Source organism: Actinomadura chokoriensis, assembly GCF_039529475.1.
GTDB classification, from domain to species: Bacteria; Actinomycetota; Actinomycetes; order Streptosporangiales; family Streptosporangiaceae; genus Spirillospora; species Spirillospora bangladeshensis.
Genome location: NZ_BAAAMW010000001.1, coordinates 555,916 through 612,507 on the forward strand (window position 1 = coordinate 555,916; position 56,592 = coordinate 612,507).

Below are 56,592 nucleotides of genomic sequence, written 5' to 3' on the forward strand. Positions count from 1 at the left end.
CGGCGAGGTCGGAGCGCCACGGGTTCCGCGACATCGCCGCAAAAATCCGTGAGGAAATCATCGACGGCCGGTACCCCACCGGATCCGTGCTGCCGGCCGAGCCGGAGCTTGCCGACCGGTACGGGGCTTCCCGTAGCTTGGTGAACCGGGCAATGCAGGTACTCGCGGCCGAGGGCATGGTCCGTCCTCGGCAGGGACGGGGAACCATGGTCACCTGGCTACCGCCGATGCTCCACTCACCTGCCCGCTACGACCGGACGAAGCGCGAGAACAACGGCGCCCGCGGCGCGTTCGACGCCGAGGTTCGCGCCCTCGGCCTGGAGCCCAAGCACGAGATCACCACCGAGCACGCCGAACCGCCGGCCGAGGTCGCCGAGTTGCTCGGCGTGCCGACCGGTGAGGCGAACTGCCTTGTCCGTCGCCGGCGTCTCCTCGCCAGTGACATCCCCGTCCGGATCAACGAGAGTTGGTTCCCCCTCGACATCGCCGAGGGCACCGTCCTGGAGGAAGACGGCCCGGTGATCGTCGGCGGCGTTAAGAGCGCGCTCGCCGAACTCGGCTACCCGCAGGTCTCGGCGCGCGAGCGGATCACTCCTAGCCGGCTGCCCACCGACGCCGAAGCGCGGGCGCTGGAGATCAGTCCCGAGCGGACGGTCATCCAGATCACGCACGTCGGCATGACCGCCGAGGGCCGGGCCGTGGAGGTGACCGTCACAGTGGCGCCCGCCCACTACCTGACGGCCCAGTACGAGTTCCCGCTCGCCTGACAACCGGAGAGACCACGCCCGATGATCACGCGCCAAGTCCAAGACCACGCCCAGACCCTTGCCGGCAAGGGCGAGCTACCCGCGTTCGTCTACGACCTGGCCGCGCTGCGCGAGCACACGGCCGAGGTCAAGGCCGCGCTCTCGGCGCCCGGTGCGCCGGAGATCTTCTACGCCGCAAAGGCCAACCCCGACACGCCGATCCTCCAGGCGCTCGCCCCGTACATGGACGGCATCGAGGTCGCGTCCGGCGGCGAGCTGGCACACGTCCGCGAGGCCCTGCCGGACGCACGCCTCGCATTCGGCGGCCCCGGCAAAACCGATGACGAACTCCGCCAGGCACTCGCCCTCGACGTCGAGCGCATCCACGTCGAAAGCCCGTACGAGCTATCCCGCCTCGCCGACATCGCCCAGACGGCCGGACGCGAGGTCGACATCCTGCTACGGCTCAACCTCGCCGGCGACCGCAGCGGCGTAGCGCTCGCCATGAGCGGCCCATTTGGCATGGACCCCGAACTCATCGAGTCGTGCACCGACATCCTGACCGCCGCGCCGCACGTGCGCCTACGCGGCATCCATGCGCACCTGGCGTCCGGCCTGGACGCGTCCGCCATGGTCGCCCAGTCCACAGAGATCCTCACGTGGGGCCGCGCATGGCTCGACCGGATCGGCCACACCGGACCACGGGAGTTCAACCTCGGCGGCGGCATGGCAGTCGACTACTCGACGCCCGAGACCCGATTCGACTGGAAGCAGTACGGCGCCGACGTTGCCGCGCTCGCCGAGCCGGGCGAAACGCTGCGCATCGAACCGGGCCGCTCCATCAGCGTCTACGCCGGGTGGTACATCACCGAGGTACTGGACGTGAAGAAGGCACACGGCCAGTGGTACGCCGTCCTACGCGGCGGCACCATGCACATCCGGACACCGGTCACCAAGCAACACAACCACCCGTACGACGTCCTCACCCGCAACGGCGACGGCCCTGCAGTCGCCGGCGAACCCGTAACCCTCGTCGGTCAACTCTGCACACCAAAGGACGTCTTCGCCCGCGAGGTCCCCACGAACCGCATCGCCGTAGGCGACCTAGTCGCCTTCTCCATGTCCGGCGCCTACGCCTGGAACATCTCCCACCACGACTTCCTCATGCACCCAAAGCCCACATTTTCGTATTTGGACTCCCAGTAGGAGCTACTCAAGGGCCCCCAGTCGATTCAACGACTGGGGGCCCTAGTCATTCCCACGACGAGCGGCGAACTGCCAGCGCTTATCCACACCGGTGTGGATAAGCGCCCGACTGGCGAGAGTAGTGTCTCTATAAGATCTTTGGGACCAAAGTATCTACTCGCTATCTTTTCTTTCCTAGTACTGCTACGATTTAGGTGAACGAATGGACGAGAGGTGGACAACTAACACAAGGGGAGCGGAGGTAGTTCTCATGGCTCATGGTACTAGCATTGAGTGGACGGAAGTCACATGGAACCCTACGACCGGCTGCGACCGAATCTCAGCCGGTTGCGACAACTGTTACGCGCTGACGCTGGCTCGACGCCTCAAGGCAATGGGAACAGAGAAGTACCAGAACGACGGTGACCCCAGAACATCGGGCCCAGGTTTCGGTATTACGGTACACCCCGATACTCTTCAACAGCCCTACGGTTGGCGCTCTCCCCGCGTTGTGTTCGTCAACTCAATGAGCGACCTATTCCACGCTCGCGTGCCCCTTGCCTTCGTGCGCCAGGTGTTTGAGGTAATAGCCGACACCCCTCAGCACACCTACCAAATCCTCACTAAGCGCTCATCTCGCCTCCGAAAAGTGGCAAATCAACTCGACTGGCCGGCGAACCTCTGGATCGGCGTCTCTGTCGAGAACGACGAAGCTCTCTACCGAGTGGATGATCTTCGCACGGTGCCGGCTGCGGTGCGGTTCCTCTCGTGTGAGCCGCTTATCGGTCCCCTCGAACGACTAGATCTTGAGGGCATCGGGTGGGTTATCGCAGGTGGTGAGTCGGGTCCCAACCATCGACCGCTTGACTCCCGGTGGGTGATGGACATCCGTGACAAGTGCATTTCCGCGAGCGTCCCGTTCTTCTTCAAGCAGTGGGGCGGCCGCACCCCCAAGCAGGGCGGCCGAGAGCTTGAAGGACGGCAGTGGAGCGAGATGCCAGCACTGGCTGGCGTCCGGTAGCTACATAAGGCACCCCACATGAGGCGCATGAGCCGTCCGAAACCGGCCGTCACGTGACACGGCGGCGCTCATGCGCTATCTGTGGACCCATCGGACATCGATGGGGGTTGCGATGGCAAGGGACTGGGGCTGGTGGACAGAACAGAAGCTCGACATCTTGTCGGACTATCTGACAGGCTTTAGCAGAGCTTCGACCCGCGCCAAAACTACGGTTTACCTGGACCTGTTCGCCGGACAAGCAGAGAACCTTAGCCGCGAACGAACTCGGCACACGATAGAAGGCTCACCTAAACGAGCATTGGCGATAGAACCCCCTCTCACCGTCCTTCGCTTCTTCGAACTTCCGAGCAACGCAGCTCAACTCGACCACTCACTAAGGACGGCCTACCCTAACCGCGACTTCAAGGTTGTTGCCGGTGATTGCAACAGCACCATTGATGACACCCTTGCAGAGCTTACCCCTCTTAACTGGGCCCCAAGTTTCGCGTTCCTCGATCAGCAGTCCACCGAGGTTGAATGGTCTACCTTGACCAAACTCGCTCGCCACAAGCGGCGCGGAAAGCCCAAAGTGGAACTCTGGCTTCTGTGTGCGAGTGGACTCCTACCGAGAGGCCTGCGCCTAAGACAGGACATAGACACAGGTGTAGTCGATCAGATGAACGCCATGTTCGGCACAGACGCTTGGCTGCAGGCGCTCGAAGCAACACGCGATGACACTCTCAGCGGGAAGCAGTTCGAAGCCGAACTAACAAATCTCATGCGCTGGCGCATGGAGAAGGTGCTCGGATACAAGAAGACCCGAACATTCAAGGTGGTCAACACTCGCGGTCGCGAAATATTCGACATGATATTCGCGACCGATCACGACATCGGCGATAAGATCATGAAATGGTCTTATGGTAAGGCGCAGAAACAACAGCCCTCTCTTCAGCTTCGGGCCAAGTTGGGTCGCCAACAGGCCAGAGAGGAAGAGCGCGGAGAGATCAGCCTCTTTGACGCGGCCGAGTTTGCAGCCGAGCCGCTTCCGGCTGGCTACGAGGTCATCCCTGACGACCTTCCACCACACCCACCGTTCCGCCGGCGGTAGCCACCCAGCGCCCCCATATACGTTCCAGTTGCGCCCCATCCGTGCGAGCCCTGCAACGTATGTGCAGGTCACGCACGTGTTAGACACTGGTCTCCGGAGCCGTGTGCGCAGGTTCGAATCCTGCAGGGGGCACCTCAAATGATCAGCCGATCCCTGCCCTTGACCAGTGGAACCGGCTTCTGTTGCGGATACGCCGCATACCCGGAGGCACCGCAGAGAGCGCACACCGCTAGAGAGCCGGCCGGAGCGGCGCTGTCTACACTCGTGTGAGGAGATGCCGACTCGGCTCATAGTCAATCTTCCAGTCGGCGCAGCACCCCAGCACCCCGTCAGCAACGCACCGGATCCCGACACTGACCCAGCGGACCGAGTCGTCAGGCCGCAAGGAGAAGCCGACAGCCACATCGAACACGTCTGCGCCGCAGGGGCAGACGACTGCCTCAGGTTCGGTGTCCGACCAATGTTCATCGCTGTCGAGCATGAGCACGTCCTTGCCACAGTCGACGCAACTGCGTTCTACGGTTCCCTCCTCTCCGTCAACTCGGAGCCGGAAGGACCGGCCGCCACAATCGACGCAGGTCGCCTTGACAACCTGCCCGACCCGATACCCCTCCGCGCCGAGTTCTTCCAGATAATCGGCGAGATCAGCGGCAGACTCTCCGCGCCACCATTCCCCGTTCGTGTCCATCGCCATCGACACAAGCTACTCAGGTCGCACCACCGGGCCAACACCCGGAACATGTGCGTAACAGCGCACGCCACGCGGCGGCGAAGGAGCGTTCATGTCCAGGTCAGCGCGGCTCAGTGCGACGGCGGCCGAGTGGTGTTCTCTCCCGGCGGGCTCGCTGAGGCTGGATGGTGGCGGGTTGGGAACTCGCTTGCCGGATCCAGAAACCTGGGGACCAGGCTAATCGGGTCTGGTCACGTGCTGCTGGCGTCTCACTGTGTAGACCAGCACCGCCGTCCCGAGCATGGCCAGCATGGCGGCCAAGGCGATCACGATGAGGCTGTCTGCTTGGTCGGTGACAGTTGAGAGGAGCCCGGACCAGTTGATGTCGGTCTCGTTGTCAGGGTGGTTCTGGGGTTCGGCGAGATAGGTGCGCAACGGCTCAACCCCTTCGGGAAGTGATCACAGCACACTAGTGTCGTGAGTCGTTAATTCGTTGGCAGTATGCGGCGAGGGTTTCGAGGATCTCGTCGGCGGTCTTGGTCCACACGAACGGCTTGGGGTTCTTGTTCCATTCGTTGACCCAGCCGCGGACGTCGCGTTCCAGCTCGACAACGCTGCGGTGGGCCGAGCGGCGGAGTTTGCGGTTGGTGAGTTCGGCGAACCAGCGTTCGACCAGGTTGAGCCAGGACGAGCTGGTCGGGGTGAAGTGCAGGTGGAACCGGGGGTGGCGCAGCAGCCACGTGTGGACCTGCTCGGTCTTGTGGGTGGCGTAGTTGTCCAGCACCAGGTGCAGGTCTAGGTCCTTGGGGACGGCGGCGTCGATGAGCTTGAGGAACCGCAGGAACTCCTGGTGGCGGTGGCGCCGGTAGTGCTGGGCGATCACCGACCCCGAGGAAAGGTCCAGGGCGGCGAACAGGCTGGTGGTGCCGTGCCGGACGTAGTCGTGGGTCATCCGGGCCGGGGTGGTGGGCATGATCGGCAGAATCGGCGCTGTGCGGTCGATCGCCTGCATCTGGCTCTTCTCGTCCACCGCGAGCACCAGGGCGTTGTCAGGCGGGTTCAGGTACAGCCCGACCACGTCGCGGACCTTGTCGACGAACTGCGGGTCGGTGGACAGCTTCCAGGTCTGCACGGTGTGGGGCTTGAGGCCGAACGCCCGCCAGATCCGCGAGACCGCCGACTGCGACATCCCGGTCGCCGCCGCCATCGACCGCGTCGACCAGTGCGTGTCCGCACCGGGCGTCTCCTCCAGCGTGGTGGTGACGACCCGCTCGACCTGCTCGTCGGTGATCGTGCGGGGCCGGCCCGGGCGCGGCTCGTCGCTCAGGCCTTCCAGCCGGTCGGCCAGGAAACGCGACCGCCACTTCGACACCGTGTTCCGCGAGGCCCCGGCCTGCTCGGCGACCTGGGCGATCGTGGCGCCCTCGGCGCACAGCAGCACGATCCGCGCCCGCAACGCCAAAGCCTGAGAGGTCTTGCGGCGGCGCACCCACCCGGTCAGCGCCGACCGCTCCTCATCGGACAACACCACCGGATCCAGCTTCGGGCTCGGCATCCCAACAGCCTACCGACTAACAAAGAACTATTGACTCAGAACACTAGCTCCGAATGGGTATCCCGATGATCTCGACAGCTTCCGGTTGACCGAGTGCTTCGCCGGGCGCTGGGTTGCTGAACGCGCTGGCGGCCGCTTGTGGCTAGCTCACGCGGCGGACAGGGTCAGTTCTCCCTCGGTCGGTTCCTCGACGTGCACGTCGATCGCCGCGTCCTCGTCGGCGTCGAACCGCAGTGTCCAGTACGGCGACAGCGCTAGGAGGAACGTCCACCCTTCGTGTTCTTCGGCGGTTGGTGGAGACGCGAAGGTCGCTGAGATCCGCCATCCGGCTTCGTCGCTGACTATGACGACGTGGACGTCCACTGAGCACAGGCACGTGTTCCGGTTCGCCCACCACTCCAGCCGGGCCGCACCCTCATACGTGTCCATGGTGTGAGTATGGCGGGGACTGAGGTGCTCTGACGATTGTCTTTCGGCGGGTACTCGTGGGGACGAAATATCGCGCTCTTGTGGGTGCAGGGCGCGCCATTCTGAGGTTGGTGCGGGTTGGAGGGCCGGCTGAGTGGCTGCAGTGTGGCGCCAACTCGGGCAAGTGACCCGCCCCTACGGCGTCTAGGACGTGTCGCGGCTATGGGGCGGGTGCCTGTGTATCTACGTGGGGGTGGCTAGGCGGGTTCTTCGTTCTGTGCCTTGGCTAGGTGGATGCCGCGTAGGTTGAGGAGCAGCAAGGCTGCACAGCCGCAGACGAGGGCGATGTCGGCGACGTTGCCCACGAATGGGCCGTAGTCGATGAAGTCCACGACATGGCCGCGGGCGGGGCCCGGCTCGCGGAAGAGGCGGTCGCCAAGGTGGGATACTGCTCCGCCGAGTAGTGCGCCCAGTACGAGTGCCCAGGCTGGGGAGTTCAGGCGTCGTGCGGTGTAGAGGATGCCGGCCACTGCTGCTGCCGCTGTCAGCGTGAACACCCATGTCGCCTCGGTGCCTATGGAGAAGGCGGCGCCGGGGTTGTACAGCAGGCGGAAGTGGATCAGTGGGGGAAGCACGGCGACGCGCTCGCTGTCGGAGAGCGCGGTGACCGCCCATAGTTTGGTGAGCTGGTCCACGAGCAGGACTAGCGCGGCCAGTATGAGCATCACGCCGTACAGGCGGCTTGAGCCTCGATTTCGCTGCATCATTGTGCGACCGGATGAGTAGTGAGGTCGTGTTCGCGGGGCTGTGTGGTGTCTGCGCGGTCCGCGCCTCGCCCGGAAGTGGCAGCCGCGCGATTTACCATTGTCATCTATTGACATCCCCTATCCGACTGCACCTTCTCCCCTGCCGATGGAGAACATAAAAGACTTCAGGTCCGGATAGGTTATTAGAGTCTCACAGGAGCCGAAGACTACCAGACGCCGAGCGCCATGACGTTCCATGAGAGGTGGATGACGGGGCGTGTCTGTAGTCGCAATGGGTCGAACTCGCCACTATTGAAGTGGAGGATCAGGCCCTCGCACTCGTCCCGCTTCTCGACAGTCAGGCTCTCCAGGTTGCGGATCCTGCCTATCGTCATGATCTCTTCCCCCGCCTCGTATATCGTCAGGTACGCCTCGCCCGACGTGGGATCGAGAGAGAAGAGCACTTCACGAGATCCTCGACGGAGACGGAATGACTGAAGTCCGACAGGCCACGTCAGGCCGTCGTCCATCGAGGTCGGTTCGTCCTCGAAAAGCCAGATCAGGTCCGCTAGCTCGGGCATTTCCATAAAGTGATGTTAGCCTGGCGGCGGGCATGGGAGCAAAGGCACGGTCGTTGGCGGCTGCCACACGAGGGGCCGACTTCAAGACTCGCAGCCTCGATGATGTACCTCCGACACGGATTGAGCATGCCGGCCAAGGGCTTGGCGCATTTGGTGCCCAGTGTGGTCCGCTCGGCGAGAACCTCTGGGGCGGAGAATCCTAAGCCGTCCAAGGCGGGCTCAAAGCAACCTCTGGCCTCCGCCACGAAGGTCTTCACTCGGATATCCACACCGCCGTTTCGGGCATCGAAAAGCGTGGTTCCGTGGTCGGTGTGGCGGGTGCCGGGTTACGTCGCGGGGGCCAGGCCCTTGGCTATCAGTTGCAGGCCGAATTCGAACTGGTCTGAGGACGGTAGGGACGGCAGGTCTGCCGAGAGCCTCACCGTGGTCGGGAAGCGGTCGGCGGGTAGGCCGGCGTAGAAGTGGTGCCGCTGGCGGCGGGCCTCTGGGTCGTCGCCCCAGGTTCGAGGGGCCTGGTAGCCGGAGAAGCCCAGCGCGTAGGTGATCAGGACGCCGTAGGCCCGGGTGGCTTCGGCGCCCTTCAGGCCGGCCGATTCCAAACGAGCCAGGACGTCCTCCATTGCGCCGTCCAGGGAGTCGATGCTGTCCGTCACGCGCGTCGAGAGCAGGCGGACGACGCAGGGGTGGGCGAGCATCATCGCGCGGAAAGCCCGCCCGCATCCCACGAGTATGTCGACCGGGTCGTCCGTCTCGGCGGGAGGGACTTCCATCCCGCCGAGGACGTGGTCGGCCATCGCGTCGAGGATCTCCTCTTTGTTGCGGAAGTAGCTGTACAGGGTCATCGCGCCGACGCCCAGTTCGCCGGCCAGGCGCCGGACGGTCAGGGTGTCCAGGCTCTCGGAGTCGCCTATGCGCACGGCGGTCTCGACGATGCGTTCGCGGGTGAGCGTCCGCGCGTCCTTCTTGGCCATGCTGCTCCGTGTCTCGTCGGTTTCCCGAGCGAGGTTAGCGCTTGTACGGCTGGACGTTCGGCTTGCTCTGCTCGACCTTGCGCCGCCACGCGGTGAGGGACAGGTCGGGGCGGTAGAGCTTCTCCGGCGGGGCGTCCATCACGTCGACCATCCAGGCGTCCTGCGCGGTGAACTGGCCGTGGAAGAGCCAGCGGACGGCGGCCAGGTACTTGAACTTGAAGAGGCCGGCGCGGGCACCGGTCTCGAAGCGCACCATCAGCTGGACGTACCGGACGTTGTCGGCGTCCACCGGGACGTACCACTCGTAGTGGATGAAGTGCGGGTAGGCGACGCGCAGGATGCCGGGCAGCCGGATCGACACGAAGCCGGGCAGGTCGAGGCTCTTGATGACGGGGTTGATCTTCTGGGCCTTGCCTGGGGCGTCGGGCAGCGGCATGCGCTTCCACCAGCGCTTGTTGGTCCACAGGCCGAGGCCGGGCATGTCGGCCTCCCAGTGCACCTCGTCCTGGACGCGGACGAGCCACTCGCCGCGCTCGACGATGCGGGTCTTGTTCCAGGCGGGCATCACCTTGAAGAGCCGCCACAGCGCCGTGTTGTGCAGGTACTTCGCGTGGCCCTCGTCGAAGCCGTTCTCCGCGGCGAACCGCCAGTTGCCCTTGCGGATGTCGGTGCGGCCGCCGATGACGAGGGCGTTGTCGCGCAGCTCCTCGGGGAGGTCGTCGTCCAGGGGGTGGGGGTCGCCGTCGCCGATGTAGATCCAGATCAGGCCGAAGCGCTGCTGGACGGGGTAGGTCCGCACCTTGACGCGGCCCTTGATCGGCGAGTCGGGTCCGTCGGTGAGGACGCCGCAGAGGTTCCCGTCCTTCAGGTCGTAGGTCCAGCCGTGGTACGGGCAGGAGACCGTGCCGGGGAACTGGCGCCGGCCCAGGGAGAGGGGCACGCCGCGGTGGGGGCAGCGGTCGTGCAGGGCGTGCACCTCGTCGCCTTCGCGGACGAGGGCGATGTTCTCGCCGAGCACGGTGACGGCGACGGGCTTCTTGCCGACCTGCTCGGTCCACAGGACGGGGTACCAGTGGTCGCGGAACCCGAGGACGGCGCTCTCGTAGGTCGGCCAGGACGACCAGTCCTGGCCGGGCTGCCGCCGCTGCGGCCGGGAGCGGCCGGGGGACGTGGCGTGGGTGGTCAACGGTGCCTCCTTGAACAATGTTACGTACTTTGTACGAGCCCGTTCTGCCTTGTCAACCCCCGACTCTTGACGGGTGTGCAAAGTACCGTACATAGTACGCAGCATGCTGGACAACGAACGTGAGCTGGTCGTCCGCTCGATGACCTGGGAGGCGGACGGCGTCCTGTCGGTCACGCTGGCCGGGCTCGGCGGCACGCCGCTGCCCACCTGGGAGCCGGGCGCCCATCTGGAGCTCGACCTCGGCACATGGGTCCGCCAGTACTCGCTCTGCGGGGACCCGGGCGAGACCGGGACGTACCGGATCGCCGTCCTCTACGAACCGGACGGCCGCGGCGGCTCGGCCTTCGTGCACGAGGAGCTGCGTCCCGGCCAGACGGTGCGGGTGCGCGGCCCGCGCAACCGGTTCCCGCTGGAGGACGCCTCGCGCTACCTCTTCCTGGCGGGCGGCATCGGCATCACGCCGCTGCTGCCGATGATCGCGCGGGCCGCCGGCCGGGGCGTCCCGTGGCGGCTGGTCTACGGCGGCCGGAGCCGGAGCTCCATGGCGTTCCTGCCCGAACTCGCCCGGTACGGGGACGCGGTGGCGGTCGTCCCCGAAGACCTCGACGGACGCCCGGACCTCGACGCGCTGCTCGGCACGCCCCAGGAGGGCACCGCGGTCTACTGCTGCGGCCCGGAGGGCCTGCTCGCGGCGGTCGAGGGCCGGTGCGCGGCATGGCCGGACGGCAGCCTGCACGTCGAGCGGTTCGCCGCGGCGCCGCGCGATCCGGCATCGGACGGCGAGGACACCGCCTTCGAGGTCGAGTGCGCGCAGTCCGGCCTGACGATCGAGGTCGCGGCGGACGAGACCGTCATGGACGCCTTGGAGCAGGCCGGCGTCCAGGTGCCGAACGCGTGCCGCGAGGGCATCTGCGGAAGCTGCGAGACGCCCGTGCTGGCCGGGGTTCCCGACCATCGGGACGGGCTGCTCACCGACGCGGAGCGGGAGGCCGGGAAGACGATGATGCCCTGCGTCTCGCGCTGCCTCTCGGCCCGGCTCGTCCTGGATCTCTGACTCGCCTCGGAGCGCTCCCCGAGCGATCTCCCAGCGGGAATTCCGATCCGGGGCATTGACTCCTGACCTAAGTAGTGTACATAGTACGCATCACCCGTTATCCGCGGCTTCATCTCGACTTTCTCGGTAGCGCGCCCCTCCTTGCAGGGGCGCCGGAAGCCTCCGCAAGGGGGCCGGAAGAACCGGAGAACACACTCCATGACCGCACCGACCACCGGTACCCGGCACACCGTGCTGGGGGCCGCGCTGCGGGTCCGCACGATCGGCGAGGGAACGCCCACCGTCCTGCTGCACGGCGGCGGCCCCGGCTGCTCCGCCTGGACCGACTTCGCCGCGCTGGTGCCCGAGCTGGTGCCCGCGCTGCCCGGCCGCCGGCTGATCCTGGTGGACCTCCCCCAGTACGGCGGTTCGGACGCGCCGCGGGCCGACCTGCCACTGTTCTCTTTCCACGCACGGTACGTCATCGCCCTGCTCGATGACCTGGGCATTCGCCGCGCCGACTTCGTCTGCCAGTCGCTCGGCGGGTCGGTCGCGCTGCTGATCGCGGCGCGCGAGCCGCACCGCGCCGGCCGGATCGTCCTCACCGGCAGCCGTCCCGCCGACCTCGGCGGGGCGCCCGGAGTGAGCGGCGCCGCGATCCGCGCCGCGTACTACGGCGGCGACGGCCCCACCCCGGACAAGATGCGCGATCTCATCCGCGATCACGAGTGGAACGATCCCGCGATGGTTCCGGAGAGCACGGTCTTCGAGCGCTTCCGCAACAGCGTCACCGTCGATGCGCTCGCGCTCGGGACGGACGCCGAGGCGCGCGGCCTGCCCGAGGACCTCGGCCCGCTGCTGGGCGACGTCACCGCGCCCGTCCTGCTGCTGTGGGGCTCCGCCGACCCGTTCGCCGGCGTCGGCTACGCGTCCCGCCTCGCGGCGGCGCTGCCCGCCGCCGCGCTGGAGGTGCTGCCCGGCACCGCGCACCACCCCCAGGAGGAGCGGCCCCGCGACTACGCCCGGCTCGCCGGGGCGTTCCTGAACGACTCCCGTCCCCCGTCCCCCGATTCCCGGCTCGCACCTGTGGAGGCCGCCCGATGCGAATCCTGATCACCCTCGCCGTCCTGCTGGCCGCCGTGTTCGGCGTCCCGCCGCTGCGGCGCCGCGCCCTGGCCGCGTTCGTCCGCGCCACCGGGACGGCGGTGCGGACGGAGCCCGGCTCGTGACGGCGTCCCCCGCCGCGACCGCGCCACCGGCGGTCGCCGCGCACGGTGTCACCAAGCGGTTCGGGACGTTCACCGCGCTGGACGGCGTCGACCTCGACCTCGCGGCGGGCGAGGTCCACGGCCTGATCGGCTCCAACGGCGCCGGCAAGTCGACCCTGATCAAGGTGCTGTGCGGCGCGTACACTCCGGACGCCGGGCGCCTGGAGGTCGAGGGCCGCAGGGTCGGCACCGCGACGCCCGCGCAGGCCGAGCAGGCCGGGATCACCGTCGTCCACCAGGAGACGCAGCTGTTCCCGGAGCTGACGGTCGCCGACAACATCGTCGTCGCCGCCCCGCACCGGCGGGGGCGGCTGCTGCGCGACCGCCGGGCCGACCACGCCGAGACGGCCGAGCTGCTCGGCACGCTCGGCGTCGGCCTCGACCCGGCGCGCCGCGCGGACACGCTCGACCTCGCCGAGAAGAAGCTGCTGCAGGTGGCGCGGGCGCTGCGGGCCCGCCCGAAGCTGCTGATCCTGGACGAGCCCACGGCGGCGCTGGAGCCGCGGCAGTGCCGGCGCATCACCGAGCTGGTGCGGCGCCTCGCCGACGAGGGGCTCGCGGTCCTGTTCGTCAGCCACGACCTGGACGAGGTGCGGCTGCTCTGCGACCGGATCACCGCGCTGCGGGACGGCCGGATCGTCGCCCGCCTGGGCCGCGGCGAGGCCACCCCGCACGGGCTGGTGGAGCTGGTCGCGGGCCGGACCCTCGCCAACGCCCCGGACCGCGCACCGCACGAGGCGGGCGACGTGCTCGTCCGCGCCGATCTTCCGGACGCGCCGGAGCTGGAGCTGCGGCACCGCGAGGTCGTCACGATGACCGGCATCCTCGGCTCGGGCGCGGGCCGCTTCGCGCGCACCCTCGCCGGGGCGCGCCGCCCGCCCCGGCACGTCCGGGCGGAGGTCGAGGTCGGCGGCCGGGCGGTCCGGCCGCACAACCGGGTCGCGGCGGCCGCCGCCGCGATCGGGTTCGTGCCGGAGGAGCGCAAGCGGGACGGGGTCCAGCCGCTGCTCAGCATCGAGCGGAACATCGCGCTCGGCGACGTGCGGGCGTTCACCCGGTTCGGCGTCCTCGACCGGCGGAAGATGCGCGCCGAGGCGCTGCGGCTGATCGCCGACCTGGACGTCCGCCCCGCCGACCCGGCGTTCCCGGCCGGGCTGCTGTCCGGCGGGAACCAGCAGAAGGTCCTGATCGCGCGCTGGCTCGCCGCGGGCGCGCGCGTCCTCGTCGTGGAGGAGCCCACCCACGGCATCGACATCGGCGCGAAGGAGCACGTGCTGCGGCAGCTCCGCGCGTTCGCGGACGAGCGCGGCTGCGTCGTCATCGTGGCGCTGGAGAGCGAGGAGTTCCGCTCCGTCACCGACCGCTACCTGGCGTTCCGGCGGGGACGCCTGGTCGCCGAGCTCGCGGCCGACGTCACGCACGCCGAACTGATGACGGCGTGCCTCGGCGAACACCCGGAAGGTCTTGCCTCATGAAGAGAACCGCCCCCGCGCTGGAGGACGCGTTCGTCCCGCTGCTGCTGGTCGTCCTCGCGATCGTGCTGACGTTCTCGACGGACTCGTTCCTCAGCAGCGGCAACATCCTCAACGTGCTCAGCTCGATGGCGATCCTGGCGATCGTCGCGTTCGGGCAGACGTTCGTGATCGCCGGCGGCGGGTTCGACCTGTCGGTGGGCGCGCAGGTCGCGCTGCACGGCGCGGTCGGCGCGATCGTCATGCGGGAGACGCAGAGCATCCTGCTGGGCCTCGCCGCCGCGGCGCTGTCCGGGATCGTGTTCGGGCTGCTCAACGGCATGCTCGTGATCGCGCTCAAGGTGCACCCGTTCATGATCACGCTGGGCACGTCGGTGATCGGGGTGGGCGTCACGCTCATCCTCACCCACGCCGAGTCGGTCGGCGGGCTGCCCGCGGGCATCGCCGGGTTCGGCGTCGGGCGCCCGATCGGCGTCCCGTGGATCGTCTGGGTGATGATCGCCTGCTTCGCGTTCTCGGCGTTCCTGCTGAGCGTGAGCCCGTTCGGGCTGCGGGTGCTGTCCAGCGGCGGCAACCGGGAGGCGGCGCGCCTCGCGGGCCTGCGGGTCGAGCGGACGATCGTCGCCACGTTCGTGCTCGCCGGGACGTTCGCGGCCGTCGCGGGCATGGCGACGACCGCGCGGCTCCAGTCGGCCCAGCCGACCGTCGGCGAGGGCCTGGAGCTGTTCTCGGTCGCGGCGGTCGTGCTCGGCGGCAGCGCCCTGCACGGCGGGCGCGCCGCGATGTGGCGGACGCTGCTCGGCGTCCTCGTCATCTCGGTGATCCAGAACGGCCTCAACCTGAACGGCGTCGGCGACGCCTGGCAGGAGGTCGCCGTCGGGATCGTGTTCATCCTCGCCATGTCGGCCGAGCTGCTGCGCCGGTTCTCCCGCCTGCGCGCCGGGCGGAGGGAGGCGCCGCCGCCCGCGCGGACCGGCGCCGCCGACGTCCCGGCCGAGGCCGCCGCCACCTGACCGTCCACCCGGCCCCCCGCCTTCACCACCACCCCCGCACCAGGAGATTCACACCATGCGCATGACCCGACTTCGCGGCGTCGCCGCGGCGGCGCTCTGCATCGGGCTGGCCGCCACCGGCTGCAGCGGCTCGGACGCGTCCAAGAAGGGCAGGAAGACGATCGGCGTCAGCTTCGCGGCGCCCCGGATCGCCCTGTACTCCGGGATGCAGAAGGGCATCCAGGCCGAGGCGAAGAAGCTCGGCGTCGACGTCGTGTTCACCGACGCCGGCGGCGACCCGCTCAAGCAGGCCAACGACATCAACGACCTGATCGCGAAGAACGTGGACGGCATCCTCGTCTCCGCGATCGACGCCAAGGCCATCGTCGCTCCGCTGAACGCGGCGAAGGCCGCGAAGATCCCGGTGATGACGGTCGCCCGGGACGTGGAGGACAAGTCCAGCCGCGCGTCCTACATCGGCAACGACTGGGGCAAGTCAGGCCGGCAGATCGCCGAGTGGACGTGCAAGACGGTCGGCACGGGCAAGATCATCATGATCAAGGGGCCGTCGGCGGCGCCCTACGTCCAGGAGATGACGAAGGCCTACAAGGCGGTCGTCGGCTCGGCGGACTGCCCGGACATGACGGTGGCCCACGAGGTCAACGTCTCCGCCCTCACCTCCGAGGAGGGGCTGAAGGCCACCAAGGCGTCGCTGTCGGCCGTCCCGGACGCGAAGGTCGTCTACGCCAACCTCGACGACTTCCTCACCGGCGTGGTGCAGGCGATCAACGAGGCCGGCAAGAGCGGCCGGATCACCGTGACCGGCTTCGACGGCATCCCGTCCACGCTCGCGATGGTGCGGGACGGGCGGGTCGGCTTCGAGATCGCGCTCCAGCCGAAGAAGTGGGGCGCGACCGCGCTGCAGACGATGGTCGGCGAGCTCGACGGGAAGAAGGCGCCGAGCGTGGTGAACATCGAGACCCGGCCGTTCGACAAGACGAACTCCGACGACCTCACCGAGACCGACCTGGAGTAGCCGCGGCGGGTCCCGTCCATCCGTCCTTCCTGCGAGGTCCTTCATGAACATCACCGTCAACGGGGAGACCGGCGACGCCGCCGCGCCTCCCGGGACCGTCCTCGCCGCCGTCCTGCGGGAGCGGTTCGGGGCGACGTCCGTCAAGCTCGCGTGCGAGCGCGGCGAATGCGGCGCCTGCACCGTGCTCGTCGCGGGCCGTCCCCGGCTGTCCTGCTCGACGCCGGTCGAACTGGTGGACGGCGAGGTCACGACGGCCGAGGGCCTCGCGGAGGAGTCCGCGGACCTGCGCGCGGCGTTCGCCGACCTGGGCGCGTTCCAGTGCGGCTTCTGCACGCCGGGGCAGGTCGTCCACGCCACCGCCCTGCTCCGCGTCGGCCTCCCCGCCGGCGCGGAGCGGGCGCGGGCCCGGGTGCGGGCGGAGCTGTCGGGCAACATCTGCCGCTGCACCGGCTACGCGGCGATCGTCGAGGCCGTCTGCGCGACGGACCGGGCGCGGAGGGAGGCCGAGTGACCATCCAGATCGGGCGCAGTGTCCGGCCGCTGGACTGGCGGGACCGGTCGCTCGGACGCGTCCCCTACGTCAACGACCTCACCGGTCCGCCGCACCTGCACGCCGCGGTGCTGCGCTCGCCCGTCCCGTACGGGCGGATCACGCGGCTGGACGTCGCCGCCGCCCTGCGCATGCCGGGCGTGCGCGGGATCATCACCGCGGACGACTTCCCGTCCGGCATCACCTACCTGCACCGCGGCGGGCACATGTCCGACCGGCCGCCGCTCGCGGCGGGCGTGGTGCGCTACATCGGGCAGGAGATCGCGGCCGTCGCCGCCGACACCGCCGAGCAGGCCCGCGCGGCGGTCGCGGCGATCCGGCTGCGGATCCGCCCGCTGCGGGCGCCGCTGACCATCGCCGAGGCGCTCGCGCCGCGGGCCCGCGCGCTCCACGACCGTCCGGCGGAGCGCAACGTCGCGATCCGGTGGAACAGCACGTGGGGCGACCCGGACGCCGGGGTCGCGGCGTCGGACGTGATGGTCGAGGGCGACTTCGTCTACCCGAGCGTCGCCCACGCCTGCATGGAACCGAACGTCACGCTCGCCCGGTGGGACGCCGGCCGGGAGGTGATGGAGCTGTGGACGTCCACGCACGCGCCCTATTTCATCGCCAAGGAGGTCTCGCACCTGCTGGGGCTGGAGCACGGCCAGGTCGTGTGCCGCGAGGTCGCGACCGGCGGGAGCTTCGGCTCCAAGTCGAAGGCGTCCGAGCACGAGGTCCTCGCGGCGGCGCTGGCGCGCAAGACCGGGACGCCGGTGCTCATCTCGCTGACGCGGGAGGAGGAGTTCGCGTCCAACAAGCCCCGGCACCGCTTCGAGACGCGGCTGCGCACCTACGCCGACGCGGACGGGAACCTGCGCGCGTTCGAGACCGAGGTGAACGTCGACAACGGCGCCTACTCGCACATGGGCTCGTCGGTGATGCGGGTCGGGATCATCACGCTGGGGTCGGTGTACCGGGCGGACGGCGTCCGCTTCGACGCCCGCCTGGTCGACACCGCGACGCAGCCCGGCGGGCAGTACCGGGGGTACGGGACGCCGCAGGTCACGCTGGCGATGGAGTCCCAGCTCGACGAGATCGCCGAGCGGCTCGGCATGGACCCGATCGACCTGCGGATCCGCAACGCCGTCCCGCCGCACACCGAGACGCTGTGCGGCTACCGGGTCACGACGACGCGGCTCGTCGACTGCCTGGAGACCGTCCGGCGGGAGCTGGACTGGGACGCCAAGCGCGCCGCGAAGACCCCCGGCCGCGGCGTCGGCGTGTCCACCGCCGCGCACGGGTCGGGCGCCTACGCCTATCCGCTGTCGAACGTCAGCGAGGCGGGCGTGGACGTCGACGGCGACGGCCGCGTGCGGGTCAGGTTCGGCGGGTCGGACGCGGGCACCGGCCAGAAGACGATCCTCGCGCAGATGGCCGCGGAGGAACTCGGCGTCGATCCCGAGGACGTCGACGTCCTGTCGATGGACGGCGAGCTGACGCCGCTGGACCTCGGCGCCTGGTCGTCCCGCGCGACGCACATGTCCGGGATGGCCACCGGGCAGGCGGCCCGCGAGATGGCCGGCCGGCTGCGGGACCTCGCCGCGGGCAAGCTCGGCTGCGCCCCCGAGGACGTCGAGCTGCGCGACGGCGCGGCCCACTGCGGCGGCGACTCGGTGAGCTTCGCCGACCTCGCCGGTGCCGAGGGCGGTCTCAGCCTGGAGACCCGCTACGAGCTGGAGGGCACCGAGACGATCACGCCCGGCGAGGACAAGGCCAACCTGTCGCCCACCTACTCCTTCGCCGCGCACGGGGCGGAGGTCGAGGTCGACGTCCGGACCGGGAAGGTCACCGTGCTCGACTACGTCGCCGCGCACGACATCGGCCGGGCCATCAACCCCGTCATGGCCGAAGGCCAGATCATCGGCGGCGCCGTCCACGGGCTCGGCGCGGCGCTCGGCGAGGAGCTGATCCGCACCGAGGGGCGCGTCGTCAACCCGGCCTACATCAACTACGCCATGCCGCGCGCCGCCGACGTGCCGGACGTGCGGCCGTTCATCATCGAGAGCCACGACGACGCCGGGCCGTACGGCGCGAAGAGCGTCGGCGAGATCCCGATCATCCCGCCGGGCGCGGCGATCGCGAACGCCGTGTACGACGCGGTCGGCGTCCGCGTCCGCGACCTGCCGATCACCCCGGACAAGGTGCTGGCGGCGCTCGCGGAGAAGGAGGGGCGGGTCCGCGACCACCGGCTGCGGCGGCGGCCGTCCCGCTGGTGGATCGCGCTGATGCGGGCCGCGTACCCGCGCGGCGTCCACGCGCTGCTGCACCGCTGGGGGACGCGGTTCGGCCGGCAGGGCCGGTACCCGGAGCTGGCGCCGCCCGCCCCCGGCCTCGCCGAGATCGCCCGGCCGGAGACCGTCGCGGAGGCGCGCGAGGCGCTGCGGGACGGGACGGCCATCGGCGGCGGCACCGACGTGCTGCTCCAGCGCCGGCAGCGGCTGATCGCGCCGGAGCGGCTCGTCTCCACCGCACTCCTCCCCGGCCTGCGCGACATCACCGAGGAACCGGACGGGACGGTCGTCATCGGCGCGGCCGTCACGCTGGCCGAGCTGTCCGCGCGGTTCGCCGAGTCGGTCCCGGCCCTGGCCGAGGCCGCCGACTCGATCGCGTCGCCGCAGGTCAGGAACGCGGCGACCGTCGCGGGGAACCTGCTGCAGGCCAAGCGCTGCTGGTTCTTCCGCAACGACTTCCCCTGCTACAAGCGCAACGGCGCGTCCAGCCCGTGCTACGCGATCCTCGGCGACCACCGCTTCCACCACGCGGCCGTCGACGGGCACCGCTGCCAGGCGGTCACGCCGTCCGACCTGGCCACGGTGCTGGTCGCGCTGGACGCGTCCGCCGAGCTGTCGGACGGGCGCCGGATCCCGATCGCGGACCTCTATACCGGGCCGGGGGAGACGGTGCTGGAGCCGGCGGACCTGGTCGTGTCCGTGCGGATCCCCGAACCGGGCCGGGCCTGCGTGTTCGAGAAGCTCGCGCTCTGGCAGGGCGACTTCGCGGTGGTGTCGGTGGCCGCGTCGAGCCGGTCGCGCGAACGCTGGGAGGACACCCGCATCGTGTTCGGCGCGCTCGCCCCCACCCCGTGGCGTCCCGCCGACGCCGAGCGCGACCTCGACGGGCGGCCGTTCGACCCGGCCGCGCTCCGCGCCACCGTGGACGCCCAGCTCACCAGGTACGGGCACCCGCTGCCCGGCAACGCGTGGAAGCTCGACGCCGCCGCCGGGCTGGCCGAACGCGCCGCCGAACGGCTCGCCCACGACGAGAAGGAGACTGCATGACGGCGCTGGACGAGGCGCGCCTGGCCCTGCTGCGGGACGCCGAGAAGCTCATCGACCCCGAGCGGCTCGCCGAGATCATCACGGGGATGACCGGCATCCCGAGCCCCACCGGCGAGGAGGGCGAACTGGCCCGCTGGGTCGTGTCGGCGCTCGCCGCCTCCGGCATCGACGCCCGCTACCAGCCGATCGACGACGGGCAGGGCAACGCGATCGCCCGGCTGCGCGGCGACGGCACCGGCCCCGACCTGCTCCTCTACGCCCCGATCGACACGCTCACCACGGGGAACCCCGGCGAGGACCTGCCGCACGTGGGCGCGGCGCTGCGCTACGACATGGAGCCGAAGCCCGTCCGGGACGGCGACTACGTGATCGGCCTCGGCGCGAGCAACCCCAAGGGGCACGCGGCCTGCCTGGTCGCCGCGCTGGAGATCCTGCACCGGGCCGGCACGCCGCTGCGCGGCGACGTCGTCCTCGGGCTGGGCGCGGGCGGGATGCCGACGAACAAGCGCACCGCCCCGCACGTCCGCCGGTACAACGCCGGGCAGGGCAGCGGCTGCTCGTTCCTGCTGGAGCAGGGCGTCTGGGCCGACTTCGCGCTGATCGCCAAGCCCGGCTGGGCGGTCTCGTGGGACGAGGTCGGCCTGTGCTGGTTCGAGGTCACCGTCGGCGGCAGCTACTCCTACGCGGGCAGCCGGCACCGCATCGACTACCGCAACGCGATCCTCGGCGCGGGGACGGTCGCCGCGGCCCTGGAGGAGTGGTTCGCCGAGTACACGGCCCGGCACACGTCCGGGACGGTCGCGCCGCAGGGCAATATCGGCGCGATCGAGGGCGGCTTCATGCGGATGCCCGCCGTGTCGCCCGCGACGTGCCGGTTCGTCCTCGACCTGCGGACGTCGCCGGCGTCCACGCCGATGAGCGTCAAGCGCGAGTTCGGCGACGCGATCGCGCGCATCGCCGCCGCGCACCCGCGGCTGCAGATCGGCTGGGACATGGTCCTCGCGATCCCCGGCACCGCGACCGACCCGGACGCCTGGATCGTCCGCGCGGCGATCGAGGCGTGGGAGGCCGAGGAGGGCCGGGCGCACGAGCCGATCCTCGGCAACAGCGGCGCGACCGACGCCAACATCCTGCGGAACCGCGGGCTGCCCACGGCCCGGATCGGCATGACCAGGGCGGGCGCGGACGCGCCGCTGCCCGTCGACTTCCCCATGGGGATGAACGTCGTCGACCTCCGGGAGATGTGCCGGCTCACCCGGCACGTGCTGCGCACGACGATCAACACCTGTACCCGGACAAGAGCGGACGCGGGCCTGTGATCCCGGGCAAGATTGAGCGGAGAAGAGTTCACGATCTTGGGCGAGACGGAGCGAAGAGTGGCGACACGGCGACCCCCGTCCCGAGGACGCCGTCCGGACAAGGCGCTCACGGCACAGGACATCCTGGACGCCGCCATCGAGATCGGCGACCGGGAGAGCCTCGACGGGCTGACCATGCGGCGGCTCGCGAGCGAACTGGGCTTCAGCACGATGGCCCTGTACCGCCACTTCAAGAACAAGGACGACATCCTCGACGGGATGGCCGACCAGGTGCTCGGCAACCTGCGGCTCCCCGACGAGATCGGGCCCGACCCCATCACCGAGGCGCGCCGCATCGCCGAGGCGTTCCTCGCCATGATGCGCGAGCATCCGAGCGTCGTCCGGCTGCTGTCCACCCGGACCACGGCGAGCCGCGAGTCGCTGAGCGGCGCGTTCGAGCGCGTGCTGGCGCGGCTCCGGCAGGCGGGGCTGTCCCCGTCCGACGCCGTCTGCGTCTACGGGCTGCTGCTGACGTACGCGCTGGGCTTCGCCGCCTACCAGATGCCGCGCCCGTGGGGCGGGGACGGCGCGGACGCCGCCGAGCTGCGCCGCCAGCGCGCCCACTTCTACTCGGCGCTCCCGGCCGGCGAGTTCCCCAACATGGTGGAGCTGTCGCCCGAGCTGGCCTGGCTGCCCTCGGACCGGCAGTTCCACGCGGGGCTCGACGTCCTGCTGAAGGGGCTCGCGGCCGAGCGGCCCTGACCCCCGTTCCGGCCGCCCCGCGCGGGCGGACGGCGACGGCCTTCCCGATGACGGGGCGGGCCGCCGCCCCGTCCGTCCTGCGCTGGAGGAACGGATGAGCGACATCGTGCTCGGCGTGGGTGCCTCGCACAGCACCCTGATGAACACCGACTGGGACAAGGTCGACCACCTGGACGGCGCGCACCGCTTCCGCGCCGGGCTGGAGCGCGCCCGGGACCGGCTGCGCGCCGCCGCCCCCGACACCGTCGTGATCATCGGGTCGAACCACTTCCGCGGGTTCTTCCTCGACATGATGCCCGCGATCACCGTCGGGGTCGGCGAGGTGCTCGGCGCCGGGGAGGCCGGGACGCCCGGCGGGCCGCTGCCCGCCGACACCGGCCTGGCCCGGCACCTCGTCACGTCGCTGGTGGACGACGGGTTCGACCCGGCGTTCTCGCTGCGGCTCACCGTCGACCACGGCATCACGCACGGGCTGCAGCACCTGGTGCCGGACCTCGACGTCCCGATCGTGCCCGTCGTGATCAACATGTTCGCGCCGCCGCTGCCGTCCCTGCGCCGCTGCCACGAACTGGGTGCCGCGCTCGGCCGGGCGATCGCCGCCGACGGCGCGGGGAAGCGCGTCGCGGTCGTCGCGTCCGGCGGCCTGTCGCACCGGCTGCCCTGGCCGAAGTGGTTCGAGACCCTCTCGGACGACGACCGCTTCCTCGTCGAGGCGTGGCTGAACGGGCGCGGGTCCTGGGGCGACTACGAGGTCCGGCGGCGGCAGATCATCCGCGCCGCCGAGGCCGACGTCAACCCGTCGTTCGACGAGGCGTTCCTCAAGCTCGTCGAGGAGGGCGACCTCGGACCCGTCCTCGACCGCACCGCCGACGACATCGAGGCGGAGGCCGGCAACGGCGCGCAGGAGATCCGCTCGTGGATCGCCATGCTCGCCGCCCTCGGACCCGGCGCGCGCGGCGAGGCCCTCGCCTACGCCGCCATCCCCGAATGGCTCACCGGAATGGGCGTCGCCGTCGTCGAGCCCGCCACATCTAAGGAGAACGCATGAGCATCTGGACCGACCTCGCGGGCGTGGGCCACGCCGTCCGCTTCGTGGACGCGGGAGGCGTCCGCACCCGCGCGCTCCAGGCCGGGACGGGTGAGGCCGTCGTGTTCCTGCACGGCACCAGCGGCCACCTGGAGGCGTTCGTCCGCAACATCCCCGCGCACGCCGAACGGTACGCCTGCCACGCCGTCGACATGCTCGGCCACGGCTACACCGACGGCGTGGACGAGCCGTACCGCATCCCCCGCTACGTCGACCACGTCCTCGCCTACCTGGACGCCTGCGGCATCGACCGCGCCCACTTCGTCGGCGAGTCGCTCGGCGGCTGGGTCGCGGGCCGGCTCGCCGCCGACCACCCCGACCGCGTCGGGCGGCTGACGCTCGTCGCGCCCGGCGGGACCGTCGCCAACCCCGAGGTCATGGAGCGCATCAAGACCAGCACCCGCAAGGCCGTCGCCGAGGACGACATCGACCTCACCCGCAAGCGCCTCCACCTCCTCATGCACGACCCGGCGAAGGACGTGTCGGAGGAACTGGTCGAGGTCCGGCACGCGATCTACCACCGGCCCGAGTTCGTCAAGCGCGTCGACAACCTGCTGTGCCTGCAGGAGATGGAGAACCGGAGGCCCGACCTGCTCACCGCCGAGCAGATGGGGCGGATCACCGCGCCCACGCTGATCGTGTGGGGCGCGCAGAACCCGTTCGGGGACGTCCCCGAGGCCCACCGGATGAACGACAGCATCCCGGGCTCGCGGCTGGAGATCTTCGGCGAGTGCGGCCACTGGCCCCAGCACGAGCACGCCGCCCGCTTCAACCGCCTCAACCTGGACTTCCTCGGGGAGACCCGGTGACGGCGGCGGACCAGGGCGCGGCGGCGGCCGGCGGGCGGGTCGGCATCCGCATCCCGGCCTGCGACCGCCCGGACCGGCTCGCGTCCGTCGCGGCGCGGGCCGAGGAGCTGGGGTTCGACGAGGTCTGGGTCCCCGACTCGCAGCTGCTGTGGCGGGACGTCTTCTCCGTCCTGTCGGTGGCGGCCCTGCGCACCGAGCGGATCGGGCTCGGCACGGCCGTCACCAACGTCGCGACCCGGCACCCGTCGGTGGTGGCGTCGGCCGCGCGGACCGTCGCGGAGCTGGCGCCCGGCCGCTTCACCCTCGGCCTCGGCGTCGGCAACACCTCCGTCGCGCCGATCGGGCTCCGTTCCAGCACACGCGCGGAGATGACGGAGCGGATGGCGCAGGTGCGGGCGCTGCTCGCCGGAGACGAATGGGACTACGGCGAGGTGCGGTCGCGGCTGCGCGACCCGGCGCCGTCCGTGCCCATCCACCTGGCGGCGAGCGGCCCGCGCAACCTGCGGCTCGCGGGGGCCGTCGCCGACGGTGTCGTGCTCCTCAGCGGCGTCTCCCCCGACATCCTCGCCGCCGCGGCCGGGCAGGTCAGGGACGGTGCGCGCGAGGCCGGACGCGACGACGACATCCCGCTCACGGTCTCGGCGTTCTGCGAAGTCACCGACGACGTCACCGCCTCCGCCCGGAAACTGAAGCCCATCTGCGCCTCGATCGCGCAGAACGGCGGTGCACCGTTCCTCGCCCTCGCCGGCGTCCACCTCTCCGTTCCGGACCAGGTGGACGAGGTCTACCCCGACCTCCTCCACGCCGAGGACTGGGACCGCGCCGTCAAGGTCGCCGGCCGCTGGGTCTCCGACGCGGACGCCCTCGCCTTCGCCCGCACCTTCTGCCTGATCGGCACGGCCGAAGAGATCGCGAAGCGGCTGCGGGAGACGTTCGAGGCGGGCGCGTCCGGGGTGTTCCTGCAGCACGTCGGCTCCTACGACCCGCCGCACGACCTCATCGAGGCCGTCGGCGGCGACGTCCTCCCGCGGCTGTGAGCACACTGCGCGACATCGCCGCCCGGGCCGCGCGCGCTCCCCGGGCGGCGTCCGGGGACGCGCGGCGGCTCGCGGCCCTGCACGTCCTCGACACGATGGGCTGCGCGGTCTCCGGCGCCACCCACCCCATCGCCGAGTCGGCGGCCCGGTACTACGGCGGTTCGCTGCGCGACCGCGTCCTGCGCTGGTCCGCCCAGGCGCACCTGGACGAGTTCGACGCGCTGCACGCCGAGGCGGCCGTCGTCCCGGCGGCGGTGGTCGTCCCCGCGGCGCTCCTGGTCGCCGAGCGCGAGGGACGTCCGGGGGCGGCGGTCGTCGACGCGGTGCTCGCGGGCTACGAGGCGGTGGTGGAGGCGGGCCTGCGGTTCGGCGGCGCGTCGCTGTACGGCGCCGGCTGGTGGCCGACGGCCCTGTTCGGCCCGCTCGGCGCCGCCGCCGCGACCGCCGTCCTGCTCGACCTGGACGGGGAGCAGTCGGCCTCCGCGCTCGCGCTGGCGGCGGCCGGCCTCGGCGGGCTGCTGTCGACCGGCTCCTTCGGCGAGGCGCACTACCTGCTGCCGGGACGGGCCGCCGCGGACGGCGTCGAGGCGGCGTACCTGGCCCGCGCCGGGGCGACGGGCAGCCCCGCGCTGCTGGACGGCCCGGCGGCGTCGGCGCTCGGCCGCCCTCCCGGGCCCGCGTCTCCGGCCGAGGGCGTCCACCTGGAGCGCTGCGGCTTCAAGCCGTACCCCTGCGCGCGTCCGCTGCACGCGGTGATCGACGCGCTGCTCGCGCTCGACGTCCGGAACGCCGCCCACGTCGAGGTGGCCCTTCCGGCCGGCCTGATGTCGTTCGTCAACGCCGACAGGGAGGTGCCGGGCCCGGCCGAGGCGTCCGCCGGCGCGGCCTTCGCGGTGGCGGCCGTCCTGTCCGGGGTTCCCGAGGACGTGTCGACGTTCCGCCGGGCCCGCCTTCCCGCCGGCGTCCCGCCCACGACCCTGACCCCGGACCCGGAGCTGGACGCCCTGCTCCCCGGCCACTGGGCCGCCCGCGTCACGATCGAGACGCCGTCGGGCCGCTCGTCGCACCGCGTCGTGGACGCCCTGGGCTCTCCGGCACGCCCGCTCTCCCCCGACGCGGTGCTCAGGAAGTTCGACACCCTGACCGGCGGCCGACTCACCACGTGGCGCACCCGCTGCCTGGCCCTCGACGACCTGGACGACACGGCGGAACTGACCCGAGCCATTACGTGAGCGGCGGCCCCGGCGGCCTCGTCAGGAGCCGAGGCCGCCGCGCTTGATCAGCTGGCTCGCGATGACGTTGCGCTGGATCTCGTTGGTGCCCTCGCCGACGATCATCAGCGGGGCGTCGCGGAAGTAGCGTTCGACGTCGAACTCCGTCGAGTAGCCGTAGCCGCCGTGGATGCGGACGGCGTTGAGCGCGATCTGCATGGCCGTTTCGGAGGCGAAGAGCTTCGCCATTCCCGCCTCCATGTCCACCCGGCGGCCGGCCTCCGCGTTCTGGGCCGCGTAGAGGGTGAGCTGGCGGGCGGCGGTCAGGGACGTCGCCATATCGGCGAGGTAATTGCCGATCGACTGGTGCCGCCAGATCGGCTTGCCGAACGATTCGCGCTCCTGCGCATAGGCGAGCGCGTCCTCGAACGCGGCCCTGCCGACGCCGAGGGCGCGGGCGGCGACCTGGAGGCGGCCGGTTTCCAGGCCCTTCATCATCTGCGCGAACCCGCCGCCCTCGGCGCCGCCGAGCACCGCGTCCAGTGGGGCACGGTGGCCCTCGAAGGACAGTTCGCAGCTCTCGACGCCCTTGTAGCCGAGCTTCGGCAGGTCGCGGGAGACCGTCAGGCCGGGACCATGCTCGATCAGGAGAATCGACATTCCCTTGTGGGCGGGACTCGCCTCCGGGTCTGTCTTGCAGAGCAGGGCGATCAACTTGGAATGGCGCGAGTTGGTGATCCAGGTCTTCGCGCCGTTGACCACATAGCCGTCCGCGGTCCTGCGGGCGGTGGTGCGCATGGCCTGGAGGTCAGAGCCGCCGCCCGGTTCCGTCAGGGCCATGGTGGCCCGGATCTCGCCCGTGGCCATGCGCGGCAGGTACCGCTGTTTCTGCTCGTCCGTGCCGAAATGGAGCAGCAGTTTGGCGACGACCGTGTGGCCGCCCATCGCCCCAGCCAGGCTCATCCAGCCGCGGGCCAATTCCTCGGTGACCAGGACGTAGCAGGGCATGGAGACGGGATTGCCGCCGTATTCCTCGGGGACGGCGAGGCCGAAAATGCCGAGTTCCTTCATCTTCTCGATCAAGGCCCCGGGGTAGGCGTCGGCGTGCTCGAGGTCCCGGGCCACGGGCTTCACGTCCTTGTCGACGAAGTCGCGGACGGTGCGGACGACGAACTGCTCGTCCTCGGCAAGCATGTCGATGACGCTCATGCTCGGCCCTCCTTCCGAAGTGGCGGCGTCCATGGTCGCGGAGGCCGGTGCAATCCCATCACGGACGACCTCCGATGATGGGAGCGCACCGGACTCTAAGGACTGAACATGGCCTCCTCGCCGTCCCCGCTCGGCTCGTACGTCGGCTCCTGGGCCCCCGAGCCCGTCACGGTCGCCGACCCGATGCACGCCGGTCCCACCGCGGCTCTCTCGGTGGTGCTGGGCCTACCGGACGCGGCCGCCGACGGACTTCTTCCGCCGCTGTGGCACTGGCTCTACTTCCTCGCCTGGCCGCCGCGGCAGGCCCTCGGCGCGGACGGGCATCCGGCGCAGGGGCACTTCATGCCGCCCCTCCCCGACCGGCAGCGCATGTGGGCGGGCGGCCGGTGCGAGATCACCGCCCCGCTGCGGCTCGGCGAGGACGCCGAACGCGTCAGCAGCCTCACGTCGGTCGCCGTGAAGGAGGAGCGCGGGATGCTCTTCGTCACCGAGCGGCACGAGTTCCGGCAGCGTGGACGCGTCTGCGCCGTCGAAGAGCAGGACATCGTCTACCGGTCGGGGCGTACGACCGGGCAGCACCCGGCGTCTCTCGACCGGACGACCGTTCCGCAGGCCGCCGATCCATGGCGGCTCGCGGTGCGGACGGACCCGGTCCTGCTGTTCCGTTTCAGCGCCCTCACCGCGAACTCCCACCGCATCCACTACGACGCCCCGTACGCCCGGGACGAGGAGGGGTATCCCGGGCTCCTCGTCCACGGGCCGCTGCTCGCCCTGCTCATGCTCGAACTGCCCCGCCGCCACACCCCGGAGTCCCGCGTGCGCTCCCTCTCCTACCGGCTGCGGCGGCCGGTGTTCGCGGGCGAGCACCTGGCGATCCGCGGCACCCCGTCCGGCTCCGGGGCCGACCTGCACGTCGCCACCCACCGCGAGGAACGCCACGCGACCGCGCAGGTCGCCTTCGCCTGAGCCCCGGGGTCAGGGGCCGAGGCCGGCGTCGCGGGCCTCGGCCATCGCTTCGGCGCGGTTGGCGACCTGGAGTTTGGCGAAGATGTTCGAGACGTTGTTGCGGACGGTCTTCGGGGAGAGGCCGAGGCGTTCGGCGATCGCCGGGTTCGACAGGCCGAGGGCGATCAGTTCCAGGACGTCGCGCTCCCGGGCGGTGAGCTGCGGGAAGGGCGCGTCGGCGGGGCGGGCGACGGCGATCCGCGCGAAGTAGGCGGAGACGCGGCCGGCCAGCGCCGGGCCGAAGATGACCTCGCCGGCGGCGACCGCCGACACCGCGCGCAGGATCTCGTTCTGGTCGGCGCCCTTCAGCAGGTAGCCGCGGGCGCCGGCGAGCATCGCGGCGAAGACGCTCTCGTCGTCCTCGTGCATGGTCAGCACGAGGACGCCGGTCTCCGGGCGCGCGGCGAGGATGCGGCGGGTCGCCTCCACGCCGCCGAGGCGCGGCATCTGCAGGTCCATCACGACGACGTCCGGGCGCAGCCGGGCCGCGGTCTCGACGGCGGCCGCGCCGTCCGGCGCCGTCCCGACGACCTCGACCTCGCCGGTGGAGTCCAGCATCAGGCGCAGCCCGTCCCGGTAGACGGGGTGGTCGTCGGCGAGGAGCACGCGCGGGGTCACGACGCGCTCCCGGTGAGCGACGGCCGGGCCCGCTCGTCCGGGCTCGGCCCGAACGGCAGGACGGCGCGGACGCGCGTGCCGCCGCCCGGACGCGCCGCGACGGTGCAGCGCCCGCCGAGCTCCTCGGCCCGCTCCCGCATGCCGACCAGCCCGACCCCGACGAGGGCGCCCGGCGGGACGCCCCGGCCGTCGTCGGCGACCTCCACCTCCAGCGCGTCCTCCGAGACGTGCAGCCGGACCTCGCAGTGCGCCGCCGCGGCGTGCCGCGACACGTTCGCCAGCGCCTCCGCCACGATCCGGTACGCCGCCTCCTCGGCGGCTGCGGGCAGCGGCGGCAGGTCGCCCGCGCAGCGCAGCCGCACCCGCAGCGTCCGGTCCTGGAACCGCTCGGTGAGCTGCTCCACCGCCCCGACCAGGCCGAACTGGTCCAGGGACGGGGGACGCAGGTCGTGCACGAGGCGGCGGACGTCCGACAGCACGTCCGACAGGTCGCCGCGCACCGAGCGCAGCGTCGCGTCGGCGGCGCCGGGGTCGCGCGGTGCGAGGTTGCGGGCCGCCTCGATCTTCAGCGCGGCCGCGGCGAGCGACGGCCCCAGCCCGTCGTGCAGGTCGCGGCGCAGCCGCCGCCGCTCCTCGGCGATGCCCGTCACGAGCTGCTCCCGGCTGCGCTGCAGCTCCTCCGTCAGCGCCGTCGCGCGCGCCGCCGCGGCCGCCTGCCGGACGACGTCGGCGAGGAGCCGCTGGTCGGCGGCCGGCAGCCGCGACCCGCTGCGCGGGACGAGCGCGAGCCGCCCGATCGCCGCGCCCCGGTAGCCGAACGGCAGGACGACGACGTCGTCGCGCGCCGTCCCGTGCTCCACCGCGACCGTCCGGCCGTCGGCGCGGTCCAGCTCCACGCGCACGTACGGGGACCGGAACGACTCCGCCACCGCCCGCGCCACCTCCAGCAGCATCTCGTCCGGCCCCATCGAGCGCTCCAGCCTCCGCGCCAGCGCCGACACGACGTCGTAGGGCTCGGCCCGCCCGGTCAGCACCCGGTTCACCCACCGCTGGAGCCGCAGGCGCAGCGGCGCGTACAGCACGGCGACGACGCCCGCGCCGGCCACCGCCGCGAGCGGCTCGTCGATGAACGTCCCGACGCCGACGAACACCGCCACGTCGATGCCGACCACGGCGGTCGCGAGGGCGGCGTACAGCAGCGTCCAGCCGAGCAGGAGGTCCACGTCGTACAGCCGGTACCGGGCGACCGCGACCAGCACCGCGGCCGCGAGCGCCGCGTGCATGAGGACGAGGGAGATGTCGCCGATCCACCAGTTCACCGACGGCGGCGTCACCTCCGTCAGCAGCCCCCCGGCGGCGATGAGGACGACGTTGGCCGCGAGCGCCAGCAGCATCCACCGCAACTGCGCCTTGCGCACCGCGTCCGACCGGCGGAAGCGCACGGTGAACGCGGCGATCGACACCCCGAACGAGGTGAGGAAGCCGATCCAGAACATCAGGCCCGACACCGGCCAGAGCGCGTCGGGCAGCGGCGGCGTCAGCGGGTCCAGCGGGACGTCCCGCAGGGCCGGCGTGAGCGGCTCGCCGTGCGAGAACACCCGCCACGGCACCATCAGCAGCGCCACGACCCCGATCGCCTGCGCGGTGATCGCGACCGCCACGGGCCAGCGCCAGCGCCGCGACGGCAGCCGCCCGTCCGGGAAGAACATCAGCGTCAGCGGCACGATCATGTTGATCATCGGGCCGAACCGGGCGCCCGCGTACACGGTGAACGCCGTCAGCGGCAGGCCGCCGCCGTGCTCCAGCACCGACAGCGACGCGTACGCCGCGGTGATCCCGTCCACGACGGCGATCGACCCGCCCGCCAGCAGCAGCCACGTCAGCGGGTGCCGCGGCAGCCGCGTCGCCAGGACGCCGCCGGCGACCGCCACCGGCAGCCCGGAGCCCGCCGAGCCCCAGTGCGCCCAGTCGAGCGGGTCCGGGGGCCGGTCGCCGCCCGCCATGAGGACGTCCAGCCAGACCGTCGCGACGGTCGCCGCGACGCACAGCGCGGCGACCACGACGGCGGACGCCCTCAGGAGCCGCTCGGCCCGAGGCGCCGGAAGGGCGCTCCTCACCCGGCCAGCATGGTGCGCGCGGCGTCCCGGCCACCTGGGAGCGGCGTCCCTGCCGACCGGGGACACCGGTCACCGGCGGATGAGGCGCGGTCCGGGGCGCGCCCGCCGCCGCCGTCACTGGGCGCCCGGGACATCGGGGACGGAGCGTCGGGGTCATGGCGGCGCGATCCGGCGCCGCCCCGCACAGGGAGAAGACAGATGACCGTACACGTCCGGCCCAGTTCCGTCTATCCGGACGAGCCGTCCGGTTCCGCGCCGGGCGGGCTCCTGCTCCGGACCCGCCTCACCGGCGCCGCCGCCGTCGCCGGCACCGCCGCCTGGATCACCGGCCTGCTCATCGCCGGGAACGAGGTCCAGGACGAGATCGTCCCGGTCGAGATCTGGGGCAGCATGGCGTTCCTGCTCGGCGTCCTGTGCCTCGTCGCGCTCGTCCTGTCCACGAACGCGACCGGAGGGGGCAAGGGCCGCTCCATCGCGATCGTGGAGATGGTCCTGTTCGGCCCGGCGCTCGTCTGGTGCCCGCTGGCGGTCGCCTACGACGGCGACACCCCGGGCTGGGTGATCCCGTTCGACATGTGCTGGCCGCTGTCGATGCTCGGCATGCTGGTCCTCGGCATCGCCGTCGCCAGGGTCGGCCGCTACCGCGGCCTGCTGCGCTGGCAGTTCCTGCTCTGCGGGCTGTGGCTGCCGGTCGCGGGCATCGGGCAGGCCGTCATCGGCGACGACGGCGGCACCCTCCCGGGCACGGCCTGGCTCGGCCTCTCCTACGGCGTCCTCGGCCTGCGCCTCGCCCTCACCCCCCGCATCGTCCTGCCCGCTCCGGCGCCCGCCGAGCAGAGCCCCGCAGGGCCTTCCCGGTAAGGGCCGGCGGGCCCTGGCGGGCCGGCGGCAGGGTGCCTGAGCTGGGAGTTTGATTTTGCGGGGGTTTGCCATCTCTTGGCGATGTGAGTAGCTTGGCCCCCGCCAAGGCGCTTCCCAGGCGTTCTTGTTCCACCCGGCTCGGAGCCGGTGGCGGCGGCGCGCTCCACGTGCCGTCCGGCGGCGCGCGACGATCGCGTCCGCCCGCGCCCTTCCGCAGGGCCTGACAACAGCAACGCCGCTCTCTCTCGCAGCGGCAACCGCCGAGTCCGCCGTAGTGCGGAGCCGGGGACCCACCCTCACTGGGGTGAATCGGCCGATTCCAGGCCGTAGGGCGACTTCCACGTCCGAACCCGTCAGCTAACCCGGTAGGCGGCTTATGGAAGAAGGAGCCCCCCTTGAAAGGCAAGCACAGCAAACGCCCGGGTCCGTTCGGCCTGAGCCCCCGCGCCAACGGCGCACTGATCGGTCTCGCCGTGTTCGGCGTGGCCGCCACGACCGTCCAGGCGGCGAAGTCGCCGGAGGAGACCGGAACGTCGGCCGCCGCCGTGCACAGCGTCCCGAAGCCGCGGGCGGCCGACCCCGGCGAGTCCACCACGTCCAGCAAGTCCGAGAAGGCCGGCAAGTCCGACGTTGATGAGCGGTCGCAGGTCATCGCGCGGGCGAAGACCTGGAACCCGCACAGCGACGAGCGGGTGCGCTACAGCCAGTCCGACTACCACGAGGGCTACCGGACCGACTGCTCCGGCTTCGTCGCCATGACCCTCGGACTGCCGAAGCCGGGGCCGAACACGGTCGGGCTGACGTCGTCGCGCTTCACCAAGCGGATCAAGATGTCCGAGCTCAAGAAGGGCGACCTCGTCATGGACGCCCAGGGCACCAACACGACGAGGCACGTCGTCATCTTCGAGAAGTGGGCCAACAGCCGGCACACGTCGTACTGGGCCTACGAGCAGCGGGGCCGGTACGGCACCGACTACCGGACGCGGGACTACGGTCTGTCGTCCGGCAGCGAGTACAAGGCGTACCGGCCCGTGAAGCTCAGCGGCGCTTGAGGGCGATCCCGGCCATCCCGAGCTGCTCGCCCGGAGTGAGGTTGTCCGGGTCGACGGGAGAGTCGGGACGCCACAGGGCCGTGTAGGTCACGCCGGGGTCGACCAGCTCGAAGTCGCCGAACTGGGCCTCGATCTCGGCGGGGGTGCGCGCCCACCCCTCCTCGAGGTTCTCCCGTGTGATGCGGGCCAGCTCCTGCTGCTGGGGCAGGCCCGTGTCCACGAGGGACGTCATGAAGAGGTGGCTGCCCGGGGCCAGGACGTCGCGGTAGGCGGAGACCACGCCGTCGACGACGTCCGGGGAGAGGTAGTGCAGCATCCCGACCATCATGACCACGGCCGGCCGGGAGAAGTCGAGGAAGCCCTCGACGGCGGGGTCCGCCAGCACGGCCGCCGGGTCGCGGACGTCGCCGGTCGTCACCCTCGTGGCGTCGTTGCTGGCCAGCAGCGCGCGGCCGTGGACGGCGACGAGGGGGTCGATGTCGACGTAGACGACCCGGGCCTCGGGGTTCTCGCGCTGGGCCACCTCATGGGTGTTCTCCAGGGTGGGCAGCCCGCTGCCGAGGTCGAGGAACTGGTCCATGCCCGCCTCGCGGGCCAGGTAGCGGACGCCGCGGACGAGGACCTTGCGGTTCTCGACGGCGGATTCGCGCAGTCCCGGGATCAGCTCGGCCGTCTGGTCGGCCAGGGCGCGGTCGGCGGCGAAGTTGTCCTTGCCGCCGAGGAGCGCGTCGTAGGCCCGCGCGATCGTGGGCTTGTCGAAGTCAAGTTCGGCCGGAGGCCACTCGTCCGCCATGACCGGATGGTAGATCATGTGCGCCCGGAGAGTGGGGCGAACCCCGACTCTCCGGGCGTTCCGGTCAGGTGTCGCGCATGGCCCGCAGCGACTCCTTCAGCGAGCCGACGGTGGCCATGACCGCCGTGGGCTCGTAGCCGCAGTGCGCCATGCAGTTCGCGCAGCGCGGGTCGCGGCCCCGCCCGTAGGACTCCCAGTCGGTCTCGTCCAGGAGCTCCTGGTAGGTCTGGGTGTACCCGTCCGACATCAGGTAGCAGGGGCGCTGCCACCCGAAGAGCGAGTAGGACGGGATCGCCCACGCCGTGCAGGGGAAGTCGACCTTCCCCTCCAGGAAGTCCAGGAACAGCGGCGAGTGGTTGAGGCGCCAGCGCTTGCGGTTGCCGTTCGCGAACGCCTTGCCGAACAGTTCGCGGGTCTCCTGGACGCCGAGGAAGTGCTCCTGGTCGGGCGCCTTGTCGTAGGCGTAGCCGGGCGAGATCATCATCTCGTCGACCTGCAGATCGTCATTGAGGTAGTTCATGACGTCGATGACGGTCTGCGGCGTGTCGGTGTTGAAGATCGTCGTGTTGGTCGTGACCCGGAAGCCGCGCCGCTTGCACTCCTTGATGGCGGCGACCGCGTCGTCGAAGACGCCCTCCTTGCAGACCGACTCGTCGTGCCGTTCCCGGAGGCCGTCGATGTGCACGGCCCACGCGAAGTACGGCGACGGCTCGAACTTGTCGATATGGCGGGGAATGAGCACCGCGTTCGTGCACAGGAAGACGAACTTCTTGCGCTTCACGAGCTCGTTCACGATCTCGTGGATCTTCGGGTGCATGAGCGGCTCGCCGCCCGCGATGGAGACCATCGGCGCGCCGCATTCCTCGATGGCGGCGACGGCCTGCTCGACGGGCATGCGCCTTTTCAGCGTGTCGGCGGGGTGCTGGATCTTCCCGCATCCCGCGCAGGCCAGATTGCACGCGAAAAGCGGTTCCAACTCCACGATCAGCGGGAACTTCTCCCTGCCGCGCAGTTTGTTGCGGAGGATATAGCCCCCGATGCGAAGGCTCTGGCGAAGCGGCATGCTCATTGTGTTCGGACCTCCTTTGGCAGGGTGAATCTCCTCGGCCTCGACCGGCCCGACCCGCGCAGGTCGGAAAGGCGCGTCATGTGGCGGCTTCCAGATAGCGGCCCAGGGCGCTGATCGGGAACACCAGGCGGTACAGGTGGTAGTTGATGTAGAAGTCGCCGGGGAATCCGGTGCCGGTGAACTGGTCCTCGTCCCAGGTCCCGTCCGGGCGCTGGTTCTCCACCAGCCACCGGACGCCGGCGTCCACGGCGGCGGAGCGCTCACCGGCGGCGAGCAGCGCCAGCAGCGCCCACGCCGTCTGCGACGGGGTCGACCCGCCCCGCCCGATCCAGGCCGGGTCCTCGTAGGAGCGCAGGTCCTCGCCCCAGCCGCCATCGGAGTTCTGGTGCTCCTCCAGCCACGCCACGGCGCGCCGGATCGCGGGCTTCTCCGGGCGGACCCCGGCGGCGATCAGCGCGGGCACCGCGCCGCCCGTCCCGTACACGTGGTTGGCGCCCCAGCGTCCGAACCAGGAGCCGTCCGCCTCCTGCGCCTTCAGCAGCCACACCACGGCCCGCTTCACCACGGGCGACTCGGCGAGGCCCTCCTTGGAGAGCGCCTCGACGACGTGCGCGGTGACGTCCGCGGACGGCGGGTCGATGACGGCGCCGAAGTCGCAGAACGGCAGCTTGGTGCACAGCCCGCGGGTGTTGTCGGCGTCGAACGCGCCGAAGCCGCCGTCCCGCGACGCCATGCCGTTCAGCCACCGGACCGCCCGCTCGATCGGCGCCTCCGCCTCCGGCAGCGCCACCTTGCGCAGCGCCAGGATCGCCTCGGCGGTGTCGTCGGTGTCGGGGTAGATGTCGTTGTCGAACTCGAACGCCCACCCGCCCGGCGGCAGGTCGGGCCGGCGCACCGCCCAGTCGCCGAGGCCCTTGACCTCCTCGCCGACGACCCAGTGCGCGGCGCGCAGCAGCGCGGGGTCGTCGGGGGCGGCGCCGGCGTCGCCGAGGGCGTTCATGGCGAGGACGGTGTCCCAGACCGGCGACTGGCACGCCTCCAGGCGGCGGCCCTTCTCGTCCCGGATGGTGAACCGCTCCAAGCCGTCCAGCCCGCGCTTGACGACGGGATGGTCGAGGCCGTAGCCGAGGACGTTCAGCGCCATCAGCGAGTACACCCAGGGCGGCTGGATCCCGCCCCAGCAGCCGTCGGCCTCCTGCCGCGCGATGATCCAGTCGGCGGCGCGGCGCAGCGCGGCCCGGCGCAGCGGCCGCACCGGCGCCTTCTCGTACACGTGCAGGACGCGGTCGAGCGCGTTGAAGACCCGCCCCCAGCCCTTCGCGCCGTCCGGCGGCACGGCGCCGCCGCGCAGCTCGGCCAGGTCGACCGGCAGCGACCGGACGGGCCGCAGCGACCCGAGGATCGTCAGCGGGACGATCGTCTGCCGCGCCCAGCACGCCCAGTCGTACACGTTCAGCGGCACCCGGCTCGGCAGGAACATCAGCTCCGGCGGCATGACCGGAAGGTCGTCCCACGACCACTGCCCGAACAGCGCCAGCCAGATCCGGGTGAACACCCGGCTGCCCTCGATGCCGCCCGCGTCCCGCGCGTACTTGGCGGCGGCGAGCATGTGGCCGGCGTCCGGCGGGTCGCCGGCCAGCCGCAGCGCGACGTACGCCTCGATCGTGGTGGACAGGTCGGCGGGGCCGCCGTGGAAGTTCGCCCACGTGCCGTCCGCGCGCTGCTGCGAGCGGATCCAGCGCGCCGCCTCCGCCGTCTCCTCCTCGGTGCGGATGCCGAGGAACTCGCGGAGCAGCAGGTCCTCGGCGTCCATCGTGACGTTGGTCTCCAGTTCGGCCTTCCACCAGCCCTCCGGCGACTGGAGGCCGAGCAGGTGGGCGCGGGCCGCGTCGAGCGCGCCGGCCGCCGCGCCGGTGAGCCCCGGCGCCTCTTCCGTCGTGGTCATTCGGCGGTCTCCTTCTCGCACGTGCCGGGTCAGTGGTCCCGGGAGGTGACGAACAGGGCGATGTCCCGGAACTCGGCGGCCACGAGGGCGTCCATCCCGGACTGGTCGAGGTGCCGCTCGGCGGAGGCGATGCGGCGGTCGGCCTCCTCGGCGGCCCAGTCGCGGCCGCCGGCCGCCTCGACCAGCCGCGCCATCTCGCGCAAGGTGTCCTCGGACGGCGGGTCCGGCTTCCGGTACAGCTCGGCGAGCCGCACGGAGTCGGGCGTCCCGGCGTTCAGCGCGTACACCACGGGCAGCGACTTCTTCCGGGCCCGCAGGTCGGACAGGACGGGCTTGCCGGTGACGTCCGGGCTGCCCCAGATGCCGAGCAGGTCGTCGACGAGCTGGAACGCGAGGCCCATCTCGGCGCCGAACCCGGTCAGCCCGGTGACGAGCTCCGTCGGCCCCTCGCCGAGCATCGCGCCGATCGAGCAGGCGCAGGCCAGCAGCGCGCCGGTCTTGTCGGCGGCCATCGTCACGCACTCGTCGAGCGACACGGCGTCGCACTGCTCGAACCCGAGGTCGGACGCCTGCCCGGAGATGAGCCGCTGCGTGGCGGCGGCCAGGGCGCGCGCCGCCCAGTGCGCCCCCCGCGTGTGCTGGTCGAGCAGCAGCTCCTCCGACAGCGCGAGCAGCGCGTCGCCGCCGAGGATCGCGGCGGACGGGCCGAACACCGTCCACGCGGCGGGCCGGTGCCGGCGGGTCCGGTCGCCGTCCATGATGTCGTCGTGCAGCAGCGAGAACGCGTGCACGAACTCGACGGCGACCGCGCCCGGCAGCGCGGTCTCGTAGGACGCGCCGGCGGCGCGGGCCGACAGCAGCGCCAGCGCGGGGCGCAGCGCCTTCCCGCCCGCCTTCGCCGGCCGGCCGTTCTCGTCGGTCCAGCCGAGGTGGTAGGCGACGACGCGGCGGGTCCACGGGTCGAGCCGGCCCGCGAAGGTGCGCATCGCCTCGTCGACGAGGGCGCGCCCGTCGGTGATCGAGTGGGGAATGGTGGTCATCGGCCGCTCACCCCGTCGGTCCGCACCTGCTGCAGGTGCCGCCGGACGAGGCGGGCGGCGGTGAGGCCGCTTCGCACGGCTCCCTCCATCGTGTCGGGCCAGCCCGTGTCCGTCCACGCGCCGGCGAGGAACAGGCCCGGCAGCCGGGTCGTGGACCCGGGACGCAGCGCGCCGCTGCCGGGGCTCTGGCGGAATGTGGCGTGCCGTTCCCGCGTCACGAAGAAGTCGGCGACGCGGGCGCCGCGGGCGGCCGGCAGGAGCCGCTCCAGTTCGGCGAGGTACACCTCGCGCACCTGCGCGGTCGGCGTGTCGATCCAGCGGTCGGCCGCCGACACCGAGACCGCGAGGTACTGGCCGCCGCCCGTCAGGCCGCTCACCGCGGTGCGGTCGAACACCCACTGCACGGGCGAGTCGACCGCCGCGACGAACGGCTCGTCCCTGCCGTCCACCCGCAGGACCGGCCGGTCATAGACGACGTGGACGTTGACGATGGGGCTGGAGCCGAGACCGTCCCATCTCTCCCGATCGGGGGACGCCTCCTCCGGGACGAGCGACGACGCCTGCCGGTGCGGCACCGCGACGACGACGGCGTCCGCGCTCACCGGGGAGCCGTTGACGACGAGCTTCGGCCCGGCGTCGATCGCCGACACCTTCGCGCCCAGCTCGATCCGGCCGCCGCCCCGCTCGATCTTCGCGGCGGCGAGCGTGCCGTGCAGGTCGCCGAGCGGGATCGCGGGGACGCCGATGTCGGCGGCGTCCGAACGGCCGAGGAGCGCGGTCTGGCACACCATCGCGGCCGGGCCGAGCGCCGCGTCGTCCAGCCGGATGTTGAGCGCGGCGGTGACGAACAGGTCCCACAGGGCGTCGCGGGCCTGCCGCCGCTGGCCCCGGCCCGCGAGCCAGCCGCCCATGCTGAGCCGGTCGAGCGCCGGGTCGTCCGGGTCGAGGCGGTCGAGCGCGAGCGACGCGCGGACGGCGCGCAGCCGGTCGGCGGGCGACAGCAGCCGGTAGCCGGCGAGCGCGGGCAGCAGATGCAGCGGTCCGGGGGCCTTGGCGCGGCGCAGCCGCCCGCCGGGGCCGCCCGGGGTGAGGACGCGGACGTCGAAGCGGTCCTGGACGCGGACCCGGTCCGCCGCGCCCAGCCTGGCGAGCAGCCCCTGGTACGCCGAGCAGCACTTCAGGAAGATGTGCTGCCCGTTGTCGACGGTCAGCCCGTCGCGGGTGAAGGAGTGCGTGGCGCCGCCGAGCCGCGGGCGCGCCTCGTAGACCGTCGCCCTGATCCCGGTCTCCTGGAGCGCCAGCGCCGCCGTGATCCCGGCGAGGCCGCCGCCGACGACGGCGACCTCCCCCGGAGGGCGGGCCGCGCTCGTCATCGGCGGACTCCCGACATCGCCATCGCCGACACGGCCGCCTTCTCCCAGGCCGGGAGGGACGTGCGGGTGCCGAGCGCGGTGAGCGGGTCGGCCTTGATCCGCTTCAGCAGCTGGCGGTAGATGCCCGCCATCGCCCCGGCGCACGCGGCGCTGCGCCGGTCCAGCATGGGCAGCAGCTTCAGGCCCGTCCCGTACCACTCCTCGGCCCGGTCCGCCTCGAACCGGATGAGGCTCGCGAGCCGCTCCGGGTCGTCGAGGAGCCGGCCGTCGCCGTCGCGCTTCAGCGTGACGCCGAACTTCACGAGGTCCTTGGCGGGCAGGTACACGCGGCCGCTCAGCCCGTCCTCGCGGACGTCCCGCAGGATGTTCGTCAGCTGCAGCGCCACGCCGAGCGCGTCCGCGCGGGGCACGGCCGTGCCCGGGTCGGACGTGCCGAACACCCCGAGCGACAGCCGGCCGATCGCGCCGGCGACGCACCGGCAGTACCAGAGCAGGTCCTCGAAGGTGTCGTAGGTCTCGCCGCGGACGTCGGCCTCGCAGCCGTCGATGAGCTCGCCGAACGCCTCCAGCGGGATCGGGTGGCGGTGCGCGGCGTCGGCCAGGGCGACGAGCACCGGGTCGGACGGGTGCGCGGCGGCGTCGGCGAGGCGCTCGCGCTCGTCGCCGAGCCTGGACAGCCGGGTCGCGGGCGGCGCGCCGTGGTCGTCCCCGATGTCGTCGATGCGGCGGGCGAACGCGTAGACGGCGCTCAGCGCGCGGCGCTTCGGCGCGGGAAGCAGCCTGATCCCGTACGAGAAGTTGCGCGCCTGCGAGCGCACGATGTTCTCGCAGTGGCGGTAGGCGCTGGGAGCGTCCATCCCCTCATCTCCTTCCCAATGTCCGCGACCACTCGGCGAGCAGTCGCGCCTTCCTCGGCCGTGGCGGGGTCCGGAGGACGTCGTAGGCGCCGCGGTCCAGCGCGGCGAGTGCGGCGAGGCCGCCCGCGACGTACCCGGCGACGGCGACGCGGGCGAATCCGCGGAGCCGGCCGGTGAGGGCGGCGCCCTCCTCCAGCAGCGCTCCCGCCCGCTCGGCCTGGAGGGCGACGACGCCGCGCAGCCGGGTGGGCGTGATCGTCGCGGCCAGGTCGTCCTCGGTGCAGCCGAACCGCCGGAGGTCGTCCCCCGGCAGGTAGATCCGGCCGTTGCGGTGGTCCTCGCCGACGTCCTGGCAGTGCTCGATGATCTGGAGCGCGGTGCACACCTTGTCCGACAGCGCGAGCCGGCCCGGCGTGGCGGCGCCGAACACGTGCAGGACGATGTGCCCGACCGGGTCGGCGGAGTAGGCGCAGTAGCCGAGCAGGTCGTCGAACGTCGCGTACCGGGTGACCTCCTGGTCGCGGCGGTTGGCCTCCAGGAGGCGGCGGAACGGCTCCGCCGGGATCCGGCACGCGGTGACGGTGCGGGACAGGTCGCGCAGGACGGGCAGTTCAGGGCGGGCCCCGGCGTAGACGCGGTCGAGGTCGTCCTCCACCAGGTCGAGCAGGCCCGCGCGCTCGTCCGGCGGGGCCTCGTCGCCGATGTCGTCCACGAGCCGGGCGTAGCCGTAGACGTTCAGCAAATGCTCGCGGTGGCGCGCGGGGAGAAGGCGGGTCGCGACCGGGAAGTTCTCCCTGGACTGGAGTTCGATCCGGGTGCGGCGTTCCTCGGCCTCGTTCCACAATCGCTCGCTGACGGACATGGCATTCCTTCGGGGCGGCGGCGGCGCGGGGTGTCATCGATGCCCGATATCCGGGCGAAGGCCCGGTAAACATGGCCCATCGTGAGGCCCCTGGGACGTACCTCCCCGAAACCGCGCGGACGACCCTCCCGGATAACCGTCATTTACGAAGACAGGCCGGAAGTGGTCAGCCGGGAATATGTGATCGTCCCGCCTGCGGATGACCGCCGGTCAGGAAATTTTTCCATTCCGTTATATTGGACTCGTGTTGAGTCTTGCGTCTAACCCGGAGGCTCATTTGTGCGAGACCGGTGTCTCATCCGGGTGGGCGCCGGCGGGAAATCGGGTCAGAACGTCGCGAGCATCCCGGCGAGGAGCCGCGGGGTCCGCTCGGGCGGCGCGGCCTCGGTCACCAGCGTGTTGAAGACGTGCCAGTGCCGCTCGATCTCGGCGCGCCGGACCGGGTAGTCGGCGCGGTCGGCGCGCTCGAGGTACACCATGTCGGGCAGCCCCTGCTGCGGGAACCGGACGAGGGTGAGCGGGGCGTCGCCCGCGACGCGGCCGCAGATGCCGAACGGCGCGATCTGCACGGTGACGTTCGGCCGCCGGCACATCTCGATGAGGTGCCGGAGCTGGCCGCGCATCGTCGCGGCGTCGCCGATCGGGCGCCACAGCGCCTGCTCGTCGAGCACGACCCACAGGTTGACCGGGCGCGGCCGGCGGCGCAGCACGCGCTGGCGCCGCATCCGGAACTCGACCCGCCGCTCGACCTCGTCCTCGGGGCCGGCCCGCCCGATCAGTGCGCGGGCGTAGTCCTCGGTCTGGAGCAGGCCGGGCACGAACTGGGCCTCGAACGTGCGGACCAGCTTCGCGGCCTGCTCGGCGCTCAGGTACGGGCGCACCCAGGACGCGACGATGTCGCCGTCCTCGTGCCACCAGGCGCGCGCGGTCGTCTGCTCGGCGAGGGCGAGCAGGGTGGTGCGCTCGTCGCCGTCCGCGCCGTAGCGCTCCAGCAGGCGGGCGACCTCGCGCGGCCGGCTGCCCACCCGGCCCTGCTCCAGCCGGGCGATCTTGGACTCGGACCCGTGCACGGCCTGCCCGGCGTCCCGCCGGGACAGCCCGGCCCGCTCCCGCAGCTCGCGCAGCCGCCGGCCCAGCAGCATGCGCGGGACGAGCGGGTCCCCGTGCGGGCGCGCGTCGCCGCCGCGCCCGGTTCCGGCCGGCCGGGGCCGGCCGGTCCTCGTGACGCCGCTGCTCGTAACGCCGCTGTTCATGACGCCGTTGCTCGTGCCGGAGGCCAACGGGACTCCTCGGGGGGATCGGCTTGACGACCGCCCTCACTATAGCTTCACGCAGCGCGGCGGGAAGAAGACGCTGCGCGACCTCTCCTCCGCGTCAGGGTTTCCGCGCCACCGCGCACAGGGTCGGAAGATCTTCGGCGTCCATCCCCTCCACTTCGGGCCGCCACGCGCCGCTGGTGACGAGGCCGGGCTCCTCGATCTCCAGCCCGTCGAAGTACGCGCGGATGAACGCGGGGCTCCGCAGCCGGAACGGGATGGCGCCGGTCTCGTCGTAGGCGCGCTGCGCCGCGTTGAACGCCTCGTTCTGGTCGGTGGAGTCGTGCAGGATCAGGTAGCTCCCGGACGCCAGCGGCTCCAGCAGCCCGCGCACGACGCCGTACGCCTCGTCGGGGTCGACGATGTGCCCCATGACCCCGATCAGCATCAGCCCGACGGGCTGCGACAGGTCGAGGATCTCCGACGCCCGCGCCATGATCGTCTTCGGGTCGTGCAGGTCGCAGTCGATGTAGGACGTCCGTCCCTCGGCGGTGCCCGTCAGCAGGGCGCGCGCGTGCGCGAGGACGAGCGGGTCGTTGTCGACGTAGACGACCCGCGCGTCGGGCGCGGCGCGCTGCGCCATCTCGTGGGTGTTGTCGACGGTGGGGAGCCCGGTGCCGCAGTCCATGAACTGGCGGATCCCGCGTTCGAGGACGAGGAACCTGATCGCGCGGTCCATGAAGTAGCGTCCCGCGCGCGCGATCGGCACGATTCCGGGATAGAGCGAAACGTACTGGTCGCCGGCGATCCGGTCGATCTCGTAGTTGTCGGTGCCGCCGAGCCAGTAGTTCCAGATCCGGGCGGACTGCGGAACGTCGGTGTTGATCTTCGCTTCCGGCCCTCGGTCCTGGCCGCCGCTGGGGTCCGTCATCGGTCGGGCGCTCCTTCCGGGATACGGCTCCGGCATGTCACCCGCAAACCTAGACCCGCCGGCCGCGGGACGCCTAGAAACGCGAAATTCGGCCCTGTCCGCATTTGAGTTCGGGACGTTATTCACGCGACCGGCCGGGTGCACTTGGGATTGCAGCGCCGCAGGTGGCTGAAGAGGCTGATTCGCCGCATTCCGCTCGCGGCGGGTCAGCGGGCGGCCCAGACGGCTATGGCCAGGGCCACGCGGTCCTCGAATTGGAGGGGGTCGCGGCCGGTGAGGGCCTCGATGCGGGAGAGGCGGTGGCGGAGGGTGTTCGGGTGCAGGTACAGGGCGCGGGACGTGGCTCCGACCGCGCCGCCCATGTCGAGGAAGGTGCGGAGCGTCTCGATCAGCCGGGTGCCGTGCGCCTTGTCGTACTCCTTCAGCGGGCGGGCGATCTGTTCGGCGAACGGGGCCAGCTGATCCTGGTCGAGCCGGCCAAGCAGGGCCTGGAAGGTGGCGAGGTCGGAGGCGTGCACGACGCCGCCCGAGCGGCGGGCGGACTCCAGCGCGGCGAGGCTCTCGGTGAGCGACACCGGCAGGTGGTCGAGCGGGCCGGGGCTGCCGACGCCGGCGGGCTCGCTCCAGGCGTGCGCGTCGTTGGTGATCAGCAGCGCGAGGTCGCCGTCCAGGCCGAGGACGCCCGGCAGCTCCTCCTCGACGCCGTCCATCGCGATCACCAGCAGGGCCGCCGGGTCGAGCCCGGCGTCGTCGATCCGCTCGCGGACCGCCTCGGGGGACGCGAGGCCCTGCTGCACCATGCGCAGCAGGCGCCCGGTCTCCTCCCGCTCGTGCCGCTCGTCGGCGGTGGAGGCGAGCCGCTCGGCGAACCACTCGGTGAAGCCGAGGAAGGGCACCTCGGACGGCACCTCCAGCAGCGGCAGGCCGAGCCGCTCGCAGGCCTCCCGCAGCTCCACCGGCACCTCGGCGGTCACGTCGCCGACGCCGTAGCCGATGGCGCTCGCCCGGCCGGCCTTCACCGCCTCGGCGAACGCGGCGCAGGCGCCCGGCTCGCGCAGGGACGCGCCGACCGTCAGGACGATCTCGTGGCCGCGCAGGTGGGGCGAGGGGTCGGGCAGCTCGGTCGAGTGCGCCCAGCGGAGCGGCCGGTCGAGGCCGGGCTCGCCCGCGACCAGGCGCAGCCGGAAGCGCGCCACCTCCAGGAGCTGCCGGACGGTGTGCTGCGGCACCGCGGGATCGCTGCTCACGGCTTCACCCTCTCACCCCGGCGCGGCGGCGCCGGTGCCCGTGACCGTGTTTTGGGAGAACCATGCTTTGGAGAAGGGCACGATGGTCCGGGCGTGGCGCGGTGCGTTCGGACAATAAGGCGCCGAGCCCCTTGCTACCTGCGGTTATGTCGGGTTTGTCTGGAACTTCGAACCTAGTTTCGGGGTGATCGGATGCGCGAGCGAGTCGCACTCGTCACCGGCGCGGCCGGCGGGATCGGCGGCGCGACGGTGCGCGAGCTGGCCGGGCGCGGCTGGACGACGGCCGCCCTGGACCTCGTCCCGGCGCCGGACGCCGACCACACGGTGGGCGTGGACGTGGCCGCCGCCGAGCAGGTCCACGCGGCCGTCCGGCGGATCGAGCGGGAGATGGGCCCGATCGAGGCGGCGCTGTGCGCGGCCGGGCACTACGCGATCGTCCCCGTGTCCGACATCGCCTGGCCGGACTGGCTGCGGATGCTGCGGGTGCACCTCGGCGGCGTGGTGAACGTGTGCCGGGCCGTGGCGCCCGGCATGGCGGAGCGGGGCGGCGGCACCGTCGTCGCGGTCTCGTCCGACCTGGCCATCGGCGGCGGGGACGGGGAGGCGCACTACGTGGCGGCCAAGGGCGCGGTGCTCGGGCTCGTCCGGTCGCTGGCGGCCGAGCTGGCGCCGTCGGGGGTGCGGGTGAACGCGGTGGCGCCCGGCCCGACCGACACGCCGATGCTCCCGCCGGACTCGCCGTGGCGCCGGCCCGCCTTCCTGCAGTCGCTGCCGACCGGGCGGCTCACCTCCGCGGAGGAGGTGGCGTTCGCCGTCGCCTACCTGGTGGAGGAGGCGACGTTCTGCGCCGGCGAGGTCCTCTCGCCCAACTCGGGGATGGTGATCTGATGGCGATCGCGCTGGTCACCGGGGCGGGCGGGGGCCTCGGCTCCGCGGTCGCGCGGCGGCTGGCCGCCGACGGGCACCGGGTCGCGGTGAACGACCGCCCCGGCCGGGACCTGACCGGTCTCGCCCGCGAGCTGGGCGGCGTCGCCGCGCCCGCGGACGTCGCCGACCCGGAGGCCGTCGCGGCGATGGTCGCCGAGGTCGAGCAGCGGGCGGGCGGGCACGTCGGGATCCTCGTCGCCGGCGCCACCCTGCTGTCGACCGCCCCGTTCGCCGAGCACGACCTGGACGACTGGTGGCGGGTCATCGACGTCGACCTCGGCGGGGCGTTCGCGTGCGCGCAGGCCGTCATGCCGGGGATGGTGGAGCGCGGCGGCGGCCGGATGGTGCTGATCGCGTCGGAGGGCGGCCTGATCGGGCTGCCGGACGCGACCGCCTGCTCGGCGGCCAAGGCCGGGATCGTCGCGCTCACCAAGTCGCTCGGCCGGGAGCTCGGGCCGCTCGGCATCGCGGTGAACGCGATCGCGCCGAGCGTGATCGACACGCAGCGGCTCGCGGAGCGCGCGCAGTCCATCGGGATGCCCGCCGACGAGTTCCGCGACCGGCAGGCCGCGCGGGTGCCGCTCGGCCGGATCGCCACGCCCGCGGAGATCGCGGCGACGGTGGCGTTCCTGGCCGACGAGCGGATGCCGACGCTCGTGGGGCAGGTCCTGCACGCCGACGGCGGGACGAACCGGACGCGCGCCTGAGCCGTCCCGGATCAGCCCGGCAGGGCCGCGACCGACCGTTCGACGTCCGCCCCGAGGACGGCGAAGAGGTGCGCCGGCAGATCCATCGGCGACCGTTCCAGCAGTTCGGGGCGGGTCGCGGCCGCTTCGACGGCGGCGCGGGCCTCGCTCTTGGTGAGCGTCCGCCCGGCGGCCTTCTGGAGCGCGATGAGCCCTTCCCGCCAGCCGTTGCCGAGCTTCCCGTGCGCCCGCCCGTAGACGAACCCGAGGACCCGGTCGGGGCCGGGCAGATCGTCCGGCCGCGCCCTCTCCGCGAGGACGACGGCCTGGGCCGGGCCGGGCGTGCCGCGCAGGAACCGGTCGATCCGGTACTTGGGCCCGATGAGGCGGGCGAACTCCCGCTGCCCCTCGGCGTCCTTGAGGAACGGCAGGTCGTTGCGGCAGACGAGGACGGCCCGGGGCGCGTTCGCGGCCAGCAGCGCCCGGACCGCCGACGCCCCGAAACCCGGATAGAGGTTGACCAGGACGGTGCCGTGGTCCTGCAGGTTGCGGGGCAGCGGCGCGCCCAGGAAGGCGGGCAGCCCAATGCGCCGGCCGGGGGCGTCCGCGGGCCAGTCGTCGCCGACCAGCAGCGCCTTCTCCCCCGCGCCGAGTGCGATGACCCGGGCCGCGGCCTCGGCGTCCAGGCCGCCGGACGCCTCCACCGACTGGACGCCGTGGGTGTACATGGCGGTGCGGGCGTCGTCGGCGGCGGCGCGGGCGGCGGCGGCCGTCCGCCGGGTGGGGCGCAGCACGTACAGCGCCGCCGCGCTGCCCACGGCCTGCGCGCCCACGTACCGGTTGAAATTGGGCAGCATCGCCTCGTACGCGAGGTGCAGCGGGTGCAGCGCCTTCTGGACGGCGAGCCCGAGCGCCGGCTGCCGCTCGCCGAACCCGTAGGCCAGCAGGACCCGCCCGTTGCGCTGGTCCCGCATCCCTTGCAGGCCGCGCGCGACGAACAGCCGGACGCCCTCCGGCGTGTACGGCGGGTCGGTGAGCACCAGGTCGGCGGATTCGCGGAGCGCGGCGGGCAGCCCGAGCCGCAGGTCGGCGAAGTGGCAGCGCACGTCCCAGCCCCGCCGGGCCGCCTCGCCGTCGATGAACTCCAGCAGCCGCTCGTCGACGTCCACGACGCTCGCCCGCAGTCCGGGCGCGCCGCCGGCCGCGAACAGGCCCAGCGACGTGAGGTCGTGGTCGCCGACGAAGAGCACGTGCGCGCCCGCGAGGTCGAAGCCGTCGAGCATGAACCGGGCCCGCTTGACCACGGTCTCGGCGGTGGCGGGCACGTGGTCGAGCGCCTGCACCGGCGGCGGCGCCGCGCCGATCAGCGCGGCCGTCGCCGCCAGGACGGCCGGGTCGCGGCGCGCCGCCTCCGTCCACATGTCCCGGGCGCCGAACGGCTCCCGCTCATCGAAGACGCCGCCGTACTTCCCGGCCTGCGCCTTCGCGATGCGCTTCCCGTCGCCGGACGATTCGAGATCGGGCTCCACCGCCCGGAAGACCGCCTCGACCGTGCGCCGCGACGTCCCGGTCAGGGAGACGACCTCCTCGACCGAGCGGAACTCCCCGCCGAGCAGCAGCCGGCCGATCTGGTCGATCCGCCGCCCGTCGATCCCGAACTCGCCCCGCAGCGCCCGAACGTCCTCCAGCGGATCGCCATCAGTCATGGGTAGGGCCAGCTCCGCAGGATCGGAAACACTCGGCCCCCGATCCTACGGCCCGCGAGCAACCCCCCGCCCGCCCCATCGTTGACCTGCGGCGTGTTGTTGTTATGAGCGCCTCCATAACAACAACACGCCGCAGATCAACGGGAGCGGTGGAGGCGGTTCAGGTGGGTTCGGATCTTGGCGGCGTCGCCGGTGGCGGCTATGTAGCCGTCCGGGCGGATCAGCGCCATCGGTGCTTGGGCGTAGAAGGAGCGGGCCGCGTCGGCGGGCTCCCGGTAGTCGCCTCGGTCACCGATCGTGACGACGCGGACGCCGGGGTGCTCGAACTCCGTCCCGAAGGCCAGCACGGTGAAGTGCGTGCCGCGCAGCAGGTCGTGCAGGCGGTGCCGGGTGCCGGACGTGTCGTGAAGGACGGCGTCCGGGGCGCGCATGCCGCCGAGCGGCCCTGCGGACAGGGAGCTGTCGGGGTAGCCGAGCAGGAGCTGCTGGGTCTCCTCTCCGCGCTTCCAAGCGTCCGCCTGCCCTTGGGCGGCCTTCTCGTAGAGCCTCGTGCTGATGCCGAGCACACCGGCGGCCGTGGGGAGGCGCTCCTCCTCGTAGGTGTCGAGGAGGGCCGCGGGACCGCCGCCGAGGACGCCGGCCAGTTTCCAGCCGAGGTTGTACGCGTCCTGGACGCCGGTGTTGAGGCCCTGCCCGCCGGCCGGCGAGTGGACGTGGGCGGCGTCGCCGGCCAGGAGGACGCGGCCGTCCCGGAAGCGCTCGGCCATCCGGATGTTGACCCGGTAGACGGAGCTCCACGTCAGGTCGGTCAGCCGGATGTCGGTGCGGCCGGTGCCGGCCTCCAGCACCTTCTGGTAGGTGGCCAGGGTGAGTTCCGGGTCCTCCGACGGCCCGATGGGGGCGGTGAACTGGAAGTCGTCCGTCCCGGCGAGCGGGCAGAGGCCGACGCGCGGGGTCCGCGTCTCCAGATCGGCCCACATGTGCCAGTGGTCCCGGTCGAGGTCGGCGGTCCGGACGTCGCCGATGAGCGCGCGCTCCTCCTCCCGGGTCTCGCCCGCGAAGGGGATGCCGAGGGTCTTGCGGACGACGCTCCGGCCGCCGTCCGCACCGACGAGGTAGGCGGCGCGCACCGTCGTACCGTCCGTGAGCGTCGCGGTCACGCCGTCCGTGTCCTGGGTGAACGTGGCGAGTTCGGCCTGCTCCACGCGTCCGCCCAGTTCCGCGAGCCGGTCGCGGAGGATCTCCTCGGTGCGCCACTGCGGCACCATGAGCCCGTTCGGGTACGGGACGGCGTCGGTCGGGTCCTTCGTCTCGCCCATCCGCCCCTCCCACACGACATCGCCGCCCGCGTAGGCGCGGATCGGCGGGTACAGCCCGCCCGCGTCGAGGATCGCGCCGATCACCCCGAGGTCGTCGAGGACCTCCAGCGTCCGCGGCTGCAGGCCCTTGCCGCGCGAGCCGGTGCGCGAGCCGGGGTCGATGATCCGGTGCCGGATCCCGCGCCGGGCGAGGTCCACCGCGAGGGTGAGGCCGGTCGGGCCGGCGCCGATGATGAGGACGTCCACCATGATGTCTCCCTTCTCCGCGGAACAGTTTTCGGCGGCGCCCTGGCAGATCGCTGTCATACCGCTGACAGCGATAATGTGATGGCACGTATATCGGCAATTTATTTCGCGCTGCTATGCTGAGGGAATCGGCAGGTATGTTCCTCTTTCGACGAAAGGGGAACGGCCGATGGACGAGGGACGGCCCAGCATGACCGCGCTTTCCGCGGCGGCGGCGCGGGCGGCGCATCTCACGGCGGACGGCGCGCCGACCATCTTCGCGGACACGCTCGCGGAGCGGCTGCTCGGCGGTCTCGCGGACGAGATGATCGGGTACCACCGCACGCACGGCGAGCACATCATCCTGGCCGGGACCAGGGCGGTCACCACCGTCCGGGCCCGGTACGCCGAGGAGCGGCTCGGCGCGCACGGGCAGTACGCGGTGCTCGGCGCGGGCCTCGACACCTACGGCTACCGCGGCGATCCGGGAATCCGGGTCTTCGAGGTCGACCACCCGGCGACGCAGGAATGGAAAAGGGGCCTGCTGGCGGCGGCCGGCATCGACATACCCGATCGGGTCGCGCTCGTCCCCGCCGATTTCGAGGCCGGGGAGCCGGTCGGAGAACTCACCGGCGCGGGATTCGACGCGGGTAGGACCGCCCTGGTGAGTTGGCTCGGCGTCAGCTTCTACCTCACCCGCGACGCCGTCGCCGAGACGCTCGGCGAGATCGCCCGGCTCGCGCCCGGCACCGAACTCGTCATGGACTACGCGCTCCCGGAGGGCCACCGGGACGCCGAGGGCGACGCGTACGCGCGGATCGCCGCGCACGTCGTCGGCGAGAACGCCGAACCGTACCGCGCGCACTTCGCACCCGGCGAGATCGAGGCGCTGCTGACCGGCCGCGGTTTCGAGGTCGCCGAGAACGTCGCGCTGCGGGACGCCGTCCCGCCGGAGACCTGGCGGCGGTCCGACGCGCTGCGCCCGTTCGACTACTTCCGCCTGGTCAGGGCCGTCGTCACGGGATGACCGGCGATTTCGCCGATGCCCGGGGGCCGGCCGGCTGCGCAGACTGTGCGCGTCCTGGAGCCGGCCCCCGGCTCCGCCCCGTTCCGGGGAGCCGGCTCCCGGCTCCTCCCCCCGAACAGGAGCGAACCGACGTGCGATCCATCCCCAGCCGGGCGGCGAAAACGCTGCTCGCCACGGCCCTGGCCGCCGGCGCACTCGCCGTCCCGCAGGCCCTCTCGCAGGCCGCGCAGGCGGCCGACAACCCCTACGAGCGCGGCCCCGCCCCGACCCAGAGCAGCATCGAGGCGCTGCGCGGCCCGTTCGCGACGTCCCAGACGAGCGTGTCGTCGCTGAGCGTGTCCGGCTTCGGCGGCGGGACGATCTACTACCCGACCAGCACCGCCGCCGGGACGTTCGGCGCGGTCGCGGTGGCGCCCGGCTTCACCGCCGACCAGAGCAGCATGGCCTGGCTCGGGCCGCGGCTCGCCTCGCAGGGCTTCGTGATCTTCACGATCGACACCAACACCCGGCTCGACCAGCCCGACAGCCGCGCCCGGCAGCTGGAGGCCGCGCTCGACTACCTCACCCAGCGCAGCAGCGTGCGGAGCCGGATCGACGCGACCCGGCTCGGCGTGATGGGCCACTCGATGGGCGGCGGCGGCACGCTGGAGGCCGCCGAGGACCGCCCGCAGCTGCAGGCCGCGATCCCGCTCACCCCGTGGGACCTGCAGAAGAACTTCTCGGACGTGCGCGTCCCCACGATGATCATCGGCGCCGAGGCGGACACGATCGCGCCCGTCGCCTCCCACTCCGAGCCGTTCTACAACAGCATCCCGGCCTCGTCGGAGAAGGCGTACCTGGAGCTGAACGGCGCCAGCCACTTCGCGCCGAACATCGCGAACACGACGATCGCGAAGTACAGCATCTCCTGGCTGAAGCGGTACATCGACAACGACACCCGCTACGACCAGTTCCTGTGCCCCGGCCCGAGCCGGGACCTGAACATCTCCGAGTACCGGGACACCTGCCCGAACTCCTAGGTCTCCCGCCACCGGCCGGGCCGCCCGCTGCCTCCCCGCACGGGCGGCCCCGCCATGCCGTCGGAGCCGTCCCCCGTGCCGTGCAGCCGCAGCGCGCTCAGCGCGAGGGACAGCTCGACGAGGTCGCCGGGGCGGGTGAGCGTCCGCCCGGTGAGCTGCTCGATCTTGCGGAGCCGGTTGAGGACGGTGTTGCGGTGGCAGAACAGCCGGTCCGCCGCGCGGGCCGCCGAGCCGTCGCACTCCAGCCAGGTCTCCAGCGTCACCAGCAGGACGTCGCGGAACGCGGGGTCCACGTCGCCGAGGCCGCCGAGCGCGACCTGCCCGAGCCGTCCGGCGAGCCGCGGCTGGGACAGCACCAGCGCGTCGGGGAGCCGCCGGTCCAGGCGGGCGATCTGGTTGCCGGCGCCGCGGCACGTGCGCAACGCCAGCTCGGCGAACCAGCGGGCGCCGCCCAGCTCCGCCAGCGACCCGACGACCGGGCTGACCCCGGCGTGCGAGCGCGCGTAGGGGCGGACGGCGGCGACGAGGTCGTCGAGCCCGGCGGTGCCGAGCGCGACCAGCGCCACCTGCGCGTCGGTGCGCAGCCGCCAGATGAACCGCATGCCGCCGGTGTCGGCGGGGCGGCGCTCGACGCCGTCCCCGAACCCGCACTCGGCGCCCAGCATCACGACCGCGTACCGGCCGGTCACGGGCAGGCCGAGGACGGACGTGGCGGTCGCGAGCAGCCCGCCGTCGGCGCCCTGCCCGTCCAGCAGCGCGTCCACGATCGCGTGCACCCGCTCCTCGCTGCGCCGCGCCAGCTCCAGCTCGGTGCGGTGGTAGGCGGCCGCGGCGGCGCCGGACTGCTCGTCGATGGTGTCCCAGGTGCGGGTCGCCTGCCGGATCAGCGCCGGGACGTTCTCCGGGTCGTGCTGCCCGACGACCTCGACGACCGCCTCCCAGAACACCCGCCCGGACAGCCGGTAGGAGCGCAGCAGCTGGTCGAGCGGCTGCCCCTGGTGCGCGCGGCGCTGCCCGAGCCGGCGCGCCCAGTCCAGGTCGGCGCGGCCCCGGCCCGGGTCGAGGATCGTCTTGAAGCCGTGCCCGAGCCCGGTGTGGCACATCTCCCACACGTCGTGCCGGAACGCGTCGTCGCGGTCGCCGCGGTCACCGGACAGGATCTCGGCGGTGAGCCGGTCGGCGAGGTCGGGCAGCCGGTCCGAGAGCCGCAGCACCGCCTTGCGCATGATCGTCCGGTCGGCGTCGACCTGGCCGGCCAGATCAGGCCGTCCTCCCGTCATCGAGGGCCACCTCCAGCACAACGCGGGGGCCTCATCGTGCCATCACGGGCGCGTACGGGCCATCATCCGGCGGCCGGACTGTGCCGGCTCACAACGGGGGCCCGTCCGGATTGCGCGGCGGCCACGCGAGTGAAAGCCGCTCTGGACCGGCCGCGGGTGCTCGTGCTCACCTATGGTCCCCTTCGCTTTTGAGACCCCGTCCAATAGGGGCGCCCGCACGGCCCCCGGCCGCGGCCGGTTCCCCGCTGAGGAGGGACCGGCATGACCCACCCCCTGTACGGACGCGAACGCGAGATCCGGGCGATCGAGGCGCTGCTCGACCGGGCCCGCGGCGGGCGCGGCGGCGCCCTCACCCTCGCCGGGGACGCCGGCGCCGGCCGGACGGCGCTGCTGGAGGCCGCCGCCCGCGCGGCCGGGCCCGCCTTCCGGACGGTCGGCACCACCGGCGTGCCCGGCGAGACCGCCGTCCCGTACGCGGGGCTGCACCGGCTGCTGCGGCCGCTCGCCGCGGAGACCGAGCGGCTGCCGCCCGCGCACCGCGGCGCGCTCGGCACGATCATGGACGGGGCGCCGACCGCCGCGCGGCTCGTCCTCTACACGGCGGTGTGCGAGCTGCTCAGCCTGGCCGCGGCGAGCGGGCCCGTGCTGTGCTGGGCGGACGACGTCCAGTGGCTCGACCGCGCCTCGCTGGAGGTGCTGGCGTTCGCGGCGCGGCGCGTCCAGGACGAACCGGTCGCGGTGCTGTTCGCCGCGCGCGACGACCGGGACGACGCGGCGGGCCTCGCGGGCATCCCCCGGCTGCGGCTCGCGCCGCTCGACGAGGAGGCGGGCCTGCGCGTGCTGGAGGACGCGCTCGGCACCGCGAACGGCGACCTCGCCGAGGAGATCGTCGACCTGGCGTGCGGGCGGCCCCTCGCGATCCGGGAACTCGCCGCCGCGCTGACGCCCGGGCAGCTCTCCGGGGCGGCGCCGCCGCCGCGAGCGCTCCCCGCCGGCAGCTCCCTGCGGGCCCTGTACCGGCGACGCCACCGGGGGCTTCCGGCCGGGGCGCGGCGGCTCGTCCTGATGGCGGTCGCCGAGGAATGGCTCGGCGCCGCGACGCTCGCGCGGGCCGCCCGGCTGGACGGCATCGGCGCCGCCGACCTCGACGCGGCCCGCGACTCGGGGCTGCTGCGGTTCGAGGGCGAGGGCGTCGCGGTCCGCGACCGGCTCGTCCGGTCCTCGCTGTGGGCGGACGCGTCGCGGGAGGAGCGGCGGGACGCGCACGCGCTGCTCGCCGAGGTCCTCGTCCGGGACTGGCAGCGGCCCCGGCGGCTCTGGCACCGCGCCGCCGTCACCGGCGAACCCGACGACGTGCTCGCCGCCGGCCTCGCGGACGCGGCGGCGAAGGCCCGGCGCGCGGGCCGGTACGCCGACTCGTGGCGGCTGTGGCAGCGGGCCGCGACGCTCACCGTCGAGCACGGCGTCCGCACCGACCGGTTCCTCGCCGCCGCCGGGGACGCGTGGGCGAGCGGGCGGTCCCGGCGGGCGCGCGGCATGCTCCGGCAGGTCCGGCCGCCCGCCTGGGACGGGACGCGGGCCGCCCGCGCCGCCCTGCTGCGCGGCGAGATCGAGGTCGCGGCGGGCTCCCCCGCCACGGCGGTGCCCGTGCTGCGGGACGCGGCCGAACGGCTCGCCGGGTCCGACGCGGACGCGGCGCTGGCCGCGCTGATGTGGGCCGCCGAGGCAGCCGACGCCTGCGGCGACGCGCGCACCTACCTGGAGATCGCCGACCGCGCCGCGTCCCTCCCGCCCGGCGGACCGCCGGACGCGGCGACGCCCGCCGGGGGTCCGTCCGGCGGGACGGCGCCCGCCGGGAGCCCGCGCGGCGAGCTGATGCTCGCCTACCTCGGCGGCATGGCGGCCACCGTCCGCGGCCGGTACCGGGAGGCGGCGGACCGGCTCGGCACCGCGGCCCGGCTCGGCGCGGACACCGCCGACCCGGCCGCGCGGGTGTGGGCGGCGCTGGCCGCGCTCGGGCTCGGCGACGGGCCGTCCACCCGGGTGCTCGCGGCCGAGGCGGTCGCGGCCGCGCGGCGGGCCGGGAACGCGCCCGTCGAGTCGTACGCGCTGCTGGTCGCGGGGCGGTGCGAGGCACTGCTCGGGCATCCGCCGGCGCCGATCGCCGCCTGCCACGACGGGCTGCGCCTCGCCCGCGCGACCCGGCTGCACGGCCACGCCACCGAGCAGCTCGCCACGCTCGCGCTCACCGCCGCGTTCACCGGCGACGCCGACACCGCGAACGCGCATCTGGCCCTGCTCACCGGCGCCGCCGACCGGCGCGGCCTGTCGCGCGCCGCCGCGTTCGGGACCTGGGCGCCCGCGTGCCTGGACCTCGCCGCGGACCGTCCCGCCGACGCCGCCGCGCGGCTGCGGCTGCCGGGCCGCGCCGGGCTCGCCCACCCGCCGGCGCGGCTGTTCGCCGTCCCGCACCTGGTCGAGGCGCTGGTGCTCACCGGCGACCACGAGCGGGCGGCCCGCGCCTACGCGCACTTCCGCCGCTGGACCGACGGGATCGGCGCGGCGCCCGGAGCGCCCGGCGCGCCGGGCCGGGAGGCGCTCAGCCGGCGCTGCCGCGCCCTGCTCGCCCGCTGCGACGCCGAGGCGGCGGAGCACTTCACCGAGGCGCTGCGGCTGCACGAGGCCGCCGGCGCCGTGTTCGACCTCGGCCGCACCGAGCTGCTGTTCGGGCACCGGCTGCGGCGCGGCCGCAGTCCCCGCGCCGCCCGCGCGCACCTGCGCGCCGCGCTGCGGATCTTCGAGCGCTACGGCGCCGTCCCGTGGACGGCGCGGGCCCGCGCGGAACTGCGCGCCGCCGGCGCCGCCGTCGCGCTGCCCGTCCCCGAGCGGGGGGCGGGGACGGGCGGCGCGCGGAGCCCCGGGGCCGCGGCGGTGGCGCGCGCGGCGAGCGGAGCGGGCGGCGGCGCGGGGGCCGGGACGGGCGGGTTCGGGACGCTGACCGCGCAGCAGGCGCACATCGCCCGGATGGCCGCCGAGGGCGCCACCAACCGGGAGATCGCGGACCGCCTGCTGCTCAGCCCCCGGACGATCGACCACCACCTCCGCAACGTCTTCACCCGGCTCGGGATCCGATCGCGCGTCGAGCTGGCCCGCCTCATCCGCTGACCCGCGCCGCCGCGGGGGTCAGACCTCCTCGTACTCCTCCTCGCGCGCCTTGGCGTTCCTGGCGGACGAGGACTTCGAGCCCTTGGAGGCGCTGGAGGACTTGGAGTTCTCCGACTTGGCGGACTTCTTCTCCTCCTCCATGGCCTCCTCGTGCGTCCGGACGACCTCGCTGTCGCGGATCTCGCCGCGCCAGCCCTCGATCTCGTCCGCGCGGGTCAGCGACTGCGTCATCACGAACCGGCGGAAGTGCTTGAGTTCGAGGCGGGCCCGGCGGCCCTGCGCGCGCCACAGGTTCCCGGTGCGCTCCATGAAGCCCTGCGGGTGGTACTCGAGGACGACCAGGACGCGGGTCAGGTTCGGCGCCAGCTCGTGGAAGCTGACCGTCCCGTCCACGTGCCCCTTCGGGCCCTTCGAGCGCCACACGACGTGCTCGTCGGGGACCTGCTCGACGATCGTGGACTCCCACGTGCGCGCCGACCAGAAGATCTTCGCCTTCCAGTTCAGCTTGGTCTCGTCGGCCTGGTCGACGCTGACGACCTTCTTCATGAAGGACGGGTAGTCCTGGAACTGCGTCCACTGGTCGTAGACGAGGCGGCGCGGCGCACCCACGTCGATGTGCTCGACGATGTTGGTGACCTTCACCTTCTTGCCGCCGCCCTTGCCGCCCTTGCCCCTCTTGCCGTCGTCCTCGCCCTTGTCCCCGCCGGGGAGGGCGCTGCCGACGGTGTCCTTGAGCTGTCCGAGCACGCCGTGGCCGTTGCTCTTCTCCTCCTTGCCCCGGTCCTTGCTCTCGTCCTGCTTCTTCGACTCGGTCTTCCCGGCGGCCTTCGACGTGCCGCTCTGCTCCTCGTCGGGCTTCACGTCCTGCTCACCGCGCCGGCCGCTGAGGGCCTTGCTCGCCGCGACGGCCGCGCCGGCGCCCAGCAGGACGCCGCCCGCCGTGCCGGCGGCCCGGCCGCCCGGCAGTCCCTT

General features: G+C 72.5%; 52 protein-coding genes and 1 riboswitch (2 of these 53 cut by a window edge). Of the genes, 26 read left to right on the plus strand and 26 right to left on the minus strand.

Translation table 11 applies throughout. The annotated features are described in order from the left end of the window. Nucleotides 1–178: the 5' portion of a hypothetical protein gene (locus ABFX46_RS02725; RefSeq protein ID WP_346039723.1), read on the minus strand. It extends 248 nt beyond the left edge of the window; the window shows 178 of its 426 coding nt (coding positions 1–178); it begins with the start codon at nt 176–178; the stop codon falls past the left edge of the window. Here ABFX46_RS02725 and ABFX46_RS02730 point away from each other — a divergent pair. The 4 genes from ABFX46_RS02730 (at nt 87) to tcmP (ending at nt 4,039) form a co-directional block, all read left to right on the plus strand. Continuing rightward, nucleotides 87–767: a GntR family transcriptional regulator gene (locus ABFX46_RS02730; RefSeq protein WP_428831206.1), complete on the plus strand. Its 681-nt coding sequence runs from the start codon at nt 87–89 to the stop codon at nt 765–767. The genes ABFX46_RS02725 and ABFX46_RS02730 overlap by 92 nt on opposite strands. A 21-nt stretch (nt 768–788) precedes the next feature. Continuing rightward, nucleotides 789–1,952: a type III PLP-dependent enzyme gene (locus ABFX46_RS02735; RefSeq protein ID WP_346039725.1), complete on the plus strand. Its 1,164-nt coding sequence runs from the start codon at nt 789–791 to the stop codon at nt 1,950–1,952. A 202-nt stretch (nt 1,953–2,154) separates the two neighbouring features. Next, complete coding sequence (locus tag ABFX46_RS02740; RefSeq protein WP_346039726.1) at nt 2,155–2,952, plus strand: DUF5131 family protein; 798 nt, start codon at nt 2,155–2,157, stop codon at nt 2,950–2,952. A gap of 70 nt (nt 2,953–3,022) precedes the next feature. After that, entirely contained in the window at nt 3,023–4,039 is a 1,017-nt protein-coding gene (gene tcmP, locus ABFX46_RS02745) for a three-Cys-motif partner protein TcmP (protein ID WP_346039727.1), read from the plus strand. Between the two features lie 256 nt (nt 4,040–4,295). Here the strand turns inward: tcmP and ABFX46_RS02750 are convergent, their stop codons facing one another. From ABFX46_RS02750 to ABFX46_RS02785, 8 genes are all read right to left on the minus strand, one after another. Beyond that, nucleotides 4,296–4,733: a hypothetical protein gene (locus tag ABFX46_RS02750; RefSeq protein WP_346039728.1), complete on the minus strand. Its 438-nt coding sequence runs from the start codon at nt 4,731–4,733 to the stop codon at nt 4,296–4,298. Nucleotides 4,734–4,946: 213 nt separating this feature from the next. Beyond that, nucleotides 4,947–5,144 carry a hypothetical protein gene (locus ABFX46_RS02755; RefSeq protein WP_346039729.1) on the minus strand — a complete coding sequence of 66 codons (198 nt, stop codon included), beginning with the start codon at nt 5,142–5,144 and terminating at the stop codon, nt 4,947–4,949. Nucleotides 5,145–5,178: 34 nt separating this feature from the next. Beyond that, nucleotides 5,179–6,264 carry an IS630 family transposase gene (locus tag ABFX46_RS02760; protein ID WP_346039730.1) on the minus strand — a complete coding sequence of 362 codons (1,086 nt, stop codon included), beginning with the start codon at nt 6,262–6,264 and terminating at the stop codon, nt 5,179–5,181. 147 nt (nt 6,265–6,411) lie between these two features. Then, nucleotides 6,412–6,693 (minus strand): hypothetical protein, encoded by a 282-nt coding sequence (locus tag ABFX46_RS02765; RefSeq protein ID WP_346039731.1) that lies wholly within the window; start codon nt 6,691–6,693, stop codon nt 6,412–6,414. A 236-nt stretch (nt 6,694–6,929) separates the two neighbouring features. Continuing rightward, entirely contained in the window at nt 6,930–7,439 is a 510-nt protein-coding gene (locus tag ABFX46_RS02770) for a signal peptidase II (protein ID WP_346039732.1), read from the minus strand. Nucleotides 7,440–7,645: 206 nt separating this feature from the next. After that, on the minus strand, nt 7,646–8,005 hold the full coding sequence (locus tag ABFX46_RS02775) for a hypothetical protein (protein WP_346039733.1): 360 nt from the start codon (nt 8,003–8,005) through the stop codon (nt 7,646–7,648). Between the two features lie 320 nt (nt 8,006–8,325). Continuing rightward, nucleotides 8,326–8,970 carry a TetR/AcrR family transcriptional regulator gene (locus tag ABFX46_RS02780; protein ID WP_346039734.1) on the minus strand — a complete coding sequence of 215 codons (645 nt, stop codon included), beginning with the start codon at nt 8,968–8,970 and terminating at the stop codon, nt 8,326–8,328. Between the two features lie 34 nt (nt 8,971–9,004). Continuing rightward, on the minus strand, nt 9,005–10,156 hold the full coding sequence (locus tag ABFX46_RS02785) for a Rieske 2Fe-2S domain-containing protein (RefSeq protein WP_346039735.1): 1,152 nt from the start codon (nt 10,154–10,156) through the stop codon (nt 9,005–9,007). 103 nt (nt 10,157–10,259) lie between these two features. Between ABFX46_RS02785 and ABFX46_RS02790 the strand changes: the two genes are divergently transcribed. The 14 genes from ABFX46_RS02790 (at nt 10,260) to ABFX46_RS02855 (ending at nt 26,052) form a co-directional block, all read left to right on the plus strand. After that, a complete protein-coding gene (locus ABFX46_RS02790) occupies nt 10,260–11,210 on the plus strand; it encodes a PDR/VanB family oxidoreductase (RefSeq protein WP_346039736.1) in 951 nt (316 codons plus the stop codon). 198 nt (nt 11,211–11,408) lie between these two features. Beyond that, nucleotides 11,409–12,302: an alpha/beta fold hydrolase gene (locus tag ABFX46_RS02795; RefSeq protein WP_346039737.1), complete on the plus strand. Its 894-nt coding sequence runs from the start codon at nt 11,409–11,411 to the stop codon at nt 12,300–12,302. Further along, nucleotides 12,290–12,418 carry a hypothetical protein gene (locus ABFX46_RS02800; protein ID WP_346039738.1) on the plus strand — a complete coding sequence of 43 codons (129 nt, stop codon included), beginning with the start codon at nt 12,290–12,292 and terminating at the stop codon, nt 12,416–12,418. Before ABFX46_RS02795 ends, ABFX46_RS02800 begins: the two co-directional genes overlap by 13 nt. Continuing rightward, nucleotides 12,415–13,932 carry a sugar ABC transporter ATP-binding protein gene (locus tag ABFX46_RS02805; protein WP_346039739.1) on the plus strand — a complete coding sequence of 506 codons (1,518 nt, stop codon included), beginning with the start codon at nt 12,415–12,417 and terminating at the stop codon, nt 13,930–13,932. The genes ABFX46_RS02800 and ABFX46_RS02805 overlap by 4 nt, the downstream gene beginning before the upstream one ends. Next, the gene (locus ABFX46_RS02810) at nt 13,929–14,942 is read left to right on the plus strand and encodes an ABC transporter permease (protein WP_346039740.1); all 1,014 of its coding nucleotides are present in this window, start codon (nt 13,929–13,931) and stop codon (nt 14,940–14,942) included. The genes ABFX46_RS02805 and ABFX46_RS02810 overlap by 4 nt, the downstream gene beginning before the upstream one ends. 61 nt (nt 14,943–15,003) lie before the next feature. Continuing rightward, complete coding sequence (locus ABFX46_RS02815; protein WP_346039741.1) at nt 15,004–15,957, plus strand: substrate-binding domain-containing protein; 954 nt, start codon at nt 15,004–15,006, stop codon at nt 15,955–15,957. Between the two features lie 43 nt (nt 15,958–16,000). Then, complete coding sequence (locus ABFX46_RS02820; protein ID WP_346039742.1) at nt 16,001–16,468, plus strand: (2Fe-2S)-binding protein; 468 nt, start codon at nt 16,001–16,003, stop codon at nt 16,466–16,468. Further along, nucleotides 16,465–19,827 carry a molybdopterin cofactor-binding domain-containing protein gene (locus ABFX46_RS02825; protein WP_346039743.1) on the plus strand — a complete coding sequence of 1,121 codons (3,363 nt, stop codon included), beginning with the start codon at nt 16,465–16,467 and terminating at the stop codon, nt 19,825–19,827. Before ABFX46_RS02820 ends, ABFX46_RS02825 begins: the two co-directional genes overlap by 4 nt. Further along, a complete protein-coding gene (locus ABFX46_RS02830) occupies nt 19,824–21,146 on the plus strand; it encodes a M20 family metallopeptidase (protein ID WP_346039744.1) in 1,323 nt (440 codons plus the stop codon). The genes ABFX46_RS02825 and ABFX46_RS02830 overlap by 4 nt, the downstream gene beginning before the upstream one ends. Nucleotides 21,147–21,203: 57 nt before the next feature. Beyond that, entirely contained in the window at nt 21,204–21,887 is a 684-nt protein-coding gene (locus tag ABFX46_RS02835; protein WP_346039745.1) for a TetR/AcrR family transcriptional regulator, read from the plus strand. 94 nt (nt 21,888–21,981) lie between these two features. Continuing rightward, nucleotides 21,982–22,935 (plus strand): DODA-type extradiol aromatic ring-opening family dioxygenase, encoded by a 954-nt coding sequence (locus ABFX46_RS02840; protein ID WP_346039746.1) that lies wholly within the window; start codon nt 21,982–21,984, stop codon nt 22,933–22,935. Then, nucleotides 22,932–23,783 (plus strand): alpha/beta fold hydrolase, encoded by an 852-nt coding sequence (locus ABFX46_RS02845; protein WP_346039747.1) that lies wholly within the window; start codon nt 22,932–22,934, stop codon nt 23,781–23,783. Before ABFX46_RS02840 ends, ABFX46_RS02845 begins: the two co-directional genes overlap by 4 nt. Next, on the plus strand, nt 23,780–24,820 hold the full coding sequence (locus ABFX46_RS02850) for an LLM class flavin-dependent oxidoreductase (protein ID WP_346039748.1): 1,041 nt from the start codon (nt 23,780–23,782) through the stop codon (nt 24,818–24,820). The genes ABFX46_RS02845 and ABFX46_RS02850 overlap by 4 nt, the downstream gene beginning before the upstream one ends. Then, nucleotides 24,817–26,052, plus strand: a complete 1,236-nt coding sequence (locus ABFX46_RS02855) for an MmgE/PrpD family protein (RefSeq protein ID WP_346039749.1) — start codon at nt 24,817–24,819, stop codon at nt 26,050–26,052. The genes ABFX46_RS02850 and ABFX46_RS02855 overlap by 4 nt, the downstream gene beginning before the upstream one ends. A gap of 21 nt (nt 26,053–26,073) precedes the next feature. Here ABFX46_RS02855 and ABFX46_RS02860 read toward each other — a convergent pair whose 3' ends face one another. Continuing rightward, complete coding sequence (locus ABFX46_RS02860) at nt 26,074–27,240, minus strand: acyl-CoA dehydrogenase family protein (protein ID WP_346039750.1); 1,167 nt, start codon at nt 27,238–27,240, stop codon at nt 26,074–26,076. 108 nt (nt 27,241–27,348) lie between these two features. Here ABFX46_RS02860 and ABFX46_RS02865 point away from each other — a divergent pair, with 108 nt between their 5' ends. After that, on the plus strand, nt 27,349–28,206 hold the full coding sequence (locus tag ABFX46_RS02865; RefSeq protein ID WP_346039751.1) for an HTD2 family dehydratase: 858 nt from the start codon (nt 27,349–27,351) through the stop codon (nt 28,204–28,206). A 9-nt stretch (nt 28,207–28,215) separates the two neighbouring features. On the opposite strand, the gene ABFX46_RS02870 is transcribed toward ABFX46_RS02865, so the two are convergent. Then, on the minus strand, nt 28,216–28,863 hold the full coding sequence (locus tag ABFX46_RS02870; protein ID WP_346039752.1) for a response regulator transcription factor: 648 nt from the start codon (nt 28,861–28,863) through the stop codon (nt 28,216–28,218). Then, nucleotides 28,860–30,980 (minus strand): sensor histidine kinase, encoded by a 2,121-nt coding sequence (locus ABFX46_RS02875; protein ID WP_346039753.1) that lies wholly within the window; start codon nt 30,978–30,980, stop codon nt 28,860–28,862. Before ABFX46_RS02875 ends, ABFX46_RS02870 begins: the two co-directional genes overlap by 4 nt. A gap of 198 nt (nt 30,981–31,178) precedes the next feature. On the opposite strand from ABFX46_RS02875, the gene ABFX46_RS02880 reads away from it, so the two are divergent. Then, nucleotides 31,179–31,841 carry a hypothetical protein gene (locus ABFX46_RS02880; protein ID WP_346039754.1) on the plus strand — a complete coding sequence of 221 codons (663 nt, stop codon included), beginning with the start codon at nt 31,179–31,181 and terminating at the stop codon, nt 31,839–31,841. Nucleotides 31,842–32,089: 248 nt separating this feature from the next. Then, nucleotides 32,090–32,229, plus strand: a riboswitch (cyclic di-AMP (ydaO/yuaA leader). Between the two features lie 7 nt (nt 32,230–32,236). Further along, a complete protein-coding gene (locus ABFX46_RS02885; RefSeq protein WP_346039755.1) occupies nt 32,237–32,893 on the plus strand; it encodes a hypothetical protein in 657 nt (218 codons plus the stop codon). Here ABFX46_RS02885 and ABFX46_RS02890 read toward each other — a convergent pair. The 10 genes from ABFX46_RS02890 to ABFX46_RS02935 all read right to left on the minus strand — a co-directional run bounded on the left by ABFX46_RS02890 (nt 32,880) and on the right by ABFX46_RS02935 (nt 44,266). Beyond that, nucleotides 32,880–33,686, minus strand: a complete 807-nt coding sequence (locus tag ABFX46_RS02890) for an SAM-dependent methyltransferase (protein WP_346039756.1) — start codon at nt 33,684–33,686, stop codon at nt 32,880–32,882. The genes ABFX46_RS02885 and ABFX46_RS02890 overlap by 14 nt on opposite strands. Nucleotides 33,687–33,750: 64 nt before the next feature. Further along, nucleotides 33,751–34,755: an adenosyl-hopene transferase HpnH gene (gene hpnH / locus ABFX46_RS02895; RefSeq protein WP_346039757.1), complete on the minus strand. Its 1,005-nt coding sequence runs from the start codon at nt 34,753–34,755 to the stop codon at nt 33,751–33,753. 76 nt (nt 34,756–34,831) lie between these two features. After that, nucleotides 34,832–36,700, minus strand: a complete 1,869-nt coding sequence (shc, locus tag ABFX46_RS02900) for a squalene--hopene cyclase (RefSeq protein WP_346039758.1) — start codon at nt 36,698–36,700, stop codon at nt 34,832–34,834. 29 nt (nt 36,701–36,729) lie between these two features. Then, on the minus strand, nt 36,730–37,740 hold the full coding sequence (locus ABFX46_RS02905; protein WP_346039759.1) for a polyprenyl synthetase family protein: 1,011 nt from the start codon (nt 37,738–37,740) through the stop codon (nt 36,730–36,732). Further along, nucleotides 37,737–39,113 (minus strand): hydroxysqualene dehydroxylase HpnE, encoded by a 1,377-nt coding sequence (hpnE, locus tag ABFX46_RS02910; protein ID WP_346039760.1) that lies wholly within the window; start codon nt 39,111–39,113, stop codon nt 37,737–37,739. The genes ABFX46_RS02905 and hpnE overlap by 4 nt, the downstream gene beginning before the upstream one ends. Further along, complete coding sequence (hpnD, locus tag ABFX46_RS02915) at nt 39,110–39,970, minus strand: presqualene diphosphate synthase HpnD (protein WP_346039761.1); 861 nt, start codon at nt 39,968–39,970, stop codon at nt 39,110–39,112. Before hpnD ends, hpnE begins: the two co-directional genes overlap by 4 nt. A gap of 4 nt (nt 39,971–39,974) precedes the next feature. Continuing rightward, a complete protein-coding gene (gene hpnC, locus ABFX46_RS02920; RefSeq protein ID WP_346039762.1) occupies nt 39,975–40,832 on the minus strand; it encodes a squalene synthase HpnC in 858 nt (285 codons plus the stop codon). A 326-nt stretch (nt 40,833–41,158) separates the two neighbouring features. Next, nucleotides 41,159–42,112, minus strand: coding sequence for a helix-turn-helix domain-containing protein (locus ABFX46_RS02925; RefSeq protein ID WP_346039763.1), 954 nt, complete (start codon nt 42,110–42,112; stop codon nt 41,159–41,161). Between the two features lie 94 nt (nt 42,113–42,206). Beyond that, nucleotides 42,207–43,019 (minus strand): SAM-dependent methyltransferase, encoded by an 813-nt coding sequence (locus ABFX46_RS02930; protein WP_346039764.1) that lies wholly within the window; start codon nt 43,017–43,019, stop codon nt 42,207–42,209. 206 nt (nt 43,020–43,225) lie between these two features. Further along, a complete protein-coding gene (locus ABFX46_RS02935) occupies nt 43,226–44,266 on the minus strand; it encodes a PucR family transcriptional regulator (protein ID WP_346039765.1) in 1,041 nt (346 codons plus the stop codon). Nucleotides 44,267–44,458: 192 nt separating this feature from the next. Here ABFX46_RS02935 and ABFX46_RS02940 point away from each other — a divergent pair, with 192 nt between their 5' ends. After that, nucleotides 44,459–45,154 carry an SDR family NAD(P)-dependent oxidoreductase gene (locus ABFX46_RS02940; protein WP_346039766.1) on the plus strand — a complete coding sequence of 232 codons (696 nt, stop codon included), beginning with the start codon at nt 44,459–44,461 and terminating at the stop codon, nt 45,152–45,154. Further along, entirely contained in the window at nt 45,154–45,900 is a 747-nt protein-coding gene (locus ABFX46_RS02945) for an SDR family NAD(P)-dependent oxidoreductase (RefSeq protein WP_346039767.1), read from the plus strand. The genes ABFX46_RS02940 and ABFX46_RS02945 overlap by 1 nt, the downstream gene beginning before the upstream one ends. A gap of 11 nt (nt 45,901–45,911) precedes the next feature. Here the strand turns inward: ABFX46_RS02945 and ABFX46_RS02950 are convergent, their stop codons facing one another. Both ABFX46_RS02950 and ABFX46_RS02955 read right to left on the minus strand, forming a co-directional pair. Continuing rightward, nucleotides 45,912–47,585, minus strand: a complete 1,674-nt coding sequence (locus ABFX46_RS02950; protein WP_346039768.1) for a bis-aminopropyl spermidine synthase family protein — start codon at nt 47,583–47,585, stop codon at nt 45,912–45,914. Between the two features lie 137 nt (nt 47,586–47,722). Beyond that, nucleotides 47,723–49,153: an FAD-dependent monooxygenase gene (locus tag ABFX46_RS02955; RefSeq protein WP_346039769.1), complete on the minus strand. Its 1,431-nt coding sequence runs from the start codon at nt 49,151–49,153 to the stop codon at nt 47,723–47,725. 187 nt (nt 49,154–49,340) lie between these two features. On the opposite strand from ABFX46_RS02955, the gene ABFX46_RS02960 reads away from it, so the two are divergent. Both ABFX46_RS02960 and bdeA read left to right on the plus strand, forming a co-directional pair. After that, nucleotides 49,341–50,156, plus strand: coding sequence for a class I SAM-dependent methyltransferase (locus ABFX46_RS02960; RefSeq protein ID WP_346039770.1), 816 nt, complete (start codon nt 49,341–49,343; stop codon nt 50,154–50,156). Between the two features lie 131 nt (nt 50,157–50,287). Next, nucleotides 50,288–51,175, plus strand: coding sequence for a bis(hydroxyethyl) terephthalate hydrolase (bdeA, locus tag ABFX46_RS02965; RefSeq protein ID WP_428831207.1), 888 nt, complete (start codon nt 50,288–50,290; stop codon nt 51,173–51,175). On the opposite strand, the gene ABFX46_RS02970 is transcribed toward bdeA, so the two are convergent. Then, the gene (locus ABFX46_RS02970) at nt 51,172–52,455 is read right to left on the minus strand and encodes a PucR family transcriptional regulator (protein WP_346039771.1); all 1,284 of its coding nucleotides are present in this window, start codon (nt 52,453–52,455) and stop codon (nt 51,172–51,174) included. The genes bdeA and ABFX46_RS02970 overlap by 4 nt on opposite strands. A gap of 261 nt (nt 52,456–52,716) precedes the next feature. On the opposite strand from ABFX46_RS02970, the gene ABFX46_RS02975 reads away from it, so the two are divergent. Further along, the gene (locus tag ABFX46_RS02975; protein WP_346039772.1) at nt 52,717–55,620 is read left to right on the plus strand and encodes a helix-turn-helix transcriptional regulator; all 2,904 of its coding nucleotides are present in this window, start codon (nt 52,717–52,719) and stop codon (nt 55,618–55,620) included. Nucleotides 55,621–55,638: 18 nt separating this feature from the next. Here ABFX46_RS02975 and ABFX46_RS02980 read toward each other — a convergent pair whose 3' ends face one another. Then, nucleotides 55,639–56,592 carry the 3' portion of an SRPBCC family protein gene (locus ABFX46_RS02980; RefSeq protein ID WP_346039773.1) on the minus strand. The gene runs 114 nt beyond the window's last position, so only the last 954 of its 1,068 coding nucleotides appear in the window; the start codon falls outside the window, past its right edge — the gene reads right to left on this strand; it ends in the stop codon at nt 55,639–55,641.

Coding starts and splice junctions, on each gene's coding strand:
- ABFX46_RS02770 (WP_346039732.1), bottom strand. CDS start 7,439: ATGATGCAGCGAAATCGAGGCTCAAGCCGCCTGTACGGCGTGATGCTC.
- hpnH (WP_346039757.1), bottom strand. CDS start 34,755: ATGAGCATGCCGCTTCGCCAGAGCCTTCGCATCGGGGGCTATATCCTC.
- ABFX46_RS02950 (WP_346039768.1), bottom strand. CDS start 47,585: ATGACTGATGGCGATCCGCTGGAGGACGTTCGGGCGCTGCGGGGCGAG.
- ABFX46_RS02970 (WP_346039771.1), bottom strand. CDS start 52,455: ATGACGGGAGGACGGCCTGATCTGGCCGGCCAGGTCGACGCCGACCGG.
- ABFX46_RS02960 (WP_346039770.1), top strand. CDS start 49,341: ATGACCGCGCTTTCCGCGGCGGCGGCGCGGGCGGCGCATCTCACGGCG.
- ABFX46_RS02840 (WP_346039746.1), top strand. CDS start 21,982: ATGAGCGACATCGTGCTCGGCGTGGGTGCCTCGCACAGCACCCTGATG.
- ABFX46_RS02905 (WP_346039759.1), bottom strand. CDS start 37,740: ATGACCACCATTCCCCACTCGATCACCGACGGGCGCGCCCTCGTCGAC.
- ABFX46_RS02845 (WP_346039747.1), top strand. CDS start 22,932: ATGAGCATCTGGACCGACCTCGCGGGCGTGGGCCACGCCGTCCGCTTC.
- hpnE (WP_346039760.1), bottom strand. CDS start 39,113: ATGACGAGCGCGGCCCGCCCTCCGGGGGAGGTCGCCGTCGTCGGCGGC.
- ABFX46_RS02795 (WP_346039737.1), top strand. CDS start 11,409: ATGACCGCACCGACCACCGGTACCCGGCACACCGTGCTGGGGGCCGCG.
- ABFX46_RS02890 (WP_346039756.1), bottom strand. CDS start 33,686: ATGGCGGACGAGTGGCCTCCGGCCGAACTTGACTTCGACAAGCCCACG.
- ABFX46_RS02865 (WP_346039751.1), top strand. CDS start 27,349: ATGGCCTCCTCGCCGTCCCCGCTCGGCTCGTACGTCGGCTCCTGGGCC.
- ABFX46_RS02750 (WP_346039728.1), bottom strand. CDS start 4,733: ATGGCGATGGACACGAACGGGGAATGGTGGCGCGGAGAGTCTGCCGCT.
- ABFX46_RS02735 (WP_346039725.1), top strand. CDS start 789: ATGATCACGCGCCAAGTCCAAGACCACGCCCAGACCCTTGCCGGCAAG.
- ABFX46_RS02790 (WP_346039736.1), top strand. CDS start 10,260: ATGCTGGACAACGAACGTGAGCTGGTCGTCCGCTCGATGACCTGGGAG.
- ABFX46_RS02815 (WP_346039741.1), top strand. CDS start 15,004: ATGACCCGACTTCGCGGCGTCGCCGCGGCGGCGCTCTGCATCGGGCTG.
- ABFX46_RS02780 (WP_346039734.1), bottom strand. CDS start 8,970: ATGGCCAAGAAGGACGCGCGGACGCTCACCCGCGAACGCATCGTCGAG.
- ABFX46_RS02800 (WP_346039738.1), top strand. CDS start 12,290: ATGCGAATCCTGATCACCCTCGCCGTCCTGCTGGCCGCCGTGTTCGGC.
- ABFX46_RS02945 (WP_346039767.1), top strand. CDS start 45,154: ATGGCGATCGCGCTGGTCACCGGGGCGGGCGGGGGCCTCGGCTCCGCG.
- ABFX46_RS02930 (WP_346039764.1), bottom strand. CDS start 43,019: ATGACGGACCCCAGCGGCGGCCAGGACCGAGGGCCGGAAGCGAAGATC.
- tcmP (WP_346039727.1), top strand. CDS start 3,023: ATGCGCTATCTGTGGACCCATCGGACATCGATGGGGGTTGCGATGGCA.
- ABFX46_RS02955 (WP_346039769.1), bottom strand. CDS start 49,153: ATGGTGGACGTCCTCATCATCGGCGCCGGCCCGACCGGCCTCACCCTC.
- hpnD (WP_346039761.1), bottom strand. CDS start 39,970: ATGGACGCTCCCAGCGCCTACCGCCACTGCGAGAACATCGTGCGCTCG.
- ABFX46_RS02860 (WP_346039750.1), bottom strand. CDS start 27,240: ATGAGCGTCATCGACATGCTTGCCGAGGACGAGCAGTTCGTCGTCCGC.
- shc (WP_346039758.1), bottom strand. CDS start 36,700: ATGACCACGACGGAAGAGGCGCCGGGGCTCACCGGCGCGGCGGCCGGC.
- ABFX46_RS02820 (WP_346039742.1), top strand. CDS start 16,001: ATGAACATCACCGTCAACGGGGAGACCGGCGACGCCGCCGCGCCTCCC.
- ABFX46_RS02740 (WP_346039726.1), top strand. CDS start 2,155: ATGGACGAGAGGTGGACAACTAACACAAGGGGAGCGGAGGTAGTTCTC.
- ABFX46_RS02760 (WP_346039730.1), bottom strand. CDS start 6,264: ATGCCGAGCCCGAAGCTGGATCCGGTGGTGTTGTCCGATGAGGAGCGG.
- ABFX46_RS02880 (WP_346039754.1), top strand. CDS start 31,179: ATGACCGTACACGTCCGGCCCAGTTCCGTCTATCCGGACGAGCCGTCC.
- hpnC (WP_346039762.1), bottom strand. CDS start 40,832: ATGTCCGTCAGCGAGCGATTGTGGAACGAGGCCGAGGAACGCCGCACC.
- ABFX46_RS02975 (WP_346039772.1), top strand. CDS start 52,717: ATGACCCACCCCCTGTACGGACGCGAACGCGAGATCCGGGCGATCGAG.
- ABFX46_RS02830 (WP_346039744.1), top strand. CDS start 19,824: ATGACGGCGCTGGACGAGGCGCGCCTGGCCCTGCTGCGGGACGCCGAG.
- ABFX46_RS02940 (WP_346039766.1), top strand. CDS start 44,459: ATGCGCGAGCGAGTCGCACTCGTCACCGGCGCGGCCGGCGGGATCGGC.
- ABFX46_RS02810 (WP_346039740.1), top strand. CDS start 13,929: ATGAAGAGAACCGCCCCCGCGCTGGAGGACGCGTTCGTCCCGCTGCTG.
- ABFX46_RS02775 (WP_346039733.1), bottom strand. CDS start 8,005: ATGGAAATGCCCGAGCTAGCGGACCTGATCTGGCTTTTCGAGGACGAA.
- ABFX46_RS02765 (WP_346039731.1), bottom strand. CDS start 6,693: ATGGACACGTATGAGGGTGCGGCCCGGCTGGAGTGGTGGGCGAACCGG.